The sequence below is a fragment of the Streptomyces sp. NPDC000229 genome (assembly GCF_040300825.1).
In the GTDB taxonomy this organism is placed as follows: Bacteria; Actinomycetota; Actinomycetes; order Streptomycetales; family Streptomycetaceae; genus Streptomyces.
Window position 1 is genome coordinate 1 of sequence record NZ_JBEPEL010000028.1, and the last position, 56,782, is coordinate 56,782.

Below are 56,782 nucleotides of genomic sequence, written 5' to 3' on the forward strand. Positions count from 1 at the left end.
ATCGCAAGGCGGAGGTGGGGGTCCCCCCGCCGAAGGCAGGGGGAGGAGCCACTGCGGAGCATTGGCGACCGACGACAACGCCGCGAGGTGCGGTGCCCAGGCGTCACGAGCCCAGCAAGATCCGAACGAGAGGCCCTAGGGCTACGGAGTGCGGGGCGGCATGCACTCGGCGGTCGGGGGTTTCCCCTCCGGCCAGGCGATCTGCACGAACCGGGGCTTGTCCCGCGTCAGCTCCACCACCGGCACCGCCTTGTTGTAGGGATTGCCGTGGTTGTCCAGGCAGATCCAGCCGCTCGCGCCCTTCACCCGCAGGTCCCCGGTGACCTGCGGCCACTGGAGTCCCACGTCCTCCAGGGGCGGCAGCCGGCCCTCGACCGTCGCCTGCCGGATCGCGTGCACGGCCGTGGCCAGCGCGTCGTACGCGATGATCGACTGCCCGTCGGAGAGCTCGACCGGCCCCACCGGGCCCACCTCCGCCGTGCCCACCGCGTCCATCATCGAGCGGAACCGCTCGTACGCCGCCGGTGACCCGCCCGCCTTCGGGGGCGTCCTGCCGGGGGCCTCCTGCCAGGCGTCGGGATGGGCCAGCGCGGCGTAGCGGACGGTCAGGCCCTTGCCGAGCGCGTTCCGGTCGAGCTGGGGGTCCGCGCCCAGATAGGAGCCCTCGTCGCCGGTCAGCACGGTGAACGGCCGGTGCGTACAGCCGCGCGCGCCCAGCGCGTTGATGAACTGCCGCAGCTGTGTGTGCCGCCCGGCGAAGAACACGGTGTCCGCGCGGGTGGTGCACAGCAGGTGGGCGATCTGCCGGAACGTGTTGGCGGTGGGCCCCTCCTGGGTCGGGTCCTTGGGCGAGGTGAACAGCTGCGGCTGGTAGGGGGACTTCGCCAGCAGCTTCGAGAAGGCGGCCTTCAGGGTGTCCGTGTAGTGGTCGCCGTCGCGGGCGTCATGGACGAGGATCGCCTTCGCCGCGTTCACCCTGCCGAAGTGGGACAGCGCCTCGGCCTCGTCGCTGTTGGTGGGGGAGACCCGCGCCAGGCCCGGGAAGGGCTTCCTGCCGGGCCCGTTGGTGAGGTCGTCGGCGGTGATGGTGGTGCCGACGACCGCGATGCCCGCACCGGTCAGCTCGGCCACCGCCTGCCGGACGGGGGCGCTGCTGGTCGCTATGCCGGACACCGCGCGCAGGTGGTGGGGCGCGCCGGTCATCGCCTTCAGGGCGGCCACGGCCGTGCGCCAGTGGGCGTTGCCGTTGCCGGTGTTGGCCAGGACCAGCCGGATCTTGGGGACCTGGTTGTTGGACTTGTTGTTGGCCTCGTACTGCTGGGCGAACGCGCCCTGCACCTCGTGCAGGATCTTGGTCCGCATCGACGGGCTCGTGGAGGTCAGCGGCAGCAGCAGCGCCACCGTGGCGTACTCGCCCGCCCTCAGCTTCCTGTTCTCCTCGGCGATGGCCCCGGTGACGTCCTTCAGAGCCGGTACCTCGAAGTCGAAGCCGTCACCGGAGACCCCGACGCACTCGTCACCGCCCACCGGGCGCACGACCCCCGGGGCGCAGGAGCGGTCCTCCGGGGTGGTCAGCCGGCCGACGGCGTAGACCGTGCCCCAGGCCAGCAGCGCCAGCACCAGCACGCTGGTGACGATTTTCTGCCGGGTGGTGTAGAAGACCCGGTAGCGGAGTGGATTGGGCACGTCAGACTCCGTCCTCCCGGCCCGGGGGGACCGTGAGGCCCCGCCAGGCACGGATGTCCCTCGGCCAGTGGGTGGCCGCGTCCCACAGCGTGCTGGTGCCGGTCAGGTGCCGGCCGGACAGCTGGCGCAGCTCGTGCACCAGCTTGTCCACCACGTCGTCGTCGGGCAGCGCCAGCGGGTCGGTCAGCAACCACACCGCGTGCAGCAGCCGCCGCAGCCCCAGGTGCAGTGCCGTGGCGTCCGCGTCCAGCCCGTCCGGCAGCGGGCCGCCCGGGTCCTCGCCGAGCGCCACCGCGCGGCGCGGATCGGGACCGGTGTGCCGGTGTTCGCGGGGGTACGGGGCGGAGGCGACGACCCGCAGCCGGTCCAGCCAGCCCGGCACGTCCGGGCCGGGGAACGTCAGCCGCAGCTCGGTCACCGCCTCCTCGGTCCGGCCGAGCGCCAGGTCCTGCCGGAGCCGGTCGGGCGCCGGGCCGGGGCCGTAGTGGCGGTGCAGCGTCTCGTGGACCGCGCGCCACGCGGCGTGCGCGGGCGGGTCGGCGTCGTGGAAGCGCAGCCGGTGCAGCAGCAGGGCCCGCAGCAACGGGTCGGCCACGAAGTGCCCGCCCCCCTCGGGCCAGCCGTCCGCCCGCAGCGCGTCCCGCACCAGCAGCGCCATGTCACCCTCCGCCGACGCGCCGCGCAGCCGGGTGCGGGCCAGCACGCGGGCCGACTCCTCGTCGTGGGCGGCGGCCAGCACGGCGGCCACGTCCGGGCGCACCCCCGGCGGCAGCAGCTCGCCCAGCAGGGTGTCCGCGACCGGTACGGCGGCGGAGTCCTCGCGCAACTCCACCGTCAGGTCCAGCAGCGCACCCGGCGTGAGCCCGCCGCGGCTGCCCGCCGGCACCCCGCCCGCCGCCCGCCCGAGCAGCGCCACCGCCAGCGGCCGCCCGCCCGTCAGCCGGTGGACCGCCCGCGACAGGTCGGCCGGGGCGCACCCCTCCGGGTCGTACCGGTCGAACACGGCCCGGGTGTGCGCCGCGCTCAGCGGGGTCAGCTCCACGGCGAGGATGCCCGACGTGATGTCCGCGCCCCGCTCCCAGCCCGCCTTGTGCGCGACCTCCGGCAGCCGCTTCCGGGTCGCCCGGCGCAGCCCCTCGTGGTCGCCGTCCCGCGACGAGGCGACGATGACGAGCTGGTCGCGGCTGCCGGCGCTGCGGTCCCGCAGGACCGGTTCGACCAGGCGCCGGCCGAGCGGGAGGTGGGCGTTGTCCAGCAGGACGACCGGGCGGCCGCGCCGCGTTCCGCGCCGGGTGAGGCCCACGTACGCCTGGCGTACGTCCTCCACCAGCGCGCCGACCAGGAATCCTTCCGCCTCCTCCTGGCGGCGTCCGCCGCGCTCGAAGTCGACGGCGAGCTGGTGCAGCCCCAGCTCGCCCCGGCCGCCCGCATTGCGGTACGAGCCGTACCAGGCCCTGGACTTGCGCTGGGAGCGGCCGAACACCTCCTCCATGACCGTCTCCACCGTCGCCTCGGCCAGCAACCCGGCGAGCGGCGCCGTCGACTCCGCGGCCGTGGCGGCCAGCTTGGCCAGCACCTTGGAGACCCACGTACCGGCCGCGCCCTTGGCCTCGTCGACGGTCGCGAGGACCGGGCCGAGGCGCTGGAGGTCCCGCCGCGCCCGGTCGTCGTCCTCCTGCGACCAGCCGGTGACCGCGACCGCCGCCAGGCCCAGGGCGAGGCGCGGGAACTCCACCGGCTTCGCCGTGAGCACCCTCGGCGACAACTGCACGGCCAGCTCCGCCAGCGCGCCCGTCAGGGGGTTCCAGCCGGGCCCGTGGTCGAGGGGCGGCTCGATGTGCGCGCAGTCCAGCAGGGCGAGCGGGGTGCCGCCCCGGTAGGCGTTGCGGATCTGCTTGAGCAGCGCGGTCTTGCCCATGCCGCGGCCGCCGGTGAAGACGGTGACGGGCGGATCGTCACCGTGCTCGTACCCGGCGGGGGCGAAGCTGTACGGAGTGATGCCGGTCAGCCGTGCGGCCAGACCGTACTCGTCCAGGACCGCCTCGCGGCCGTACAGCGCTCTGTCCACCGCCACCCCCCGTGACTCAGCGTCAAGTCAAGGTTACTTTCGAACCGTTGGCCGCGTGAGGGGTCGGGCGAACCGTCATTCAGTCGTGATCGCATCAAGCTGCGCGCGCAGGTACGCGTGCGAGTCGGTGCCCCTGACGTCCGTGCCGGGATCGCACTCGTAGAAGTACACCAGCGACATCAGCTCCTCGGACGGCACGTCCGCGGGCGGCGGCAGCACCCGGTGGCGGCCCGAGCGCCAGCGCCCGCCGGTCCAGAAGGCCATCAGGTCGCCGATGTTGACGGTGAAGGCGTCCGGGTCGTACGGGGCGTCCTCCCAGCCGCCCTCGTCGGTGAACACCTGGAGCCCGCCCCTGCCCGCCTGCCGGTCGAGCAGGGTCACCGTCCCGAAGTCGGTGTGCGGCCCGATCCGGAACTGGCCCGGCTCCGGCTCCCCGAGCACGTCCCGCCCCGGGTACCAGTTGATGTTGAAGCCCCAGGTGGGGTGAGCGGTGTGCCGGGTGAAGAAGTCCTCGCCCTCGCCGAGCGCCACGCCCAGCAGCTGGAGCAGCCGGTCCGACAGCTCCCGCATCCGCGCCAGGTACTCCTCCACCAGGGGCCTCAGCCCCGGCACCTCGGCGGGCCAGGTGTTGGGCAGGAACCACTCCGCGTCCACCGCCGGGTCGCCGGTCGGCTCGTGGGACGCGAACGACAGCGACTCCTTCAGGTCCGGGGGGCTCTGCGTCCCCTCCGCGTACGCGTTGGCCTCCGCGCCCGGCCCGAGCCAGCCGCGCCCGCCGACCTTCACGGCGTAGGGCTCCTTCAGCCGGGCGTCCAGGTGGAAGAACGCGCGCGCCTCCCGCCGGATCGCCGCCCGCAGCCCCGGATCGACTCCGTGCCCGGTCACCAGCAGGAACCCGGCGGTGCACAGCGCCCGGTCCACGGTGCGCGCGGTGGCGGCGCGGGCGTCGGGGTCACCGGACAGCCACGGCGCCAGGTCGATGGTGGGAATCCGTCGTCGTTCACTCATCACCGATGTCCTCGTTCCAGAGCGCCGGGTGTTCCTCGATGAAGTCGCGCATCATGGCGACGCACGCCGGGTCGTCGAGCAGCACCACCTCCACGCCGTGCTCCGCGAGCCAGCCGTGGCCGCCGTGGAACGTCTCCGCCTCGCCGATCACCACCCGCGAGATCCCGAACTGCCGCACCAGTCCGCTGCAGTACCAGCACGGCGACAGCGTGGTCACCATGGTCGTCCCCCGGTACGACCGCTGCCGCCCGGCCGCCCGGAACGCGGCCGTCTCCGCGTGCGTGGACGGATCGCCGTCCTGTACGCGCCGGTTGCGCCCCCGCCCGAGGAGCCTGCCGTCCGCCCCGTACAGGGCGGCCCCGATGGGGATCCCGCCCTCGGCGAGCCCGGCGCGCGCCTCGGCGACGGCCGTCTCCAGCCACCGCCGTGCCTGCTGCTTGTCGTCCATGGGAGGTACCCTTCCCCGCCTTGGGCACCGACACGGCACCGGTGGCGCCGATGGGCCCATCGGCGGGACGCCCCACTGGCTCATGGAGCGCCGGGCGGACAGGGTGCAGCCGCTCACCCGCCTCCGTCGGCCGGAGACCGCTGGTCACGCCGGGCCGGGCGTACCTTCGGCTCGGCGGCGGCCTGCGGTGAAGCCGAGGACGCCGGTGGCCTTCCGCGAAGGTCACCGGAGCCGTGTCCCCAAGCGGGTCAGGACTTCTCGGGGCCGGTGTCGCCGCCGTCCTGCTGCTCGTCCGTGTCCTTCTTCTTGAGCTCTTCCTCGCGGCGGCGCAGGTCGGCCTCCCAGTCCTTCAGGAGCGACTCGTCCTTCTTGTTCTCGTCACGGAGGGACTTCAGGAACTCGGGGTTGTCGTCCGGCGCGACCCATTCCGTGCGGTGGTTGCGGTGCCACTCGCCGGGGGTGCGGCCACCGGCCGGGGCGTGGCGCAGCTTGCCGGCGGCGAACCAGACGATCGGGCCGACGATCCAGAAGAGCAGGATGATGAAGATCCAGGCCACCTTCGGGAGGTGCTTGGCCTCGTCCTCGGGGGTGTTCAGGCAGTCGATGAACGCGTAGATCGTCAGCGCCAGCGGCAGGATGTACAGCAGTGCCCTGAGCATGTGGGACAGCCCCCTGGAAGCATTGGCGGGCCGCGTTTGGTCAGCCCCGGTGACAAGCCCAGCGTAGCCGGTGACCGATACTGGGCCCTATGGCTTACGACGATCTTCGCTCGCTGCTCAGGGCGCTGGAGCGCGAAGGCGACCTCAAGCGCATCAAGGCCGAAGTCGACCCGTATCTGGAGATCGGGGAGATCGTCGACCGGGTCCAGAAGTCCGGCGGCCCGGCCCTCCTCTTCGAGAACGTCCGCGGCTCCTCGATGCCCCTCGCGATGAACGTCTTCGGGACGGACCGCCGGCTGCTGAAGGCCCTGGGCCTGAAGTCGTACGACGAGATCAGCGCGAAGATCGGCGGGCTGCTGAAGCCGGAGCTGCCGCACGGCTTCGTGGGCGTGCGCGAGGCCTTCGGCAAGCTGGGCGCGATGACGCACGTGCCGCCGAAGAAGGTCAAGGACGGCCCGGTGCAGGAGGTCGTCCTCACCGGTGACGACGTCGACCTGGACAAGCTCCCCGCGCTCTTCACCTGGCCCAAGGACGGCGGGTCGTTCTTCAACCTGGGCCTGACCCACACGCGGCACCCCGAGAACGGCATCCGCAACCTCGGGCTGTACCGGCTCCAGCGCCACGACAAGCGCACCATCGGCATGCACTGGCAGATCCACAAGGACAGCCGCAACCACTACCAGGTCGCCGCCCGGCGCGGGGAGCGGCTGCCGGTCGCGATCGCGTTCGGGGCGCCGCCGGCGGTGACGTACGCCTCGACCGCGCCGCTGCCCGAGGACATCGACGAGTACCTGTTCGCCGGCTTCCTCCAGGGCAAGCGGATCGAGATGGTCGACTGCAAGACCGTGCCGCTCCAGGTCCCGGCGCAGGCGGAGGTCGTCCTGGAGGGCTGGCTGGAGCCCGGCGAGATGCTCCCGGAGGGTCCGTTCGGCGACCACACCGGCTTCTACACCCCGCAGGAGCCGTTCCCCGCGCTGAAGATCGACTGCGTGACGATGCGGAAGCGTCCGCTGCTCCAGTCGATCGTGGTGGGCCGCCCGCCGACGGAGGACGGCCCGCTGGGCCGGGCGACGGAACGGTTCTTCCTCCCCCTGCTCAAGATCATCGTCCCGGACATCGTGGACTACCACCTGCCGGAGTCGGGCGGCTTCCACAACTGCGCGATCGTCTCGATCGACAAGAAGTACCCGAAGCACGCGCAGAAGGTCATGCACGCCATCTGGGGCGCCCACATGATGTCGCTGACCAAGCTGATCGTGATCGTCGACGCCGACTGCGACGTCCGCAACCTGCACGAGGTGTCCTGGCGGGCCCTCGGCAACACCGACTACGCCCGCGACCTGACGGTCGTCGAGGGACCGGTCGACCACCTGGACCACGCGTCGTACCAGCAGTTCTGGGGCGGCAAGGCGGGCATCGACGCCACGAAGAAGTGGCCCGAGGAGGGTTACACCCGTGACGGCGGCTGGCCCGACATGGTCGAGTCCGACCCGGCCACGGCGGCGCTGGTCGACCGCCGCTGGAAGGAGTACGGGCTGTGACCGCGTCCGCCTCGGCGTCCGCGTCCGCCGTGCCGCGGCCTGCCGGGAAGGTGAAGGCCTTCCTGCGCCTGGTGCTCATCGAGCACTCGGTCTTCGCGCTGCCCTTCGCGTACATCGCCTCGCTCACCGCGATGTACCAGGACGACGGGACCGTCCACTGGGTGGAGCTGCTCCTGGTCACCGTCGCGATGGTGGGCCTGCGTACCTTCGCGATGGCCTGCAACCGGATCATCGACCGCGAGATCGACGCCCGTAACCCGCGCACGGCGGGCCGCGAGCTGGTCACCGGCGCCGTGTCCGTCCGCACGGCCTGGACCGGGGCGCTGGTGGCCCTGGTGGCGTTCCTCGGCGCGGCCGCCCTGCTGAACCCGCTGTGCCTGGCGCTCGCGCCGGTCGCGGTCGTCCCGATGGTGGTCTATCCGTACGGGAAGAGGTTCACGAACTTCCCGCACGCCATCCTGGGCCTCGCGCAGGCGATGGGTCCGGTCGGCGCGTGGATCGCGGTCACCGGGGAGTGGTCCTGGGACGCGGTGATCCTGGGCCTCGCCGTGGGCGTCTGGATCGGCGGCTTCGACCTGATCTTCGCCTGTCAGGACGTCCAGGCCGACCGCGCCCACGGGGTGAAGTCGGTCCCGGCCCGCTTCGGCGTCCCCGCGGCCCTCCACGGCGCCCGCGCCTGCCATGCCGTCACGACCGCGCTGCTGGTCTGGTACGCCCTGGTCACCGGCGCGGGCGCGTTCTTCTGGGCCGGCCTGGTGATCGTGGTGGTCGCCTTCGTCTACGAGCACACCATCGTGCGCCCGCACGACCTGTCCCGGCTGAACCGGGCGTTCTTCACGACGAACGGCTTCATCGGTGTGGCGCTCTTCCTGTGCGCGCTGACCGACCTGGTGGTGCGCGGCCTCACACCGTGAGCGCCGCCGCACCGCGCGGGCGCCGGCGGCGGAAGACGAAGGCCGCCGCCACGCCCGCGAGCAGTCCGAAAAGGTGGCCCTGCCAGCTGACGCCCGACTGCGTGGGCGAGATGCCGAGCAGGATCGTGCTGCCCCAGACGGCGCCGATGAGCAGGCCGACGACGATGTCCATCGGCTTGTGGTCCACGAAGCCCCGCACCAGCAGGTAGCCGAACAGCCCGAAGATCAGGCCCGACGCGCCCGCGGTGACGCTGTACGCGGGGGAGACCAGCCAGACGCCCAGGCCGTCGACGACCACGATCAGCGCGGCGACGGCCAGGAAGCGGCGGATGCCGCCGAGCGCGGCGAGGAAGCCGAACACCAGCAGCGGCACGGTGTTCGCCGCCACGTGCCCGAACCCGAAGTGCAGGAACGCCGCCGGGACCAGGTCGCGCAGCTCGACCACCTCGCGCGGTGAGATGCCGTACGCGTCCAGGGCGTGCCCGCTCGCCAGGTCCACGGCCTCCAGCAGCCACAGCAGCGCCACCCACGCGCCCATCAGCGCGGCGGCCGCCTTGACCCGGCCGGCGCCGGTCCTCCGGCCGGTGACGTCGCCCCTTGTCGTTCCTGCCATGGCGGCCCCCTGTGGTGTCGCACGTCTCCCCCGGAAACGTCCGGGGCACCTTGATCGGTTCCGTACCGGCCGGTCCGGTACCTGCCCGGCCGGATAGGCTCAGCTGCGTGGAGCCGGTAGAAACGCAGCGTCGTCCGTGGGTCGTCGGGGTGTCGGGGGCGTCAGGGACCCCGTACGCCGCCGCCGTGCTGCGCGGGCTGCTCGCTGCCGGGGAGAGCGTCGATCTGGTGGTGTCCCGGGCGTCGCGGCTGACGCTGCTGGACGAGACCGGGATCGCCTTCCGGGACGCCCACTGGCGCGAGGACCTCACCGAGTGGCTGTCGCGGGGCGCGGACGGGAAGCCCGGCGCGTATCAGGTGGACGTGTCGGACGTACGGCACTGGGCGGCGGGTGACCTGGCGGCGGGGCCGTCGTCGGGGTCGTACCCCGTCAAGGGGATGCTGATCGTGCCCGCGTCCACCGCCTGCGTGGCGGGCGTGGCGCTCGGTCTGTCGAAGGACCTGCTGCAGCGGGCGGCGAGCGTGACGCTGAAGGAGCGCCGCCCGCTGGTGGTCGCGGTGCGGGAGACCCCGCTGAACGGCCAGACGCTCAAGCACCTGGTGGCGCTGGACGAGGCGGGCGCGGTGGTGCTGCCCGCCTCTCCGGCGTTCTACGCGGGCGCGACGCACATCCAGGACCTGGTGGACTTCGTCGCGGGGCGGGTGCTGGACGCGGCGGGTGTGCCGCACCGGCTGTACCGCCGCTGGAAGGGGCAGCTGGGCGGGGGCGCGCGTGGGGACTAGCGCCTCTCGGCGTGGTGCGGCGGGGCGCGGACACGCGGTCGGCCCGGTGCGCGGCGGCCGGCCGGCGGGCACGCGAGCGGTTGGCCGGCCCGTGCAGCGCGCGCATGTGGGCGCAGGCCATCTCGATCGTGTACACGATGAGTGGCATCTCCTGACGGATCGTCTTTGATCATCCGAAAGATTCACAGGGTATTGGCCCTGTGTGCCTTTGATTCTACAATCAAACATGCTGTGTTGCTGAATAATGGAAGGCTTCAGGTATATGGACGCCGTGGATAGGCAGCTCATCCAGGCCCTTCGCGAGAACGGCAGGGCCTCGTACGCCGAGCTCGGCCGGCTCGTCGGGCTCTCCGGGCCCTCCGTCACCGACCGCATCAACCGCCTGGAAGCGGCCGGCGTCATCACCGGCTACCGCGCCACCGTCGACTCCGCCTCCCTCGGCCTCGGCGTCACGGCGCTGATCGGCATCTCCCTCTCCGACGCCGCCGACCACGAGGACGTGGCGCGCCGGCTGCGGGACCTGGCCGAGATCGAGGACTGCTGGTTCATCGCCGGTGACGACTCGTTCATGCTCAAGGTGCGGGCGAGCGACGTGGACGGCCTGGAGAAGACCATCCGCCGGCTCTCCGGCACGAAGGGCGTCTCCCGCACCCGGACGACGATCGTGCTCTCCACGAAGTGGGAGAACCGGGTCGGCGACCTGCCGGAAGAACCGTAGGCGTACGGTGGGGGAGCCCGATTGACACACGTATGGGAGGCGTCATGGACGCGGGGCTCAAGCGCGAGCTGGAGGAGAAGGTCCGGTCCGGGGAGCGGCTGACCCGCGAGGACGGTATCGCTCTGTACGCGTCGGACGACCTGGCCTGGCTCGGTGGCCTCGCCCACGAGGTGCGGACGCGCAAGAACGGCGACGTGGTGCACTTCAACGTCAACCGGCACCTGAACATGACGAACGTCTGCACCGCGTCGTGCGCCTACTGCTCGTTCCAGCGCAAGCCGGGCGAGAAGGACGCGTACACCATGCGCATCGAGGAAGCCGTCCGCCTCGCCAAGGCGATGGAGAACGAGAACCTCACCGAGCTGCACATCGTCAACGGGCTCCACCCCAACCTGCCGTGGCGCTACTACCCGCGTTCGCTCAGCGAGCTGAAGAAGGCGCTGCCGAACGTCTCGCTGAAGGCCTTCACCGCCACCGAGATCCACCACTTCGAGACGATCTCCGGGCTGTCGGCCTCGGAGATCCTCGACGAGCTGATCGAGGCCGGTCTGGAGTCGCTGACCGGCGGTGGCGCGGAGATCTTCGACTGGGAAGTGCGCCAGCACATCGTGGACCACCGCACCCACTGGGAGGACTGGTCCCGGATCCACCGCCTCGCGCACGAGAAGGGCCTGAAGACCCCGTGCACGATGCTGTACGGGCACATCGAGGAGCCCCGGCACCGGGTGGACCACGTGCTGCGGCTGCGGGAGCTGCAGGACGAGACCGGCGGCTTCCAGGTCTTCATCCCGCTGCGCTACCAGCACGACTTCGTGGACATGCAGGACGGCAAGATCCGCAACCGGCTGCAGGCGCGGACGACGATGGCGACCGGCGCGGAGGCGCTGAAGACCTTCGCGGTCTCCCGGCTGCTGTTCGACAACGTCCCGCACGTCAAGGTCTTCTGGGTCATGCACGGCGTGCAGACCGCGCAGCTGGCGCTCCAGCACGGTGCGGACGACATGGACGGCTCGGTCGTCGAGTACAAGATCACGCATGACGCGGACAACTACGGCACGCCGAACAAGCTGGGCCGCGACGATCTGCTGGAGCTGATCCGCGACGCCGGTTTCCGTCCGGTGGAGCGCAACACCCGCTACGAGATCATCCGCGAGTACCCGGGCCCGGACCCCGACCGCCGCGAGTCGCCCCAGCCGATGCGCGTCTGAGGCGGGCGCCCCGCACGGGGCGCCCTGCGCCGGGGGCTCGTCGGCGGCTGTCCGGGTGGGCGGTGCGCCCGTGGTCGCCGCGGGACGCCCCACAGCGGCGTTTTCCCGCCGCCCCCGGGGTACCCGGGGGCCATGGCTGGTACCCAGGCCCCCGAGGAGGCGTACACCGCCGAACCCTTCGTGCCGGAGGCGGCCGGTATCGAGGCGCTGCGCGAGGCGGCCGCCGGGTGCCGGGGGTGCCCGCTGCACCGGGACGCGACCCGGACGGTGTTCGGCGCCGGGAACCCCCACGGGCGGGTCATGCTGGTCGGCGAGCAGCCGGGCGACCAGGAGGACCGGCAGGGCGCGCCGTTCGTCGGGCCGGCCGGGAAGGTGCTCACCCGGGCGCTGGACGAGGCCGGGATCGAGCCGGGCGACACCTACGTCACCAACGCCGTCAAGCACTTCAAGTTCGAGGTCGTCCCCGAACGCGGCAAGCGCCGTATCCACAAGTCGCCCAGCCTCCGCGAGATGACCGCCTGCAAGCCGTGGCTGGAGGCCGAGCTGCGGCTCGTCGACCCCGCGGTGATCGTCGCCCTCGGCGCCACGGCCGGGAAGGCCCTGCTCGGCTCGTCGTTCCGGGTCACCAGGCAGCGTGGCATGCTGCTGCCGTTCCCCGGCCACGAGGAGCGCGGCGAGTGCCTGGTCGCGACCATCCACCCCTCGGCGGTGCTGCGTGCCGACGACCGCGAGGCGGTCTACGGGGGCCTGGTGTCCGACCTGCGGATAGCCGCACAGGCCCTGCGCTGAGCCGTTTATCGTCGAACGCATGCCGTTGAACTTCGAACTGGACCCGCAGATCGACTCTGCCCTCCGCGACGGCGTCCTCGCCCTGTGGACGGACGTCTCCAACGCGGGCGGCTCCGTCGGCTTCGTCCCGCCCGTCACCCCGGACGACATCCGCCCGGAGTGGGTCAAGCACCTCACCGCCATCACCGAGGGCCGCACCCGCCTCCTCGTCGGCCGCGACGAGGACGGCGCCGTCGCCGCCACGGCCTTCATCACGCACAACACGCACCGCCTGATGAAGCACTGGGTGTGGCTCTACACCGTGATGGTCCACCCCCGTCACCAGGGCAAGGGGTACGGCCGCGACCTCATGGCCGCGACGGAGGCCGCGGTACGCGGCATCGACGGCATCGAGGCGATCCGGCTCACCTGCCGCGGCGGCACCGGCGTCGACCGGTTCTACGGCTCGTGCGGCTACAAGGAGGTCGGACGCATCCCGGACGCGATCCGCGTCACCGACGGTGACGACCGCGACGACATCATCATGTATCTGCCGCTCACCCCCTGAATTGATCGATTCCTCACGTGCTTCACTAGACGGGCAGGAACGCCGTACGAAGGAATACGAAGGAAGAAGGCCCCGCCGTGTCCGCTGCTCCCAGCACGAGCGCCACGATCCGGTACACCCTCATGCGCCTGGGCATTTTCGCCGGCTGCTTCCTCACCCTGTGGGGTCTGGTGTACGTCGGTGTGCTGCCGCGTGGCCTCGGGGACTCCAACCTCCTGTGGGTGCTGCTCCTGTCGATCGTCATCTCGGCGCCCCTCAGCTTCGTCCTGCTGCGCAAGCAGCGTGACGCGATGTCCGCGCAGATCGTCGAGAAGGTCGACAGCGCCAAGGCCCGTCTGGAGGCCAACCGCACCCGCGAGGACAGCACCGTCCAGTGAGGTAGCTCACGCATCTCCCGCACCCCCGTGCCGAAGCCGCGCTTCGCACGGGGGTGTTGGCGTTCCGGCGCCCCGTGCCCCCAAAGAAGTGCTTTGAGGTCCTCAAAGTTCAAGTGTTAACGTGTTCGGCGTGAAGACAGCAGTGCGCCCCGAAGCCGACGCCATGAGCATCCCGCTCGTGGCGCGCCTGCATGTCGACCTCTGCCGCTGTATGTCCGCGGTCTGTTGCCGCGAAATCTGACCCGGCATCATGCAGCGGCGCCGCCGGAATGGCGTGTGCGCCGCACCCCGTCCCGTATTCCCCGATACGTACCACTGGAGTGTGTCCGTGTCCGCGTCCGCGAGCACCGAAACCCCCGCTGAGCGCTTGTCCCGCATACCCAAGGTGCCCTTCTGGGCCCAGATCGTCGCCGGTCTCGTCCTCGGCGTCGTCCTCGGCTGGGTCACCCGCACCTATGACGTGCAGTGGCTGCACACCACGCTCGACAAGGTCGGCCACATCTTCGTCCAGCTGCTGAAGCTGGCCGTCGCCCCGCTCGTCTTCTTCGCGATCCTGGTGTCCATCACCAACCTGCGGAAGGTCAACAACGCGGCCCGGCTGGCCACCCGCACCCTGCTCTGGTTCATGATCACGTCGCTGATCGCCGTGGCCATCGGTCTGGTGATCGGCCTGCTCACCAACCCGGGCGCGGGCACCGGCCTGACCCCGAAGGACGGCAAGCTGCCCGAGAAGGCCGGCTCCTGGCTGGACTTCCTCACCGGCATCATCCCGACGGACGTCATCACGCCCTTCACCGAGCTGAACGTTCTCCAGATCGTCTTCATGGCCGCCGTCGCCGGTATCGCCGCGCTGAAGCTCGGTGAGAAGGCCCAGCCGATCCTCACCCTGAGCGAGTCGGTCCTGGAGCTGCTCCAGAAGGCCCTGTGGTGGGTCATCCGCCTCGCCCCGGTCGGCACCGTCGGCCTCATCGGCTACGCCATCGCCGAGTACGGCTGGGACCTGATCGGCAAGTACGCCACCTTCACCGCCGACGTCTACATCGGCTGCGCGCTGGTCCTCTTCGGCGTCTACCCGCTGCTGCTGGCGACCGTCGCCAAGGTCAACCCGGTCCAGTTCTTCAAGGGCGCCTGGCCCGCGATCCAGCTGGCCTTCGTCTCCCGCTCGTCCGTCGGCACCATGCCGGTCACGGTCAAGGTCACCGAGCGCCTCGGCGTGCCGAAGGAGTACACCTCCTTCGCCGTGCCGTTCGGCGCCACGACGAAGATGGACGGCTGCGCCGCGATCTACCCGGCGCTCGCCGCGATCTTCATCGCGCAGATCTTCGACGTCCAGCTGGGCATCGGCGACTACCTGCTGATCGCCTTCGTCTCGGTGATCGGCTCCGCCGCCACCGCGGGCCTCACCGGCGCCACGGTCATGCTCACGCTGACCCTCTCCACGCTGGGCCTGCCGCTGGAGGGCGTCGGCCTGCTGATGGCCATCGACCCGATCCTGGACATGATGCGTACGGCTACGAACGTCGCCGGCCAGGCGCTCGTCCCGGTCGTCGTCGCCGCCCGCGAGAAGATCCTGGACCACGACGCGTACAACGCGGCGTCGTCCTCCCCGATCGACGACGACGCGTACGGCGTACGCGACGCCGAGCAGAAGGTGACCGTCCCGGCCGCCGCCTGACGTACCGGCACGTGGGAGTGCCCCCACCGGCTGACGGGCCGGCGGGGGCACTTCGTGCTGGTCAGAGCCCGCCGGTCTGGAGCAGGCGGTTGGGGGAGGACTTGCTCACCGTGAGGACGTCCTTCACCGACTGGTCGAGGACCCAGGTGTACACCTGCGCGGGCGTCGCCGAGGGGTGGCGCGCCTTGAGCAGGGCGGCCACGCCCGCGACATGGGGGCCGGCCATGGACGTGCCGTTCAGCGCCACGCTCCCGCCGCCGAGCCTCGCCGAGACGATGGCGGCGCCGGGAGCGTAGATGTCCAGGCAGGGGCCGTAGTTGGAGAAGCCGGTCTCCTTGTCCTGGTGGTCGCTCGCCCCGACGGTGAGGACCCGTGCCGCGCTCGCGGGCGAGACGTTGCACGCGTCGATCGAGTCGTTGCCGGCGGCGACCACGGGCAGGACACCGCTGTCCGACAGGTTGGTGGCGGCCTGGTTGACGGCTTCGCTCCGCGGACCGCCGAGGGAGCCGTTGAGGACTGCGGGCTGCTTGGCGTTCTTCGCCACCCAGTCCATCCCGGCGATCATTCCGGAGTAGGCGCCCTTGCCGTCGCAGCCGAGGACCCGGACGCTGACCAGGGCCGCCTGCCGGGCGACGCCATAGGTCGCCCCGCCGACGGTGCCCGCGACATGCGTGCCGTGACCGTTGCAGTCCTGGCCGTTCCTGCCGTCGCCCATCGCGTCGAAGCCGGGCACGGCACGGCCGCCGAACTCCGCGTGCCGGTAGTCGATGCCGGTGTCGAGGATGTAGGCCGTGGCGCCCGCACCGGTGCTGTTGACGTGGAACTGCTGGTTGAGCGGGAGGTAGGGCTGGTCGATGCGGTCCAGCCCCCAACTGGCGGCCGGTACGCGGTTCGAGCGCAGGGGGCCGACGGTGACCACCGCGTCCTGCTCGACGGCCTGTACGTCCGGCAGGCCGCGGACGGTCGCCAGTTGGGAGGCGCTGAGCTCGGCCGAGAAGCCGCGCAGTACGTGCGTGTACTCGTGGAGCGGGGTGACGCCGAGCAGCTGGGTGATCCCGGCCGCCGACGTGGTGCCGGGCTTCAGGGTGACGATGTACTGGTCGGAGATCGGCGCCGCGGCGGTCCGCAGCGGTGCGGGTTCGTCGGCGGCGGTGGCGGCGGTGGCGGCGGTGGCGGGGGTCGCGGAGAGGGGAAGCAGCAGGAGCATCGCCACGCAGGCGCGGCGGGCGAACAGCCTCATTCAGAACTCCGATCGGGAGTGTCCGGCAAAGAGCGACGCCTGAAGGGAAGCAGTCCGTCGGCATCCCGGAATATCACTCACTGGAGTGATCTGCATACTTTCGGTAGCGAAGGGTGCACGTGTCGCCTGGCTATGTGCGCGGCATGCGCCCTTACGGCGGCCCGTAGGCTTACCGACTACCGAGGGGTAGTGGGAGGACGGTTGTCGTGAAGAGCACGGGTGCGAAGCCGAAGCGCATGCCGCGGGCCGAGCGCGAGCGGCAGATGATGGACGCGGCCGTGCAGACCTTCGGGCAGCGGGGGTACCGGGCGGCGTCGATGGACGAGATCGCCGAACTGGCGGGGGTGTCCAAGCCGTTGGTCTACCTGTACCTGAACTCCAAGGAAGAGCTCTTCACCGCCTGCATCCGCCGCGAGGCCGCCGCGCTGATCGCCGCCGTCCGCGGTGCGGTCGAGCGGGACGCCGCCGAACCGGGGCCGTCGGCCGACCGGCAACTGTGGGCCGGGCTCACCGCGTTCTTCACCCACACCGCCGAGCACCCGGACGGCTGGGCCGTGCTGCACCAGCAGGCGCGTACGCACGGCGAGCCGTTCGCCGCGGAGGTGGCGGCCATGCGGGACGAGATCGCCGCGTTCGTGACCGGCCTGATAGGCGAGGCGGCCCGGGACGCGCACCAGGACCCCGCGTTCGGGGACCGGGACGTCGCCGGGCTCGCGCAGGCGCTGGTGGGGGCGGCCGAGTCGCTGGCGCAGTGGGCCAACGAGACCCCCGGGGTGACCGCCAAGGAGGCGGCCGCGACCCTGATGAACTTCGCCTGGACGGGCCTGGGCAACCTCATGGAGGGGCAGCGCTGGCCACCGTCCCGGTGAGATGACGCCTGCCGTCGCGGCGGGTGCGCGGCTCGAACGGTCGCCGTCGGATGCGTGGGTGACGGTGGCGGGCGGGAGACGGGTGCCGTGAACTCCGCTGCCGCACGGGCGGCGTTGAGGGGGGTGGTTCCGCGGGGGCGGCGGGCGGACGTCCCCATGCCGTGGACGTGGGGCCGGGCGATGCCGAAGGTGCGGGCGGTGAGCGGGCGGAGCTGGACCGGGTCGCGGTCACCGGAACGGCGCCGTCGCGACGGCCCAGGTCCGGGGCGGGGTGCCATGCGGCCCGCGCGGGGAGCGGGGGCGGCGCCGGGCACGCCGCGGCCGGGCGGCCTGAACGGTGAGCGGACGGTGCCCAGGCCGGGGGCGAGGGGGAGGCTCGCGGCTCTCGGGCGGCCGACACCGCTGTGCGGCAGCCGGTCCTGACGGACCGTACGACCGGGGGCGGCGCCCCGTGGCCCCGGCGAGTGGCGCCGGGCGGGCGAGGGCCGGGACGTCCGGTGCGACGACGTGGGGCAGCGGGCGGTCAGGCCGTGGCCGGCGCCGGGAGGCGCGTACCCGGCCACACGTCCACCGGGCGGCGCCGTCACCCGAACGCCCGGGTCGCCTTGCCGCCCGTCGGCCCCGGCCGTCGCATGGACAGGGAGATACGGCCAGCGAGATCCGGTCCGGCGCGAAAGGCTGCCATGTTTGTTCGTACGACCTATGCGACAGGTGATCCGGCGAAGCTCGACCGGGCCGTGCAGGCCCTCACCGGGGAAGGCCGGGAGCAACTGGCCGGCGAGCCCGGCTACCGGGGCGCCGGCCTGTTCGTGGACCGCGAGGTCGGCAAGCTGCTGACCGGGACGTGGTGGGAGGACGAGGAGGCCCTCCGGGCGAGCGCCGACCGCATGGGCGAGCTGCGCTCCCGGATGCTCTCGGAGTTCGCCGCGACCATGACCGTCGACAACTGGGAGGCGGCGGTCGCCACACGGCCCGAGTCGGCCGGTGAGGGCGCCCGCTTCCGGCTGACCCGGCTGCAGTTCGCCCCGTCCGACGCCGACCTCCTGGTCGGCACCTTCGAGAGCGACGTCCTGCCCCGGCTCCGGACCGTGCAGGGCTTCGTGGGCGCTGCGCTGCTCGTCGACCGCGCCGGTGGGCGGGGCCACGTGGGCGCGATCTACGCCGACCGGGACAGCCTCGCGGCATCGCGGGCCCCGGCGGCCGCGCTGCGCGGTGCGGCGGCGGCCAAGGGTCGGACGACCGTGCTGTCGGTGGAGGAGTTCGAGGTGGTCATGGTGGAGACCCGGCCGCCGTCGTCCTGACGGCTCAGGCGTTCAGCGCCCACAAGGCCAAGGCCGACGGCACCGGGAAGGCGAGGGCCCCGAGCAGGGCCATGCGGGCGGAGCGGGACAGGCGGCGCATGCCGGGCGCCTGGTACAGCAGGGCGAGTACGCCTCCGGCGGCGACGACCACCAGCGCCGCCAGGAGCAGGTACGACACCGGGGACACCCCGACGGACGCCGCCCAGACGCTCAGGATCAGCGCCATGACCCCCAGAAGTCCGAGCGACAGGGCGGTCACCGCCCAGAGCACGGCGGCCAGGACGACGTACGGCGTCTTCCCTCGGGGAGCCGGTGCGGTGCGCATGGGTGGGGCCTCTCTGCCGGGCGGTACGTCGGGACGGCACCAGTCTGGTGCGGGCGGCCGTGGCACCACATGGGCGCACGTACTCAGGTCGCGCCCCCACCCGACTCCACACCCGTGCCGGCCGGACCCCACGTCGATCAGAAGGGAACCCTGGCCGCCATGACGGCCGCGGTGCCGACGGGATCGCCCTCGCACCCGATGCCGCCGAGCGGCGGACGGCCCGAGAGGTGGCGCATCAGCGTCACGGCGTCCGCCTGCACCACCACGGCGGGCGTTCCGCGGCCCAGCATCCAGCGGCCGCCGGCCGGCCCGGACAGGTCCAGGAACACCGGAGGGCCGCTCCAGTCCAGTGCGAGGTCCAGCAGCACCTGACCGACGACCTCCTTGTCGTGCTCGTGCAGAACGAGTTCGCGGCCGGTGGCGTCGCAGATGTCCACCCGGTGCATCCAGGTGTCACGGGTGATCAGCACCCTGGCCAGGTAGTCCATGGAATTCTCGGCCAGCTCCTTCGACTCGGGGAACAGCGGGCTGAGGGGGATCCGCCGCCGCACGCCGACCGGCATGCGCCGCGCCGCCCGGATGCCCTGCGGGCCGAACCTGGACAGCAGCCCGACCAGCTCGTGGGGCGGTACCGAGCGCCGCGCGTCGACCTGGCACTGGTTGTGGGCGTCCAGGGGCGACAACCGCGGATGGCGACGACGGCCGAGCAGCGCCCGGCCGATCAGCAGCCAGGGCCGGACGAGCTCCTCGTACTGCCCCACCACGTGGGAGACCACGTCCCGCACGGTCCAGCCCTCGCACGCCGTGCCGAGCGACCAATCGCCGGGAGAGAGCCCGTCCAGCGCGGCGAGCATCGCCCGGACTTCCGCGGCGTTCACCGCCCGCGCCCGCAGCGGGTGCGTACGGGGGATGTCGAGGGCGAAGGGGAGTGCGGTGGTGGGCATGGTGCGCCTCCCTGGAGGCGGGCTCTCTCCCCGAGACACGACTCACGGTACGCCGGTGGCGATGAGTTTTCCCGTTGCCGGCGGTCCACCCCTCAGACACCCCACGAAGGAGCGGAACCATGACGACCAAGGTCTACACCGGCGCCAGCATGTCCCTGGACGGCTACATCTCCGGCCCCGACGAGACGGGCTTCGACAAGCTGTTCAAGTGGTACGACAACGGCGATGTGACCGTGGAGACCACCCACCCCGAGCTCACCTTCCACCTCACCGAGGTGAGCGCCACGCACTGGCGCCGCCTCCTCCAGGAGACCGGGGCGCTGGTCGTCGGGCGCAAGCTGTTCGACCTGACCGGCGGGTGGGGCGGCAACCATCCGATGGGGGTGCCCGTCGTGGTGGTCACGCACTCCGTGCCGGACGGCTGGCCCCGGGAAGGGGCGCCGTTCCACTTCGTCACCGAAGGGGTCGAGAAGGCCGTGGCGCTCGCCCGTGAGCTCGCGGGCGAGGGCAGGCACGTCGGGGTCAACGCCGGCACGATCGCCCAGCAGTGCCTGGACGCCGGGCTCGTCGACGAGGTCGGCATCGACCTGGTGCCCGTCCTCCTCGGTGGCGGGACGCCCTTCTTCGCGAACCTGAAGGGCGCGCCGTACGAGCTCCAGGGCCCCGTGTCCATCGCCGAGGGCAACGACGTCACGCACCTCCGCTACCGGGTGCGGTACGCGGCGGCGGCCGAATGACCGCTGCCGGGGAGGCGCGGCGGACCGGTGTGGTCTTCGCCCGGCTCGGTGGGAAGTGATGACCGGCTTCCGGCCGCCCGTCCGCGTACCTCTGCGGCCCGTCACGCGGAGGAACCCGGCGAGACGCCCGTCGAGGTGCGCGGCCGCCTCGACACCGCGTACAGGATGTGCGCGTCCTCGGCGGGGGCCTCGGCTCCTGGGCCGCCACGGGCGCCTGCCGCCGCTTCGGCCGGCCGGGGGTCTGCGCGCCGGGCGGGCGCGCGGCGGCTCAGGCGTGGCGGGACCGCCGGCCCCGTACGAGTTCCTCCACGTCGAAGGGCGCGAGCCGCAGCGGCGGGCCGGCCGGCGGGCGGCGGACCGCTTCCGCGATCTTCTCGTTGACGGCGGCGACGATCCGGCGCACCTCCGCCTCGCTCGCCGCCCGCCCCACCGCCTCCAGCGCGTCCTCCGCCTCCTTGCGGAGGGCGAGCGCGGGCGGCAGGACGGGGGCGATGCCCTCGCGGCGCATCTTGTCCTTGACCCACCACAGTTCGTCGTACGGGGCGGTGTCGTCCGGCAGGGGCTTTCCGAAACCCGAGAGGTTCCGGAAGTCCCCGCGTTCCGTCGCCTCGCGGATCTGCTTGTCGACCCATGACTCGAAGTCGACCCCGGGCGGTTTGCGTTCGGTCATGCCTCCGAGCGTACGTTCAGCAGTTGCCGGACGCGGGCTTCCCCGCGAACCGGTCCGCCAGCCAGTCCGCCGCCCTCGGGGACTCGCTGATCACGCCCGAGACGTGCTCACCGACCACGATGGTCCGCCAGTTCACGGCGGCTCCCCTGGCGCACCAGTCCTTGCGCAGCCCGGAGCCCAGGGAGTACGGGATCAGCTCGTCGGCGAGCGCGTGGTACAGGTACACCGGGTGGCCGGGCCCCTCGGTGCCGAGGTCCGACTCGGCGAGCCGGGCCTGCCACTCGGGCGTCTCCAGCGGGTTCTTGACCGTCAGGTCGGAGATCCGCTTGAAGGAGCCGACGGTCGTGTCGGCGGCCACGCAGTTGTTCCGGAGGAAGCCGATCAGCGCCTTGCCGGCCTGGTTCAGGTACGAGTCCAGCCTCAGCTCCGGGTACGCCGCGTCCTGCCCGGCCGCCGCCATGAACAGCAGGCCCGAGCCGTACGACCCGTCGTGCACGGGCGCGAGCTCTGCCAGCCGGGCCGGTACGCCACCGGTCGCCGTGCCCTTCACCTTCAGCTCCGGGGCGTAGGAGGAGTGCAGTTCGGCCGCCCAGCTCGACGCCTGGCCGCCCTGCGAGTAGCCCATGATCCCGACCGGGGTGTCCGCGCCGAGCCCCGCCTCCGGGAGGCGGATCGCCGCGCGGGCCGCGTCCAGCATGGCGTGCCCGGCCGAGCGCCCGGCCGTGTACGTGTGCTCGCCGGGCGTGCCGAGGCCCTCGTAGTCGGTGACCACGACGGCCCAGCCGCGCCAGGTGAGCTGCTGTATCAGGTTGGCCTCCATGGTGGTGCCGTGCGGGAAGCCCGCGCTCGGCGCGCACGAGTCGCCGAGCCCGACCGTGCCGACGGCGTACGTGACCAGCGGGCGCGGCCCGGTGCGGCCGTCCTGCGGGACGATCACCGTGCCGGAGACGACGTTGGGCGCGCCGGTCGCCGAGGTCGAGCGGTAGTGGATCTTCCAGGCCTTGGTGGCGGTCGGCTGGCCGGGCAGCGGGTGGAAGGCGGAGCGTTCGGCGCTCACGAGGTCGCCGGGGCGGCCGGTCGTGTCCTCGGCGGAGGCGAGGGCGGGGGTGGCGGATGTCAGGGCGAGTGCGGCCACGCAGGCCAGCACCCTCGTACGTACACGCATGTGCGGCTCTCCCTACGTGCGATGGGGGTGGGGAGACCGTAGTGACTCACCAGTAAGGACGGGGCTGACCGGAACGCTCAGCTTCGCTGACCCCGGTACGCACCCGGTGTCGTCCCCGTCCACCGCCGGAACGCCCGGTGGAACGACGTGTCCTCCGAGAACCCCAGCCGCGCCGCCAGTTCGGCGACCGGCTCGTTCCCCTCCACCAGGCCCGCGATCGCCGCGTCCCGCCGGACCGTGTCCTTCAGCCGCTGGTACGAGGTCCCCTCCTGCTGGAGCCGGCGCCGCAGCGTCGCCGGGCTGACCGCCAGCCGCACCGCGATCTCGCCCAGCGACGGCAGCCGGGGCGAGGCCCGCAGGGCGCGGGCGAGCGCGCTGTGCACCTGCTCGGCCACGGTGGTGCCGTACGCCCGGCGGCTGAGCAGCTCGAAGGGCGAGCGGCGCAGCATGCGCTCCAGGTCCTCCTCGCCGCGCACCAGCGGGGCGGCCAGCCAGTGCGCGGGGAACGCCGCCTCCGTCGCCTCGGCGCCGAAGCGGACCGGGCACCCGAAGAGGCCCGCGTACTCGTCCTCGTGCGGGGGCGGCGGGTACGCGAAACGGGCGCGCAGCAGCGGGATGCGGCGGCCCACGAGCCAGCTGCACAGCCGGTGCCAGATGATCACCAGGCACTCGGTGAGGAACCGGTCCTCGTCCCGCGCCTGGAGGTCGCCCCGTACGGCGAAGACGGCCTCGCCCGGGCCTGCCGTGGTCAGTGCCAGGTCCGGACCGCCGGGGAAGAGCCGGTAGAACGCCGTGCCGCGCTCCACCGCGGCCCCCAGGTCCCGGCAGCCGAGCGAGGCGTAGCACATCATCGCGAACGTCCCCGGCCGGCTCGGCGCGGGACCCAGGCCCAGGAACTCGTCACCCGTCGCCTGGTACAGCGCCCGGAACAGCAGCGCGAACTGCGCCGAGGTGACCCGCGCCCGGTCGTCGCCCAGCAGCAGCGGCGGGATGCCCGCGGCCTGGAGGAGCGGCACGGTGTCGATGCCGTGCCGCCGCGCCCCGCGCAGCAGGGCCCGCACATGGTGCACGGTGATGGTCCGCTTGGCCATGACCGGACCGTACCGGGGTTGAGCGCCACGGTCAGCGGGGCTGACGTTTTCCGTCATGCCATGGGGGCCCGCGCCGTCCCTACCGTCGGGTCATGGACGACACACGGCCTGTGACGCTCGCGCTCTTCGCCGAGTGGGCGGGCGATCGGTACGGCGAGCTGCCCGCGCTGCGCCACAAACGCGACGACGGGACGTGGACCTCGGCCTCGTACGCCGAACTGCGCGCGACCGTACGGGCCTGGGGGCGGAGCATCACCGAACTGGGCGTCGCGCCGGGGGACCGGGTCGCGATCCTGTCCGAGACCCGGGTGGAGTGGACGTACGCACACCTGGCGGTGCTCACCGCGGGAGCGGTCGTGGTGCCCGTCTATCCGACCGCCGGGGAGGGGGAGCTGGCCTGGGTGCTCGGGGACTCGGGCGCCTCGGTGGTGCTCGTGGAGGACGCGGCGCAGGGGGAGCGGGTGGCGGCGGTACGGGAGCGGCTGCCCGCGCTGCGGCACGTGGTGGAGCTCGGCGCGCTCCCGGTGGCGGCGGGGCCTTCGGACGCGCTGCTCGCCCGCGCCGCGGCCGTCCGTCCCGGTGACGGCGCGTCGATCATGTATACGTCGGGCACCACCGGCCCGCCCAAGGGCGTCCTGCTCACCCACGGCAACTTCGGTGCCGTCCAGGACGCCACGCTCCCCCTGATCGAGGGCGGCCCCGGTGACCGCACGTTCCTCTACCTGCCGCTGGCGCATCTGCTCGCCCAGCTGATCCAGTTCACGACCCTGCTGTACGGCGGCGAGCTCTGCTACTTCGGCGGGCGCGTCGAGAACGTGGTCGCGGAGCTGGCGGAGGCACAGCCCACGCACCTGCCGTCCGTGCCGCGCCTCTTCGAGAAGGTGCACAGCATGGCCCGGTCGTTCGGGGCGTCGCCGCAACAGGTGCGGGAGGCCCTCGGCGGCCGGCTGCGCGTGGCCCTCACCGGCGCCGCGCCCATCGCGCCGGAGACGCTGGAGTTCCTCCGGGACTGCGGGATCCAGGTCTTCGAGGGGTACGGCATGACCGAGTCGGCCGGAGTGATCTCGCTGAACCACCCCGGCGCGGTGCGCTACGGGACGGTCGGGCGGCCCGTGGCGGGGTGCGAGGTACGGATCGCGGAGGACGGGGAGGTGCTGGCGCGCGGCCCGATGATGGCGGCGGGGGAGGTCGCGGACGACGGGTGGCTGCACACGGGGGACCTGGGGGCGCTGGACGGGGACGGGTTCCTGACCATCACGGGCCGCAAGAAGGACTTGATCATCACGTCGTCGGGCAAGAACCTCAGCCCGGCGGAGGTCCAGGTGCTCATCGAGCGGTCGCCGGTCGTCTCGCACGCCGTCATGGCCGGCGACCGCCGCCCGTACCCGGTCGCGCTGATCACCGTGGACGAGGAGGCCGTGCGGGGCCTGGACGACACCGCCGTACGGGCCCTGGTCCAGGAGGCGGTCGACGCGGCGAACGCCCAGGTGTCCCGGCCCGCCCGGATCCGGGCGTTCACCATCCTGGACGAGGACCTCGGCGTCGCCGACGGCCTGCTGACACCGACCCTGAAGGTACGGCGCAAGGCGGTGCTGGAGCGGTACGCGGCGGAGATCGACAAGCTCTACGACTGACGGTGCACAAGGCAGGAGCCCTTTCCGTGCGGCCGTGCGGCCGGACGGAAAAGGCTCCTTGGGTACTGCTTGATCGGGTTTACTGAAAGTCGTGCGCGATCGCCGACCCGGGCAATTAGGCCAGGGTGACGTTCTCCGCCTGCGGGCCCTTGGGGCCCTGGGTGACGTCGAAGTTCACGACCTGGTTCTCCTCGAGGGAGCGGAAACCAGAGGCGTTGATCGCGGAGTAGTGGACGAAGACATCCGGGCCGCCGCCGTCCTGGGCGATGAAGCCGAAGCCCTTTTCAGCGTTGAACCACTTGACGGTTCCGGTAGCCATAAGCCCTCCTATGGGCCAAAGGGTTGCCCTGCTCCAGAACCTGCCAAACAAGTCTGAAAACTACAAAAGCCTGCGGGTTACATGCTCCGCAGGCTCTGTACTGCAAGGGAAACCAAACTGCAACTTGCGGCGAGCCTAGCACGCAGTGTGTGTGCATGGGTAGAGGGAAAGATCACGTCACCCGGATGTTTGAAGGAGTTCAGCCGTGCTGACGCCGGACCCGGCGCTGCCCGCCGTACGAGACGGGGCTAGCCTCGCGTTGTGGACAATTCAACCGACGACCACCACCAGCTCCGGAGCCGGCCCCGCGTCGGACACATCCAGTTCCTGAACTGCCTGCCGCTCTACTGGGGCCTGGCCCGCACCGGAACGCTCCTCGACCTGGAGCTCACCAAGGACACCCCGGACAAGCTCGGCGACCAGCTCGTACGCGGCGGCCTCGACATCGCCCCGGTCACCCTCGTCGAGTTCCTCCGCAACGCCGGCGACCTGGTCGCCTTCCCCGATCTGGCGGTCGGCTGCGACGGCCCCGTCATGTCCTGCGTGATCGTCTCCAAGCAGCCGCTGGAGGACCTGGACGGGGCGCGCGTCGCGCTCGGCTCCACCTCCCGCACCTCCGTACGCCTGGCGCAGCTGCTGCTCGCCGAGCGGTACGGAGTGACCCCCGACTACTACACCTGCCCGCCCGACCTCGGCGTGATGATGCAGGAGGCCGAGGCCGCCGTCCTGATCGGGGACGCCGCGCTGCGCGCCTCGCTCCACGACGCACCGCGGCTGGGTCTCCAGGTCCATGACCTGGGGCAGATGTGGAAGGACTGGACGGGGCTGCCGTTCGTCTTCGCGGTGTGGGCGGTCCGCAAGGAGTACCTGGCCCGCGAGCCGCGCGTCGTGCGCCAGGTCCACGAGGCGTTCCTGGCCTCCCGTGACGTGTCGCTGGAGGAGGTCGCGAAGGTCGCCGAGCAGGCCGCGCGCTGGGAGGCGTTCGACGCGGTGCTCCTGGAGAAGTACTTCACGACCCTGGACTTCCGCTTCGGGGCCGAGCAGCTCGCCGGGGTGCGGGAGTTCGCCCGCCGGACCGGTCCGACGACCGGGTTCCCGGCGGACGTGACGGTCGAACTCCTGGCCCCCTGACTCGGGAACTCGCGAACGCAGGAACTCAGGAAGCCGGGACGGGGGCCTGCATGTGCTCGCTGATCCACTGGATCGAGCCGTCCCCCATGCCCTTCACATAGGTCTTGGCGTTGTGCTCGCCGTCCTGGATCACCTGGAGGCGGCTCTTTACCGGCCCCTTGGTGTACTTCTCGATGAAGGACTTGACGTTGGCCACGCCGGATTCCCTGCTGCCGATCTGGAACGCCAGATACACCTCTCGGTCCTTGGAGTCCGGCTTCGCGCCCAGGAGTCCGGCGAGCCTCTCCGGGTTGTTCGCCTGCCTCTCCTTCTCGTGTCCGGCCCACAGTGGTGAGTCCGGAACCGTGTCCGGTCCGGAGGCGATGACGGCCTTGAACTTGTCCGGGTGCTTCAGCACGGACTTCAGCCCGACGAACCCGCCGGACGACGAGCCCATGAACGCCCAGCCGTCCCGCGAGGCGAACGTACGGAAATTCGCCCGGACGAAGTCGGGAACGTCCTCCGTCATCCAGGTGCCCATTTTCGGCCGGCCCGGGATATCGCTGCCGTCGTAGTAGTGCTCCTTGTCCGGGTTGAGCACTGGCATGACCACGACGAAGGGCAGGCTCTTGCCCTCTTTCGACCACTCACTGATGCTGCTCTGCAACTTGAGGTCGGTGCCCATCCAGTAATTGTTCGGATAGCCGTTGCCACCGGGCAGGGCGATCAGCACCGGGAAGCCGCTGCCCGCGTACTTCGGGTCGTAGTACTGCGGGGGCGCCCAGACCCACACCTTGCCCGTGAAGCCGGACTTGGCGCCGTGCAGCGTCGTCACGCCGATCTTCGTACCGTCGGGGAGCGTGTTGGCGGTGGTGAACTCGGCCGTGGGACCCGTCGGCATCAGGGTCTTGGGGACCGTCGCGCCCGTCGTGGGGGCCGGGGCCGGAGCGTGGGCCGACCCGCTCGGGCCGTCGAAGGACATCGGTTCCCCTTCGCCGGAGCAGCCCGTGACCAGGACGAGGGAGCCGAGGGCGACGGCGGCTATGAGCGCCTTGGACGGACGTTTCATGGAGCACTCCGGGTCTTTCTGGGCATATACGGCCTGTACGGCGTGCTAGATGGCAGAACGTGACGACCGGTTCCGCCACCGCCCCTCTACGCTGCTCTACGCGACGACGTACGGGGGGAAGGCGCATGCAGCCGCTGGAAGTGGGCGAACCGGGGGTCATCGGTCCGTACCGGCTGCTCGGCAGGCTCGGGGCCGGCGGCATGGGCCGGGTCTACCTCGCCCGCAGCGAGGGCGGCCGCACCGTCGCGGTGAAGGTGGTGCACCCGCACTTCGCGCTGGACGAGCAGTTCCGGGCGCGGTTCCGGCGGGAGGTCGAGGCGGCGCGCCGGGTCGGCGGGGACGGGGTCCCCCCTGCTCGAGACGGTTCGAGAGCGTGGCGATGGACCGCGCCGGTGCTGGACGCGGACCCGGAGGCAGCGGTCCCGTGGGTCGCCACCGGGTACGTCCCCGGCCCCTCGCTGGCCCAGGCCGTCACCGAGCACGGGCCGCTGCCCGAGGACGCGGTGCGGGCGCTGGGCGCCGGGCTCGCCGAGGGGCTCGCGGCGGTGCACGGACTCGGGCTCGTCCACCGGGACGTCAAGCCCTCGAACGTGCTGCTGGCCCTGGACGGGCCGCGGCTCATCGACTTCGGGATCGCCCGCGCCACGGACGGCACCACGTCGCTCACCTCCACCGGCGTCTCGGTCGGCTCGCCCGGCTACATGGCGCCCGAGCAGATCCTCGGTACGGGGGTGACCGGCGCCGCGGACGTCTTCTCACTGGGCGCGGTCCTCGCGTACGCGGCGACCGGCGTGGCGCCCTTCCCCGGCGACTCGTCGGCCGCCCTCCTCTACAAGGTGGTCCACGAGGAGCCGGAGCTGGGCGGCGCCCTCACCGGTGAGCTGCGGGACCTGGTGGCCGCGTGCCTGGCCAAGGACCCGGCCTCCCGCCCCGCCCCGGGTGAGGTGGCCGGGCGGCTGGCGCCGGGCGGGGCGGCCGCGCTGACGGCGGGCGGGTGGCTGCCGGGCCCCCTGGTGGAGCAGGTCAGCCGGACGGCGGTGCGGCTGCTGGACCTGGAGCCGGCGGCGGCGGACCCGTCCGGTTCGGGACCGGTGCCGTTCAGCAGCCCGGCGGTGGGAGTGGCCGAGGCGCCCGGGCCCGCGGCGACCGCGGGGGGTTCCGGGGCTGCGGGAGTGCCCGCGTCCTCCGCGGCTCCCGGGGTTTTCGGTCCGCCCGTCGAACCCGTACCGACCGTGGACGCGGTGCCCCCGCCCCGTACGCCCGTGTCCCTCTCCGTCAGCACCACCTCCGAGCCGGCGACCACCGGCCGGGGCCGCCGCGTCAGCTGCACGGTCGCCATCGCGGTGGCGGGCGCGCTGGCCGCGGTGACGGTGGGCGGGGGGTCCCTCCTCGGCCTGTTCGACAAGAACGGCGGCACCGACGACACGGCCGGAGCCAAGCCGTCGGTGAGCGGGAGCGCCCCGGACGCGGCGGCGCCCGCCCCCGCCTCCGTACCGAAGGAGTTCATCGGCACGTGGGAGGGGGAGCTCACCCAGGACAACGGCTGGACCGCCGGCCGGCTCACCGTGGTCATCGGTCCGGGCGGCCCGGGCCAGGACGTGGTGAAGACCTCCACGGTCCTCAGCTCCTTCCGGTGCAACGGCGTGAGCAGCCTGGTCTCCGCGACCGCCAGGGAACTGCGCGTCTCCGAGCGCACCGACCCGGCCCGCCCGTCGAGCGAACTGCTGTGCACCAAGGGCACGGCCTCGGTGACGTACGTCCTCAACGACGACGGCACCCTCCGCTACGAGTCGCGCGAGGCGGCGGCCGGCAACCCGCACGCGACGCTGCGCAAGACCGGCTGAGCGGCTCGGCAACGCGAACCGCACGCCGGTCAGCCGCTCCGCCACCTCCCGCAACCGGCCGCCGGTCCCGGCGTCGGCCGCCGCCGGCGGCAACCGCACCGGCACCGGCGCGCCGCGCAGCTCGCCCCGGCCGTCCGGGCAGCGCCCCTCCGAGGCGCTGCGGCACGCCGTCCCGGTGCCCCTCGCGGCCTCCCGGCGAGCACTCCGAGCAGGCCCTGCGCGTGGTGCGGCTCATCCCCCGCACGCCCGCCCTGCCCGCCCGCTTCCTGGAGCGTCAGGCGCACCGACGCGGCGGGCCGGCCGACCGGGCCTTCTCCGTCATCGCCCCGCGCCGGACGCCGTGGAACGACCTGCCTCGTGAAGGCCGACGGGGTGCGCCGGTGGGCGGCGGAAGCGCTGGCGTAGGCTGGTTCGGTCCGTCCACAACCCTGCCGAAAGGGACACACCCGGTGACCGAGAAGGCCGACCTCCAGTCCGTCCTCGACCGTGCCGCCGAGGGTGGGCGGATCTCCCCCGAGGAGGCGCTCGACCTGTACCGGTCGGCTCCGCTCCACGCGCTGGGCGCGGCGGCGGACGCGGTGCGGCGGCGGCGTTACGCCGGTACGGAGCACATCGCGACGTACATCATCGAGCGGAACATCAACTACACCAACGTGTGCGTCACGGCCTGCAAGTTCTGCGCCTTCTACGCGCCGCCGAAGGACACCGCCAAGGGCTGGACCCGGGACCTGGACGACATCCTGCGCCGCTGCGCGGAGACCGTCGAGCTGGGCGGCACGCAGATCATGTTCCAGGGCGGGCACCACCCGGACTACGGGGTGGAGTACTACGAGAAGCACTTCGCCGCCATCAAGAAGGAATTCCCCCAGCTGGTCATCCACTCCCTCGGCGCCTCCGAGGTCGAGCACATGGCCCGCATCTCGGGCGTCTCCGTCGAAGAGGCGATCTCCCGCATCCACGCCGCCGGTCTGGACTCCTTCGCGGGCGCGGGCGCCGAACTGCTCCCGGAGCGGCCGCGCAAGGCGATCGCGCCGCTGAAGGAGTCCGGCGAGCGGTGGCTGGAGATCATGGAGACCGCGCACCGGATGGGCGTGGAGTCGACCTCCACGATGCTCATGGGCACCGGTGAGACGAACGCCGAGCGCATCGAGCACATGCGGATGATCCGCGACGTCCAGGACCGCACGGGCGGGTTCCGCGCGTTCATCCCGTACACGTACCAGCCGGAGAACAACCATCTGAAGGGCCGCACCCAGGCCACGATCTTCGAGTACCTGCGGATGATCGCCATCGCGCGGCTGTTCTTCGACAACATCGCCCACATCCAGGGCTCCTGGCTCACCACGGGCAAGGAGATCGGGCAGCTGACCCTGCACTACGGCGCGGACGACCTCGGGTCGATCATGCTGGAGGAGAACGTCGTCTCGTCGGCGGGCGCGAAGCACCGCTCCAACCTCCGCGAGATGATCGACATGATCCGCACCGCCGACCGTGTCCCGGCGCAGCGCACCACGACGTACGAGCACATCGTCGTCCACGACGACCCGGCGAACGACCCGGTCGACGACCGCGTCGCCTCCCACATCTCCTCCACGGCGATCGAGGGCGGCACCGCCCACCCCGAACTCAAGCTGCTCCCCACCACCTGAGCCGGCCGTGCTGACGATCCACGTGGCCGAGGCCTCGCCCGAGTCCGCGGTCCTCGTCGAGGGCGCGCGGATCGCCGCCCTCGGCCCGTACGAGGAACTGGCCGCCGCACTCCCCCAAGCTCTCAACTCCGTTCGAGCAGGGGGGACCCCCATCCCAGCGAGGGTGCGGCGGTGGCCCGGCATCCTCACCCCCGGGCTGCTCAACCCGTACGGCCCCGAGCTCCTGGAACAGGCGTACCACCCCGACCCGCGCGAGGCCGACGAGCTCGGCACCGAGCCGATCACCGGCGAACGGGCACGGGCCGTGTTCCGCGCCGACCCCTCACGGCAGGGCGCCAGCGCCCGGCGCGGAGTGCAGCGGCTGCTGGCGCACGGCACGGTCGCCGTCGCCGGTGAACTCCGCACCCGGGCCGCCCAGGACGCGGTGCGCCGGGCGGGCCTGGCCGTCGGCCACCGCCCGCCCCGCCTTCCGGGGCCGGCGTCGTTCTCGCCGAGGCCGCTGGTGCTCCTGCCGGGCCTCACCGTCGGCGGGCCGGCGCGGTTCGCCGTCTTCGACGTACCCGGCCCATCCGCCCTCGTGCGGCTCGGCGCCTCGACATGCGTGGCCACCGTCGTGGCCGGCCGCCTGGTGTACCGCCGGCGCTGAGCCGGCCTCACCGACAGCGGTCCGCCCCGTCGTACGGCCGGGTGTGGGCACGCGCCCCTTGAGGCCTGTACCCGGCCGGGCGGGCAGCGGCCCCCTCCGCCCGCCTGCCACAATGGGGCGCGTGACCCGAGCATCCCTGGACAAGCAGCCGCACGAAGTCGCCTCGATGTTCGACGACGTCGCCGCGAAATACGACCTCACCAATGACGTGCTCTCGCTCGGCCAGGACCGGCGGTGGCGCAAGGAGGTCGCCAAGGCGGTCGACGCGCGGCCCGGGCAGAAGGTCCTCGACCTGGCGGCCGGCACCGGCACCTCGTCCCTGCCGTTCGCGCAGGCCGGGGCGTACGTCGTGCCGTGCGACTTCTCGCTCGGCATGCTCCGCGAAGGCAAGAAGCGCCACCCGTGGCTGCCGCTGACGGCGGGCGACGCCACGAAGCTCCCGTTCCGCGACGGCGTCTTCGATGCGGTGACGATCTCCTTCGGGCTGCGCAACGTCCAGGACACGGACGCCGCGCTGCGCGAGCTGTACCGGGTGACCAAGCCCGGCGGGCGGGTCGTGATCTGCGAGTTCTCGCACCCCACCTGGGCGCCGTTCCGGACCGTGTACGAGGAGTACCTGATGCGCGCGCTGCCGCCGGTCGCGCGTGCCGTGTCGTCCAGCCCCGACGCCTATGTGTACCTCGCCGAGTCCATCCAGAGCTGGCCGGACCAGCCGACGCTGGCGGGGCTCCTCCAGAAGGCCGGCTGGTCGAAGGTGGCGTGGCGGAACCTCTCCGGCGGCATCGTGGCCCTCCACCGGGGCACCAAGGCTCCCTAGGGCCTCTCGTTCGGATCTTGCTGGGCTCGTGACGCCTGGCCACCGCACCTCGCGGCGTTGTCGTCGGTCGCCAATGCTCCGCAGTGGCTCCTCCCCCTGCCTTCGGCGGGGGGACCCCCACCTCCGCCTTGCGATGCACGGCACCAGACGCCACTCCCTGATCCAGCCTGATCCAAACGAACGAAAGACCCTAGGTCCGTTGTCCCGGGACGCCGGTGACCCCCGCGCCGGGTGCTGGAACGGGGTGACGGCCTTCTGGCGATGAGCGGATTGGGCCCGCTCTGCTGTGCTCACCTGTCCCGCTCCGAGCCGGAGGCCGGCCTGGACCGAACGCGCGCCCAACTCCGCGGACTCCACCGAGCTCGCACTGCCCTGCGAGGCGAAGAGCACCGCGGTCGATCCCGGGCGCCTGGACGGCCGGGTGCGTGAACTGGGCTACTGGCACCCCCCGATGGGAGCGGCCACGGCCTCACCGCGCGGGTCGCCCCCACGCGGCCCACGGCTCCGGAGGGGCAGCTTCTGCTGCTGGTGGGCCCGGGTGGCAAGCAGCTCTCCGTACCCGCCGTGAAGACGCCGGCCCATGCTCACCTGGCGGCTTCACCGGTCATCGGCACGGTCGGCAGCAGCTGGCTGTTCGGCGCCAATCTTCTCGCTCTGCAGAGCCGGTGGGTGCTCTTCTTCGGGGCGGCCGGAGTGCTGGTCGTCGCGGCGGCCATCGCGGTCGGCAACCTCGCGGAGTTCCTGCGCTTCGCACGCCGTATGTCCGCGCTCAGCGGCGCTCGTGGTCTGGATCTGGGGCGCTGTCGCGGCGGTACGCCAGAGTGCCTCCTGGCGTCCCAAGGCGGACTGAGCCGGAGCACCGAGCAGGCCGGGCCGGGAGGGAACGCCGCGGACGCCCCAGGGGACGCCGCGGTTCAACACTCCTGGAGCTCCAGGCGGAAGCAGTACCCCTCCTGTCCGCCGCTGTCCGGGATGGCGTACGTCTCCGCCTGTGTCATCCCGAGCCGCCGGGCCACCGCCACCGACCGCTCGTTGCGGGTGTTGACCATGGCGACCACCCGCTCCACCCCCGCCGCCCGCAGCCGCTCCAGCGTGGCGCGGGCGGCGGCCGTGGCGTATCCCTTGCCCCACGCGGCCCGCGCCAGCCGCCAGCCGATCTCCGTCTCGCCCACCGGCCCCCAGGCGTGCGGCCACGGCTGCGCGCCCGTGAAGCCGATGACCTCGCCGTCGTCGTCCAGCAGCGTCCACAGGCAGAAACCGTGCTCGGCGTCGTGCCGGCGCTGGCGGGCGGTGAACTCGTGGTAGACGGACAGCTCGGCCGGGCCGCCCTGGAAGAACTCCATGACCTCCGGGTCGTCGAATACCCGGTGCCAGGCGTACGCGTCCTCGTCCGTCGGCACACGCAGCCGGACAACGGGCTGGACGGCGCCGGGGAGCAGCTCGGTCATCGGGGTGGCCCTTCGGGTCGGTGATCGGTACGTCCCCATAGACTGCACACGTCCTGTGCCGTCCGGTACGTAATTTCGAGTATTCGGGAGACCCCGCCGTGACCGAGCAGCAGCCCCTCTCCGAACACACCGCGGATGTGATCGTCGTCGGGGCCGGTCCGGCCGGTTCGACGACCGCGTACTACCTCGCCAAGGCCGGCCTGGACGTCCTGCTGCTGGAGAAGACCGCGTTCCCGCGCGAGAAGGTCTGCGGTGACGGTCTGACGCCGCGCGCCACCAAGCAGCTCGTGGCGATGGGCATCGACATCTCCGAGGAGGCGGGCTGGCTGCGCAACAAGGGGCTGCGCATCATCGGCGGCGGCGTCCGCCTCCAGCTCGACTGGCCGGAGCTGGCCAGCTACCCGGACTACGGACTGGTCCGCAAGCGCGACGACTTCGACGAGCAGCTCGCCCGCCAGGCCCAGAAGGCCGGGGCGCGGTTGTACGAGCGGTGCAACGTCGGCGCCCCGGTCGTCGACGACCGCACCGGCCGGATCACCGGCGTGCACGCCAAGCTCGGCGAGGAGAAGACGCCGGTCACCTTCCACGCGCCGCTCGTCGTCGCCGCCGACGGCAACTCCACGCGGCTGTCCCTCGCCATGGGCCTGCACCGGCGCGAGGACCGGCCGATGGGTGTGGCCGTCCGTACGTACTTCACCAGCCCCCGCCACGACGACGACTACCTGGAGTCCTGGCTGGAGCTGTGGGACCGCCGCGGCCCCGGTGAGGACCGGCTGCTGCCCGGCTACGGCTGGATCTTCGGCATGGGCGACGGCACGTCCAACGTCGGCCTCGGCGTCCTCAACACCTCGGACTCCTTCAAGGAGCTGGACTGGCGCGAGGTGCTGAAGGCGTGGTGCGCCTCGATGCCGGAGGACTGGGGTTACGTCCCCGAGAACATGACCGGCCCGATCCGCGGCGCCGCGCTGCCCATGGCCTTCAACCGGCAGCCGCACTACACGCGCGGCCTGCTGCTGGTCGGTGACGCGGGCGGCCTGGTCAACCCCTTCAACGGCGAGGGCATCGCGTACGCCATGGAGTCCGGGCAGATCGCCGCCGACGTCATCGTCCAGGCCCACGCCCGCCAGACCCCGGCACAGCGCGAGCTGGCCCTGCACCGCTACCCGAAGATCCTCAAGGACACCTACGGCGGCTACTACACGCTGGGCCGCGCGTTCGTGAAGCTGATCGGCAACCCCAAGGTCATGAAGATCGCCACCCAGCGCGGTCTGACCCACCCGCTGCTGATGAAGTTCACGCTGAAGATGCTGGCGAACCTCACCGACCCGACGGGCGGCGACGCGATGGACCGCATCATCAACGGCCTGTCGAAGGTCGCTCCGCGTTCCTGATCACCCAAGCGGGACGGCGACGAACTCCCCGACCAGGGCCGCCGTAGCCTACGGCGCGAGACCCTTCGCGCCGTAGGCGTGATCATCCTTGCCCAGGCCGTTCATGGCGCCGAGGTCGCGCCATGACTCCCGCTTGCGCGTTCGACAGCGGTGGGGCGGGGAACGGGCTCGCTCCACCTTGCATTCCAAGGTCCCATCGCCAGTCCAGATGGACGGCGACCACCTGGGACCGCGTATCAACGGAAAGTCCCCAGGTGCATGCGGCCCCCTGCTTTCGAATTTACGAGCAGAAACCGGAAACTGCCTTTGCAGGTGTCGTTGAAATCGCGTTCTTCCCTATGAAAGTACGGCTGTGACCTAGTCGACACCGATGAATCTAAAAAAACTTTCCGGAAGGGGTGTTGTGGGGCGCGCCACATGTGCACGATGGTTGCGCGCCCAAAAAGGGCCCCCAGCCCACTACTTGGCGGTGAGCGGCTGGAGGCCCCGAGGCGCTGTGCCCTTCGGGCGTAACCGAGAGAGGAACAGTCCTTTGCCACGCAAGCGTAAGACAGTCGTGTCTACTCGCGACACCGTCAAGCGGGAGCTGATCCCGTTAATTCTGGTGATCGCCGTACTTTCGGCCGGAGCCGTTCTCGTGGTCGTCGACGCGGCGACGACGACTGAGGCGTCTGGCTTCGTCGTCAGCGTGCTCGCTGCGATCGGTTGGGGGGTCAACCGTAGGCGGTAGGGACTGGTTCCCCCTCCTGTACGCCCCGCTGCCCTTCCGGTGCGGGGCGTACGTCCGGTTCGAGGGCGCGTTCATGCGCCAGGAACCTCCTTCCTGGCAGCAGGGTCGTCATGAAGCCGAGGCGCCACCGTTCGCGGACGACGGGGACCCTGTCCGCATCGATTGTTCGCGACCTTGCCCCGGTAGGCGCCCCGAAGGTCTGAGGCCGGACGGCCTGAACGCCTTGCGGTAGTCGGTGGGGGAGACCCCCACCGAGCGGCCGAAGTGGCGGCGCAGGTTGGCCGCCGTGCCCAGCCCGCTGCTCTCCCCGATCCGCTCGACGGGCAGGTCGGTCGACTCCAGCAGCATCTGGGCGCGGGCGATGCGCTGCTGGAGCAGCCACTTCAGAGGCGTGGTCCCGGTGGCCTCCAGCAGGCGCCGGTGGAAGCTGCGCGGGCTCATCCGGGCCCGGCGCGCCAGGTCGTCGACGGTCAGCGGCTGGTCGAGGTGCTCGGCGGCCCACTGGAGCACGGGCCCGAGGCCGTCGTCGCCGGCGGGCGGCAGTGGGGCGTCGACGAACTGGGCCTGGCCGCCCGCGCGGTGGGCGTGGACGACCAGTCGCCGGGCCAACTGGTTCGCGACCCGGGCGCCGAGGTCGCGGCGGACCAGGTGCAGGCACAGGTCGAGCGCCGCCGTGGCGCCCGCGCTGGTCAGGACCGTGCCCTCGTCGGTGTAGAGGACCGAGTCGTCGACGATCACGGCCGGATGGCGGGCGGCCAGTTCGGCGGTGTGCTGCCAGTGCGCGGTGGCGCGGCGGCCGTCGAGGAGCCCGGCGGCGGCGAGCGCGAAGGCGCCGGTGCACAGGGACACCACCCGGGCCCCGGCGGCAGCGGCGGCGCGCAGCGCCTCGACCAGATCGGCGGGTACGTCCTCACCGTCGTCGACCACTCGCTCCGGGACGGACGGCACGATCACCGTGTCCGCGCCCGCGAGGGCGTCCAGGCCGTGTTCCGTGCGCAGCGTGAAGGGACCGCTCGCCGGGGGCGCCCCGCCGCAGAGGCGGAGCTCGTACCAGGGGTCGGCCAGGTCGGGGTGCGGGATGCCGAACACCGCGAGGGCGATGGACAGTTCGTACATCTCCCAGTGAGAGATACCGAGTTCCGCGTCCGGTACGACGGCGATGGCGACGGTTCCCGGACTCATGATCCCGAGCGTACGGTGCCCGCCGGACCGGCGGCAGGAATTTTGCGGATGTGGGCAGTCCTGCCGCTGTCGGGGCCCTTCACCCGCTGCGAGTGTGGTGATCATGAATCGCGAACACCTCAACGCACAGTCGGACGTCACCGTTCTCGGGCTGGGGCAGATGGGCTCGGCGCTCGCCGGGGCCTTCCTCGCCGCCGGTCGCCGCACCACGGTCTGGAACCGCACGCCCGCCAAGGCCGACGCCCTCGCCGCGGCCGGCGCGGTCCGGGCCGGCACGGTCGCCGAGGCCGTCACCGCGAGCGAGCTCGTCGTGGTCTGCCTCCTCGACCACAGCGCCGTGAGCGCCCTGCTCGACCCGGTCGCCGAGTCGCTCGCGGGCCGCACCCTGGTCAACCTGACCTCCGGCTCCCCGGAACAGGCCCGGGAGATGGCCTCCTGGGCCGCCGGGCACCGCGTCCGCTACCTGGACGGCGGCATCATGACGACGCCGGACGGCGTGGGCGACCGGGCGAGCATGATCCTCTACAGCGGCTCGCCCGAGGCGTTCGCCGCCCACCGCGAGACCCTGGCGGTGCTCGGCGACCCCGTCGACCTGGGCGCCGACGCCGGACTCGCCTCGCTCTACGACGCGGGGCTGCTGGGCCTGATGTGGTCGGTGTTCGGCGGGTGGCTGCATGCTACGGCCCTGGTCGGCGCGGACGGGGTGGCGGCGGGCACCTTCACCCCGGTCGCCGAACGCTGGCTGACCACGGTGAGCGGCTTCATGCGCCGGTACGCCGGTCAGATCGACGCCGGTCACTACCCGGGCGACGACGCCACCATCGACGTCCAGCTCGTGGCGATCGAGCACCTGCTGCACGCCGGCCGGGAGCGCGGGATCGACGGGCGGTTGCCGGAGCTCCACCGGGACCTGATGGCCAAGGCCGTCGCCGAGGGGAACGGCGGCGACAGCTACGCCCGCCTGGTGGACGCGTTCCGCGGGCGCTGAGCCGGGTACGGCACGATGAGCGGATGATCAGTGGACCGCGTGGACCGATACGTACGGGTGGAGCCCTGCCCTTGACGGCGGTCACCGCCGGGACGGTGGCCATGGTGGTTTCCTACGCCGGGCCGCTCGCCCTTGTCCTGGCCGCCGCCTCGGCCGCCGGGCTCACGCAGGCGCAGGCGTCGTCGTGGGTGTGGGCGGTCTCCATCGGCGCGGGCGTCACCTGCGTGGGCCTGAGCTGGTGGAGCCGGGCGCCGGTCATCACCGCGTTCTCCACACCCGGTGCGGCGATCCTCGTCACCGCCCTGCCCCAGCACGGCTACGCCGAGGCCGTGGGCGCCTTCCTGGCGGCGGGCGTGGCCGCCACGGCGCTCACCGCCACGGGGGTGTTCGCCCGGGTCATGGCGCGCATCCCGGCGGGCGTGGTCGCGGCGATGCTCGCCGGGACGCTGTTCTCGTTCGGTACGGCCGTCTTCACCTCGGTGCGCAGCGCTCCGCTGCTCGTCGGCGCGATGCTGCCGGCGTACCTGCTCGCGCGGCGCTTCGTACCCACCTACGCGGTGGTCTGCGCGCTCGCGGCCGGGCTGGCCGTGGCGGGGGCGACGGGCGAGCTGCGGGTGGATTTGCCGGGATTGGGACTTGCTGTCCCGCATTTCACGGCGCCTCAGTTCTCGGTCGGGGCGCTCGTCGGGATCGGCGTGCCGCTGCTGGTGGCGACCCTGGCGGGGCAGTACGCGCCGGGCATCGCGGTGCTGAACGCCGCCGGGTACCGGCCGGACAGCCGGGTGGTGTGCGGGTCGACGGGCCTGGTGTCGGTGCTGCTGGCGCCGTTCGGGTCGCACGCGGTCAACCCGGCGGCCATCACGGCGGCGATCTGCACCGGGCCGGACGCGCACCGGGACCCGGCCAAGCGGTGGATCGCCGGGGTGACGTGCGGCGTCGGGTACCTGGTCGTCGGCTGCTTCGGCTCCACCCTGGTCGCGCTGTTCACCGGCCTGCCGAAGGCGCTGGTCGCCACGCTCGCCGGGGCGGCGCTGATCGGCTCGATCGCGGGCAGCCTGGCGCGTACGGTCGCCGACGAGCGCGACCGGGAGGCCTCCGTCATCACGTTCCTGGCCACCGCGTCGGGCGTCACGATCGCCGGGATCGGCTCGCCGTTCTGGGGGCTGCTGACCGGTGTCGCCGCGCACCTGCTCCTCGGCACGCCGAAGGGCCGTCGCTCCCTCCCCGAGCGGGGGAGCGACGGCCCTTCAAGCCCTGTGCGTACGTCTCAGAGCACGCGGACCGCGCCGGACGGCATGTCGTAGTCGAGCGAGCGCTCGACGACACCGGTGCCGGGGTTCTGCGCGCCGACGAACATGCCACCGCCCACGTAGATCGCCACGTGGTAGGAGTTGCTCCGGCTGCCCCAGTAGAGGATGTCGCCCGGCTGGAGGTTGTCCAGCGAGACGGAGGTGCCGCGGCTCGACTGGTCGCCGGAGACGCGCGGGAGCTCGATGCCGGCCTGGCGGTACGCGGCCTGGACGAGCCCGGAGCAGTCCCAGGAGTTCGGGCCGGTGCTGCCCATGACGTAGGCGTCGCCGACCTGGGCGCGGGCGAAGGCCACGATCGCCGCGGCGGAACCGGTCGCCTGGCCGGAGTCGTACGAGGAGGAGCCGCCGTCGTCGTCGGAGGAGCCGACGGACGCGGACAGCGTGGTGCGCTCGGAGGAGCGGGAGGCGCGCTCGGCGGCCTCGGCCTCGGCCTTGGCCTTCGCCTCGGCCTTGCGCTGGGCCTCCTCGGCCTCTGCCTTGCGCTCCGCCTCGGCCTTGGCCTTCTTGGCTTCCTTCGCGGCCTTGGCGGCCGCGGCGTTCTCCTGGGCCTGCAGTTCCTCGTCGAGCGCGATCTGCTGGGTCGCCTCGGCGGAGGCGGCGACGGCGCTCGACAGGTCCGCGGACAGGTCCGCGTTGAGGGTGGGCATCTCGATGGTCTCGGTCACCGGCTCGGCGTTCGCCGGCCCGGCAGCACCGGCCACCGCGATGGTGCTGAGGACGCCACCGGCAACTCCGGCGCGCAGCGCGAGCTTCGAAGCGCTCCGGCGGGGCTTCCGGTGGCTGGGTATGTGAGCGGTGTGGGACATGAGTACAACCGCTATCAGGGCTTCACGGTTCCCTTCAAGAAACGTGTGTTGCGCCACAGTTGCGCGTGGATTGAGTGAATCCGCTTCCGTGTGCCCCTTATTGACGCCGTAACGGACATTGCGGACTGTGGTGATCAGGGCCGTGATCATGGGTTTTCCGCGAAACGCCCGAATTGCCGTGCGCTTACCACTCCTTCACTCCCGTGGCCAAGCCCGCTTTCGTCGGCCCGGAAGTGGAGTGACGCAGGTCACGGGAAGGTCACTGTCGTGGATGCCCGGAAGATCGTGAAAGCGCGCACGTGTCCACTTCGGTACCGGCGGGCCCCTCGCGTGAGTGAAGGGCGGTTCTTTATCACCCGGGAGAGTCCAGAGCGAATTTGCCCGTACGAGTCGTCGCTTGATAGGGCGATGCCCCTCTGACCTGCCACGACCCTGGGAAATGTCACGTCTTGTGAGCGTCTGGACACGGGCGGTATGAAGATCACCTCTGTCGGTGATTCATGATCCTTCGTCTGGTGGCGGAGATCACAAGAGCGTTGCCGTACCCCGTGTCGCAGATCACAGATCGACGGGCATAGGATGCGAAGCAGTCGGGCTTGTGAACTGCCTCACATATGCGCGATCTTCGCGAGGCGGCGAGACGGTGCCCGGTGCGGTCCATCGGTCAAGGACGACTGGAAGGAGCGAGGAGCGTGAATGCCTACGCGCCCATCCTCGTGCTCGGCGCCCTCGGGGCAGGGTTTGCGATCTTCTCCGTGGTCATGGCCACGCTTATCGGCCCAAAGAGGTACAACCGGGCGAAGCTGCAGGCATATGAGTGCGGTATCGAGCCGACGCCCACTCCGGCCGGAGGGGGCCGCTTCCCCATCAAGTACTACCTGACGGCGATGCTCTTCATCGTCTTCGACATCGAGATCGTCTTCCTCTACCCCTGGGCCGTCAGCTTCGACGCCCTGGGGCTTTTCGGGCTCGTGGAGATGCTGCTCTTCGTGCTCACCGTCTTCGTCGCCTACGCGTATGTGTGGCGGCGCGGCGGCCTGGAATGGGACTGAGGGGCTGAGGGGCACCAATGGGACTCGAAGAGAAACTGCCGAGCGGTTTTCTGCTGACGACCGTCGAACAGGCCGCGGGCTGGGTGCGCAAGGCGTCCGTCTTCCCCGCGACCTTCGGCCTCGCCTGCTGCGCCATCGAGATGATGACGACCGGCGCCGGGCGGTACGACCTCGCGCGCTTCGGCATGGAGGTCTTCCGCGGCTCACCGCGCCAGGCCGACCTGATGATCGTGGCGGGCCGGGTGAGCCAGAAGATGGCGCCCGTCCTGCGCCAGGTCTACGACCAGATGCCGAACCCCAAGTGGGTCATTTCCATGGGGGTTTGCGCCTCATCGGGCGGGATGTTCAACAATTACGCGATTGTGCAGGGCGTCGACCACATTGTTCCCGTTGACATCTATTTGCCGGGCTGCCCTCCGCGTCCGGAGATGCTGATGGACGCGATCCTCAAGCTCCACCAGAAGATCCAGAGCTCCAAGCTCGGCGTCAACGCGCGCGAAGCGGCCCGCGAGGCGGAGGAAGCGGCGCTGAAGGCGCTGCCCACGATCGAGATGAAGGGGCTGCTGAGGTGAGTGATCAGCCGAATCCGGAGAAGGACCTCAGCGCGCAGAACCTGCCCGGCCAGCGCGGTGAGCACGGCGAGGAGGTCCGCGTCCAGCGCGGCATGTTCGGCGCCGCCAACGGCGGCGACACCTCCGGCTACGGCGGCCTCGTCCGCTCCGTACGCCTGCCGGGACCGGCCACCCGGCCCTACGGCGGCTGGTTCGACGAGGTCGCCGACGAGCTGGAGGGCGCGCTCGACGAGCAGGGCCTCGTCCCCGAGAACGCCATCGAGAAGACGGTCGTCGACCGGGGCGAGATCACCTTCCACATCGCCCGCGAGCACCTCCTGCGCGTGGCCCGCACCCTGCGCGACGACCCCGCCCTGCGCTTCGAGCTCTGCACGGGCGTGAGCGGCGTCCACTACCCCGGGGACAAGGGCCGCGAGCTGCACGCGGTCTACCACCTGCGCTCGCTCACCCACGGCCGGCTGATCCGGCTCGAAGTCACCGCCCCGGACACCGACCCGCACGTCCCCTCGCTCGTCGGGGTCTATCCGACCAACGACTGGCACGAGCGCGAGACGTACGACTTCTTCGGCCTGGTCTTCGACGGCCACCCCGCCCTCACCCGGATCATGATGCCGGACGACTGGCAGGGCTTCCCGCAGCGCAAGGACTATCCCCTCGGCGGCATCCCCGTCGAGTACAAGGGCGCCCAGATCCCGGCTCCGGACCAGCGGAGGTCGTACTCGTGACCACCCCACATGCCCCTCAGGCCCCTCAGGCCGACGCGCGCGAGACCACCGAGGGCACCGTCTACACGGTCACCGGCGGCGACTGGGACGAGGTCGCCCGGTCCGCGGCCACGGCCGACGACGAGCGCATCGTCGTCAACATGGGCCCGCAGCACCCGTCCACGCACGGTGTGCTCCGGCTCATCCTGGAGATCGACGGCGAGACCGTCACCGAGGCCCGCTGCGGCATCGGCTACCTCCACACCGGCATCGAGAAGAACCTCGAATACCGCACGTGGACGCAGGGCACGACCTTCGTCACGCGCATGGATTACCTGACGCCCTTCTTCAACGAGGCGGCGTACTGCCTGGGCGTGGAGAAGCTCCTCGGCATCGAGGACCAGATCCCCGACCGGGCGACGATCATCCGCGTCCTGCTGATGGAGCTCAACCGGCTCTCCTCCCACCTGGTGTGCATCGCCACCGGCGGCATGGAGCTGGGCGCCACCACGATCATGATCTACGGCTTCCGGGACCGCGAGATGATCCTGGACCTGTACGAGCTGATCACCGGGCTGCGTATGAACCACGCGTTCATCCGCCCCGGCGGCCTCGCCCAGGACCTGCCGCCCGGCGCCATCGACCAGCTTCGCGAGTTCGTGAAGACGATGAAGAAGAACATGCCGGAGTACGACAAACTCGCCACCGGCAATCCGATCTTCAAGGCGCGTATGCAGGACATCGGCTACCTGGACCTGGCCGGCTGCATGGCCCTCGGCGCCACCGGTCCGATCCTCCGCTCCGCCGGCCTCCCGCACGACCTGCGCAAGACCGACCCGTACTGCGGCTACGAGACGTACGAGTTCGACGTCCCGACCGCCGACACCTGCGACGCCTACGGCCGCTTCCTCATCCGGCTGGAGGAGATGCGCCAGTCGCTGCGGATCATCGAACAGTGCCTGGAGCGGCTGGAGCCGGGCCCGGTGATGGTCGCCGACAAGAAGATCGCCTGGCCCGCCCAGCTCGCCCTCGGCCCGGACGGCCTCGGCAACTCCCTCGACCACATCAAGAAGATCATGGGCACCTCCATGGAGGCCCTGATCCACCACTTCAAGCTGGTCACCGAGGGCTTCCGGGTGCCGCCCGGCCAGAGCTACACGGCGGTCGAGTCGCCCAAGGGCGAGCTGGGCGTCCATGTCGTGAGCGACGGCGGCACCCGCCCCTACCGGGTCCACTTCCGCGACCCGTCGTTCACCAACCTTCAGGCCATGGCGGCGATGTGCGAGGGCGGCCAGGTCGCCGACGTCATCGTCGCCGTCGCGTCCATCGACCCCGTGATGGGAGGCGTCGACCGGTAATGACAGACGTCAGCTTGGGGATGCCGCAGCTCCCCGCCCCCGATTACCCGGCCGATGTGCGCGCCCGGCTCGAAGCGGACGCCAGGGAAGTCATCGCCCGCTACCCCGACAGCCGGTCCGCCCTGCTGCCGCTGCTGCACCTGGTGCAGTCGGAGGAGGGGTACGTGACCCGGACCGGCATGCGGTTCTGCGCCGAGATGCTGGACCTCACCACCGCCGAGGTCACCGCCGTCGCCACCTTCTACACCATGTACCGGCGCAAGCCGAGCGGCGACTACCAGGTCGGGGTGTGCACCAACACCCTGTGCGCGGTCATGGGCGGCGACGCGATCTTCCAGGAGCTCCAGCAGCACCTCGGCGTCGGCAACAACGAGACGACGCCGGACGGCAAGGTCACCCTCGAACACATCGAGTGCAACGCGGCCTGCGACTTCGCGCCCGTGGTGATGGTCAACTGGGAGTTCTTCGACAACCAGACGCCCGAGTCCGCCAAGCGGCTCGTCGACGACCTCCGCGCCGGCCGCCCCGTCGAGCCGACGCGCGGGGCGCCCCTGTGCACGTACAAGGAGACCGCCCGCATCCTGGCCGGCTTCCCCGACGAGCGCCCCGGCGCGGTCGAGGCGACCGGTGGCGCGGGACCCGCCTCGCTGATCGGCCTGAAGTTCGCCAAGGGCGAGGCCGCACCGGGCGCACGCGTGGTCCACCCGCGCGGCGAGGCCCCGCAGGACGAGCCCACCCGCGGCTCGGGACACCTCAGCTCGCACGACGCGCCACAGCCGACCTCGGCCTCGGACCCCGAGCACCCGTCCGGCCCGGTCACCGAGGAGGGGGAGTGATGACGTTGGCACCCGAGATGACCAGCCCCGAGAAACTGCTCGCACCGGTCCTGTCCGCGTTCTGGGACCAGCCGAACTCCTGGACGCTGGACACCTACAAGCGGCACGAGGGGTACGAGGGGCTGAAGAAGGCCCTCGCCATGACCCCCGACGACCTCATCGCGTACGTCAAGGACTCCGGCCTCCGCGGTCGCGGCGGCGCGGGCTTCCCCACCGGGATGAAGTGGCAGTTCATCCCGCAGGGCGACGGCAAGCCGCACTATCTTGTTGTCAACGCCGACGAGTCCGAGCCCGGGACCTGCAAGGACATCCCGCTCCTCTTCGCCAACCCGCACTCCCTCATCGAAGGGATCGTGATCGCGTGCTACGCGATCAGGTCGAACCACGCCTTCGTCTATCTGCGCGGCGAAGTCGTGCCCGTGCTGCGCAGGCTGCACGAGGCCGTGCGTGAGGCGTACGCGGCGGGCTACCTCGGCACGAACATCCTCGGCAGCGGACTCGACCTCGAACTCACCGTGCACGCGGGCGCCGGCGCGTACATCTGCGGTGAGGAGACCGCGCTGCTCGACTCGCTCGAAGGCCGCCGCGGCCAGCCCCGGCTGCGTCCCCCCTTCCCCGCGGTCGCCGGTCTGTACGCGTGCCCCACTGTGGTGAACAACGTGGAGTCGATCGCCTCGGTTCCCGCGATCCTGAACCGGGGCAAGGACTGGTTCCGGTCGATGGGCAGCGAGAAGTCCCCCGGCTTCACGCTCTACTCGCTCAGCGGCCACGTCGCCTCGCCCGGCCAGTACGAGGCGCCGCTCGGCATCACCCTGCGCCAGCTGCTCGACATGAGCGGCGGCATGCGGCCCGGCCACCGGCTGAAGTTCTGGACACCCGGCGGCTCGTCCACCCCGATGTTCACCGACGAGCACCTCGACGTCCCGCTCGACTACGAGGGCGTCGGCGCGGCCGGCTCGATGCTCGGCACCAAGGCGCTCCAGTGCTTCGACGAGACGACGTGCGTGGTGCGGGCGGTCACCCGGTGGACCGAGTTCTACGCGCACGAGTCGTGCGGCAAGTGCACGCCCTGCCGCGAAGGCACGTACTGGCTGGTGCAGTTGCTGCGCGACATCGAGGCGGGCAAGGGCACGCTGAGCGACCTCGACAAGCTGAACGACATCGCCGACAACATCAACGGCAAGTCGTTCTGCGCCCTCGGTGACGGCGCCGCCTCGCCGATCTTCTCGTCGCTGAAGTACTTCCGCGGGGAGTACGAGCAGCACATCACGGGCAAGGGCTGCCCCTTCGACCCGGCCAAGTCGACCGCCTGGGCGGACAACCACGTGGAGGTGACGGCGTGACCGTCATGGCATCCGGCCCCGCCGGGGGCGGCAGCGCGGCCGTCCCACCCGAGGACCTGGTCACCCTGACCATCGACGGGATCGAGATCTCCGTCCCCAAGGGGACGCTGGTCATCCGCGCCGCCGAGCAGCTCGGCATCGAGATCCCCCGGTTCTGCGACCATCCGCTGCTGGACCCGGCCGGCGCCTGCCGCCAGTGCATCGTCGAGGTCGAGGGCCAGCGCAAGCCGATGGCGTCCTGCACCATCACCTGCACCGACGGCATGGTCGTCAAGTCGCAGCTCACCTCGCCCGTCGCCGAGAAGGCCCAGGTGGGGGTGATGGAGCTGCTGCTCATCAACCACCCGCTGGACTGCCCGGTCTGCGACAAGGGCGGCGAGTGCCCGCTGCAGAACCAGGCCATGTCGCACGGGCAGGCCGACTCCCGCTTCGAGGGGCGGAAGCGGACCTACGAGAAGCCCGTCCCGATCTCCACCCAGGTGCTGCTCGACCGCGAGCGGTGCGTGCTGTGCGCCCGCTGCACCCGGTTCTCCAACCAGGTCGCGGGCGACCCGATGATCGAGCTGATCGAGCGCGGCGCGCTCCAGCAGGTCGGTACGGGGGAGGGCGACCCGTTCGAGTCGTACTTCTCCGGCAACACCATCCAGATCTGCCCCGTCGGCGCGCTGACCTCGGCGGCGTACCGGTTCCGCTCCCGCCCCTTCGACCTGGTGTCGTCGCCGAGCGTGTGCGAGCACTGCGCGGGCGGCTGCGCCACGCGCACCGACCACCGGCGCGGCAAGGTCATGCGGCGGCTCGCGATGAACGACCCGGAGGTCAACGAGGAGTGGCTGTGCGACAAGGGACGGTTCGCGTTCCGGTACGCGCAAGCGCGTGACCGGCTCACCACGCCCCTGGTGCGCAGCGCCTCGACGGGCGAGCTGGAGCCCGCTTCCTGGCCGGAGGCCCTGGAGGCGGCGGCACGCGGGCTGGTGAAGGGCCGCACCGGGGTCCTGACCGGCGGGCGGCTGACCGTCGAGGACGCGTACGCGTACGCCAAGTTCGCGCGCGTGGCCCTCGACACCAACGACATCGACTTCCGCGCGCGGGTGCACAGCAGCGAGGAGGCCGACTTCCTCGCCGCCCGGGTCGCCGGCCGTGGCCGGGACCTCGGGGGAGGACAAGGAGTCACGTACACCTCCCTGGAGAAGGCCCCGGCGGTGCTCCTCGCCGGGCTGGAGGCGGAGGAGGAGGCCCCGGGCGTCTTCCTGCGGCTGCGCAAGGCGTGGCGCAAGAAGGGACAGCGGACCTTCGCCCTCGCCTCCCACGCGACCAGGGGCCTCCAGAAGGCGGGCGGCACACTGCTGCCGGCCGCGCCCGGGACGGAGGCCGAGTGGCTGGACGCCCTGGCCTCCGGGACGGGGCTGGACGCGGACGGGTCCGCCGCCGCGCAGGCGCTGCGGGAGCCCGGCGCGGTGATCGTGGTCGGTGAGCGGCTGGCGGGAGTGCCGGGCGCGCTGACCGCGGCCGTGCGCGCCGCGACGGCGACGGGGGCGGAGCTGGTGTGGATCCCGCGCCGGGCCGGTGAGCGCGGCGCGCTGTGGGCGGGCGCGATCCCCTCGCTCCTGCCGGGCGGGCGGCCCGCGACCGATCCACGCGCGCGTGACGAGGTCGCCGCCGCCTGGGGCGTACGCGAGCTGCCGCACCGGTACGGCCGCGACACGGGCCAGATCGTGGAGGCCGCGGCCACCGGCGAGCTGGGAGCCCTGCTCGTCGCGGGCGTCGAGGTCGCCGACCTGCCCGACCCGGCACGCGCGCGTGAGGCGCTCGACGCGGCGTTCGTGGTGTCGCTGGAGCTGCGCCCGGGTGAGGTCACCGAGCGGGCGGACGTGGTCCTCCCGGTGGCCGCGGTCGCCGAGAAGCCCGGCACCTTCCTCAACTGGGAGGGCAGGGTGCGGATGTTCGAGGCCGCGCTGAAGCCGGAGCACATGACGCGCACGCTCGCCCCGGCGGACGCCCGGGTGCTGCACATGCTGGCCGACACGATGGACGTGCATTTCGCTCTGCCGGACGTGAAGGCCGTACGGCGCGAGATGGACCGGCTCGGTGCGTGGGCCGGGACGCGGGCGGGCGACCCGGTGGAGTCCGCCGCGCCGCTGCCCCGCGCGGGCGAGGGCGAGGCCGTGCTGGCCGGCCACCGGATGCTGCTGGACCTGGGCCTCCTCCAGGAGGGCGACGAGGCCCTGGCGGGCACCCGCCACGCCTCGGTGGCCCGCCTGTCGGCGGCCACGGCGGCGGAGACCGGCGTCAAGGACGGTGACCCGGTGTCGGTGACCGGCCCGGCGGGCTCCGTCGAACTGCCCCTGAAGGTGACCGACATGCCCGACCGGGTGGTCTGGCTGCCGCTGAACTCCACCCCCGGCGGCGTCCTGTCCGCCATGGGCACGGCCCCCGGCCGGCTGGTCCGCCTCGCCCCGACGACCCCGAACTCCGCGGCCCCCACGGAGGTGGAGGCATGATCCCCTACACCCTGGCAGCGGAAGACCTGTCCATGTTCGGCCGCGACCCCTGGTGGCTCGTGGCGATCAAGGCGGTGTTCTGCTTCGCCTTCCTGATGGTGACCGTGCTCTTCTCCATCGTGTGGGAGCGCAAGGTCGTCGCCTGGATGCAGCTGCGCATCGGCCCCAACCGGCACGGCCCCTGGGGCCTCCTCCAGTCCCTCGCGGACGGCGTCAAGCTGATGCTCAAGGAGGACGTGATCGTCAAACGGGCCGACAAGGTCGTCTATGTCCTCGCCCCGATCGTCGCCGCGATCCCGGCGTTCATGGCGATCGCGGTGATCCCCTTCGGCCCCGCCGGCAACGAGGTCTCGATCTTCGGGCAGCGCACCACGATGCAGCTGACCGACCTTCCGATCGCGATGCTCTACATCCTCGCGGTCGCCTCCGTCGGCATCTACGGCATCGTGCTGGCCGGCTGGTCGTCCGGGTCGACCTACCCGCTCCTCGGCGGCCTGCGGTCGTGCGCGCAGATGATCAGCTACGAGATCGCGATGGGCGCCGCCTTCGCGTCCGTCTTCCTCTACTCCGGGTCGATGTCGACCTCGGCGATCGTCGAGGCGCAGGCGGACCGCTGGTACATCATCCTGCTGCCGGTCTCCTTCATCATCTACATCGTCACGATGGTCGGCGAGACCAACCGCGCCCCCTTCGACATGCCCGAGTCCGAGGGCGACCTGGTCGGCGGCTTCAACACCGAGTACAGCTCCATCAAGTTCGCGATGTTCATGCTCGCCGAGTACGTGAACATGGTGACCGTCTCGGCGGTGTCGGTGACGCTGTTCCTGGGCGGCTGGCGGGCCCCGTATCCGATCTCCGCCTTCTGGGAGGGCGCGAACCACGGCTGGTGGCCGATGCTCTGGTTCGTCGTCAAGGTCCAGCTGCTGCTGTTCTTCTTCATCTGGCTGCGCGGCACGCTGCCCCGCGTCCGCTACGACCAGCTGATGAAGCTCGGCTGGAAGGTCCTCATCCCCGTCTCGGTCGTCTGGCTGATGCTGGTCGCCACCGTGCGGGCGCTGCGCAACGAGAACTACGACTTCCAGGAGATCGTGCTGTACGTGGCGGGCGCGGTCATCGCGGTGCTGCTGCTCTCCTTCGTCGTCGACATCTTCCGCGACAAGAAGGCCAAGCAGGAGGCGGAGGCCGCAGCGCCGCCCGCCGAGTTCGACCCGATGGCCGGCGGATTCCCCGTACCGCCGCTGCCCGGACAGACCCTGCCGCCGGTGCCCCGCCGACGGCCGCGCTCCGAGCGCGAGTTGATTGTCAGTGGTGGCGCCGATACTGAGCGTGATGGAAAGGAGGCTGACGGTGTCTGAGGGCAACTTCCAGAATCCGGTCGCCGGCTTCGGCGTGACCTTCAAGGCCATGTTCAAGAAGCGGCTGACCGAGCAGTATCCGGAGCAGCAGAAGACGACGGCGCCGCGCTTCCACGGCCGGCACCAGCTCAACCGGCATCCGGACGGGCTGGAGAAGTGCGTCGGGTGCGAGCTGTGCGCCTGGGCCTGCCCGGCCGACGCCATTTACGTGGAGGGCGCGGACAACACGGACGAGGAGCGCTACTCGCCGGGCGAGCGGTACGGCCGCGTCTACCAGATCAACTACGCCCGCTGCATCCTGTGCGGTCTGTGCATCGAGGCGTGCCCCACCCGGGCGCTGACGATGACGAACGAGTTCGAGCTGGCCGACAGCTCCCGCGAGAACCTGATCTACACGAAGGAGCAGCTCCTCGCGGGTCTGGAGGAGAACATGGTCGACACGCCCCACGCCATCTTCCCGGGCATGACCGAACAGGACTATTACCGGGGCCTGGTCACCGAGGCCGCGCCCGGCACGGTCCGGCAGGCGGCGGCCGGCAAGGGTGAGCAGCCACAGGAGGCCGCGTCGGACTTCGGTGAGGGCGAGCCCGCGTCGAAGAAGGTGATCGGCGCATGAGCACATTCGCCGCCGCGGCCTCCACGGGTGAGGCCGTGCAGTTCTGGGTGCTGGGCACCGTCGCCGTCATCGGCGCCCTGGCCACGATCCTGATGAAGAAGGCCGTGCACAGTGCGCTGAGCCTGGCCGCGACCATGATCATCCTGGCGGTGTTCTACCTCGCCAACGGGGCGTACTTCCTGGGCGTCGTGCAGATCATCGTCTACACCGGCGCGATCATGATGCTCTTCCTCTTCGTCGTGATGCTCGTCGGTGTCACCGCGGCCGACTCGCTGAAGGAGACCCTCAAGGGCCAGCGCTGGATGGCCGCCGCCTGCGGGCTGGGCTTCGGCATCCTCCTCGTCGCCGGGCTCGGCCGGGCCTCGCTGGACACGTTCGAAGGCCTCGGCACGGCGAACGCCGGCGGCAATGTGGAGGGCATCGCGACGCTGATCTTCACCACGTACGTCTTCGCCTTCGAGATCACCGGCGCGCTGCTGATCACCGCGACCGTCGGCGCGATGCTGCTGACGCACCGGGAGCGCACCGAGCCGGCCCGTACCCAGCGCGAACTCTCCGAGCAGCGCGTACGGGAGGGGAAGCACCTGCCGCCCCTGCCGGCGCCCGGTGTCTACGCCCGGCACAACGCCGTGGACATCGCCGGTCTGCTGCCCGACGGCACGCCCTCCGAGCTCACGGTCAACAAGACGCTGCGGGCACGCGGCCAGATCCGCGATGTGTCGAGGCAGGCACTGGAGGACCTCAAGGCGCTGGAGCAGCGCGCGGAGGAGCGCCTGGGGCGCGGCCCGTCGGAGCCGCAGGCGTCGCAGCCCCAGGACCGTGAGGAGGAGAAGGCGCAGTGAATCCGGTCAACTACCTGTACCTGGCCGCCCTGTTGTTCACCATCGGTGCGGCCGGGGTGCTGATCCGGCGGAACGCGATCGTCGTCTTCATGTGCATCGAGCTGATGCTCAACGCCTGCAACCTGGCGCTCGTCGCCTTCTCCCGTATGCACGGCAATCTCGACGGCCAGATCATCGCCTTCTTCACGATGGTCGTCGCCGCCGCGGAGGTCGTGGTCGGGCTCGCGATCATCGTGTCGCTGTTCCGTTCCCGCCACTCGGCCTCGGTCGACGACGCCAGCCTGATGAAGCTGTAAGGGGCTGAATCGTGGAGAATCTGATCGCGCTGCTCGTCGCGGCGCCTCTGCTGGGAGCGGCCGTCCTGTTGTGCGGCGGCCGGCGGCTGGACAAGGCCGGGCACTGGCTCGGCACCCTGCTCGCCGCCGCCTCCTTCGTCATCGGGGCGGTGCTCTTCTTCGACATGCTGGGCAGGGGCGCCGAGGAACGGGCGCTGCACCAGCACCTGTTCAGCTGGGTGCCGGTGGAGAGCTTCCGGGCGGACATCGCCTTCCAGCTCGACCAGCTGTCGATGACGTTCGTCCTGCTCATCACCGGTGTCGGCACGCTCATCCATGTGTACTCGATCGGGTACATGGCGCACGACGAGCGCAGGCGCCGCTTCTTCGGCTACCTGAACCTGTTCCTCGCGGCGATGCTGCTGCTGGTCCTCGCCGACAACTACCTGCTGCTGTACTTCGGCTGGGAGGGCGTCGGCCTCGCCTCGTACCTCCTGATCGGTTTCTGGCAGCACAAGCCCAGCGCGGCCACCGCCGCGAAGAAGGCCTTCCTGGTCAACCGGGTCGGCGACATGGGCCTGTCCATCGCCATCATGCTGATGTTCACCACCTTCGGGACGTTCACCTTCGGGCCGGTGCTGGCGGCGACGGGGGAGACGAGCGAGGGCATGCTGACGGCCATCGGGCTGATGCTGCTGCTCGCCGCGTGCGGCAAGTCGGCGCAGGTACCGCTGCAGTCCTGGCTCGGTGACGCGATGGAGGGCCCGACCCCGGTCTCGGCCCTGATCCACGCCGCCACGATGGTGACCGCGGGCGTGTACCTGATCACCAGGTCGGGCGCCATCTTCAACGCCGCCCCGGACGCGCAGCTGGCGGTCGTGGTGGTCGGCGCGGTCACGCTGCTCTTCGGTGCGATCGTCGGTTGCGCCAAGGACGACATCAAGAAGGCGCTGGCCGGTTCGACGATGTCGCAGATCGGCTACATGATCCTGGCGGCCGGACTCGGCCCGATCGGGTACGCCTTCGCGATCATGCACCTGGTGACGCACGGCTTCTTCAAGGCCGGGCTGTTCCTCGGCGCCGGTTCGGTCATGCACGGCATGAACGACGAGGTCGACATGAGGAAGTACGGCGGGCTTCGGAAGTACATGCCGGTCACCTTCGTGACCTTCGGACTCGGGTACCTGGCGATCATCGGCTTCCCGGGGCTCTCCGGCTTCTGGTCCAAGGACAAGATCATCGAGGCGGCCTTCGCCAAGGGCGGCACCGAGGGCTGGATCCTCGGTGGGGTCGCCCTGCTGGGCGCGGGCATCACCGCGTACTACATGACCCGCGTGATGCTGATGACGTTCTTCGGTGAGAAGCGCTGGCAGCCCGCCCCCGACCCGGACACGGCGCCCGGTGTCGAGCCCGGCATCGAGGTCCACCCCGGCGAGATGCCGCATCCGCACGAGTCGCCGAAGTCCATGACGATCCCGATGATCCTGCTGGCCTTCGGATCGGTCTTCGCGGGCGCGCTCTTCTCGCTGAACAGCGCGTTCGTCAACTGGCTCAAGCCCGTCACCGAGTTCGAGCACGGGCACCCGCCCATCAGCGCGGGCGCGGTGACCGCCTCCACGGTCGTCGTCCTGCTGATCGGTGTCGGCATCGCGTACGCGCAGTACGGCCGCCGCCCCGTACCGGTCGTGGCCCCGCGCGGCTCGCTGCTCACCCGGGCCGCCCGGCGCGACCTGCTCCAGGACGACTTCAACCACATCGTCCTGGTCCGCGGCGGCGAGCACCTCACCCGCTCGCTGGTGTACATGGACCACACCCTGGTCGACGGGGTGGTCAACGGCACCGCCGCCTCGGTCGGCGGACTGTCCGGCCGGCTGCGCAAGCTGCAGAACGGCTTCGCCCGCTCCTACGCGGTCTCGATGTTCGGAGGTACGGCGGTGCTGATCGCCGCGACCCTGCTGATGAGGGGAGTGTGACCGCGATGTCGGACGTAGTGAACGCGGGGTTCCCCCTCCTGACGGTGACGGCGGCCGTGCCGGCCGTCGGCGCGATCCTCACCGCCGCCGTCCCGGCCGCGCGCCGCACGGCCGCCAAGTGGCTGGCGCTGCTGGTCTCGCTGGCCACGCTGGTCCTGGCCGCGCTCGTGGCCGTCCGGTTCGACCCCGGCGGCGAGCGCTACCAGCTCACCGAGTCCCACGCCTGGATCGCGGACTTCGGCGTGCGGTACGAACTGGGCGTGGACGGCATCGGCGTGGCGCTCATCGCGCTCACCGCGCTGCTGATCCCGTTCATCATCCTGGCCGGCTGGCACGACGCCGACCCCCTGGAGACCCGGTCGAAGCGGTGGCGGCCGACGCAGGGCTTCTTCGCCCTGATCCTGATGGTCGAGGCGATGGTGATCCTCTCCTTCGAGGCCACCGACGTCTTCCTCTTCTACATCCTCTTCGAAGCCATGCTCATCCCGATGTACTTCCTCATCGGTGGCTTCGGGGACCGGGCGCACGCCGGTGGTGACGCGGCGGCGGCGACCCAGCGGTCGTACGCCGCGGTGAAGTTCCTGCTCTACAACCTGGTCGGCGGGCTCATCATGCTGGCCGCCGTCATCGGGCTGTACGTCGTCGCCGGGAACTTCTCCCTCACGGAGATCGCACAGGCGCGGGCGAGCGGCGAGTTGGAGATGGCGACCAACACCGAGCGGCTGCTGTTCCTCGGGTTCTTCTTCGCCTTCGCGGTGAAGGCCCCGCTGTGGCCGCTGCACACCTGGCTGCCCAACGCGATGGGTGAGGCGACCGCGCCGGTCGCGGTGCTCATCACGGCGGTGGTCGACAAGGTCGGCACCTTCGCCATGCTCCGCTTCTGCCTCCAGCTCTTCCCGGAGGCGTCGAAGTGGGCCACGCCCGCGATCATCGTCCTGGCACTGATCAGCATCGTCTACGGGGCGCTGCTCGCGGTCGGCCAGCGGGACATCAAGCGGCTGGTCGCCTACGCGTCGATCTCCCACTTCGGCTTCATCATCATGGGCATCTTCGCGATGACCAGTCAGGGCCAGTCCGGGGCCACCCTCTACATGGTCAACCACGGCATTTCGACGGCCGCGCTGATGCTGGTGGCCGGGTTCCTGATCTCGCGGCGGGGCTCGCGGCTCATCGCCGACTACGGCGGTGTGCAGAAGGTGGCGCCGGTGCTCGCCGGGACCTTCCTGGTGGGCGGTCTGGCCACCCTGTCGCTCCCCGGCCTCGCGCCGTTCGTCTCCGAATTCCTGGTCTTGGTGGGCACGTTCGCCCGGTACCCGGTGGCGGGGGTCATCGCGACCTTCGGCATCGTGCTGGCGGCGCTCTACACGCTGGTGCTCTACCAGCGGACGATGACGGGGCCGGTGAAGGAGGAGGTGCGGGCGATGCCCGACCTCAAGGCGCGTGAGCTGGTGGTCGTCGCCCCGCTGATCGCCCTGCTGCTCCTCCTGGGCGTCTATCCCAAGCCGCTGACCGAGATCGTCGACCCGGCGGTGCGGCACACCATGTCCGACGTACAGCAGAAGGACCCGCAACCGGAAGTGGAGGCGGCCAAGTGAGCGCTACAGCCGCAGTGGCTGTCCACAGCCTGTGGACGACGGCGGCCGAACCGGCCACCGCCGACAAGATCGGGGCCCCGGCCATCGAGTACGCCCAGCTGGCACCCACGCTGATCGTGGTGGGCGCCGCCGTGGTGGGCATCCTGCTGGAGGCCTTCGTACCGCGTCGGGCCCGCTACTACGCGCAGGTGTTCCTGACCGTCGTGGCGCTGGCCGCCGCCTTCGCGGCGGTCGTCGCCCTCGCGGCCGGCGGGCACGCCACCACCAAGGCCGGCATCGCCGCGATGGGCGCCATCGCGGTGGACGGGCCCGCACTGTTCCTCCAGGGGACCATCCTGCTGACCTCGCTGGTCGCCGTCTTCACCTTCGCCGAGCGGCGGCTCGACCCGGCGCACCACGGCCACCGGGTCGACTCGTTCGCCGCCGAGGCCGCCGCCGTACCGGGCAGCGACCACGAGAAGGCCGCCGTCAGGGCCGGTTTCACGACGACCGAGGTCTTCCCGCTGGTGCTGTTCGCGGTGGGCGGGATGCTCGTCTTCCCCGCGGCCAACGACCTGCTGACGCTGTTCATCGCGCTGGAGGTCTTCTCCCTGCCGCTGTACCTGCTGTGCGCGGTCGCCCGCCGCAAGCGGCTGATGTCGCAGGAAGCCGCCGTGAAGTACTTCCTGCTGGGCGCCTTCTCGTCGGCGTTCCTGCTGTTCGGCATCGCCCTGCTGTACGGGTACGCGGGCTCCGTGTCGTACGCGCGCATCGCCGATGTGGTGGACGGGTCGGTGACCGCGGTCACCCCGGCGCTCGCCCAGACCATGGGCAACGACGTGCTGCTGCTCATCGGCTTCGCGATGGTGCTGATGGGACTGCTGTTCAAGGTCGGCGCGGTGCCGTTCCACATGTGGACCCCGGACGTGTACCAGGGCGCCCCGACGCCGGTCACCGGCTTCATGGCGGCCGCCACCAAGGTCGCCGCGTTCGGCGCGATGCTGCGGCTGCTGTATGTGGTGCTCCCCGGCCTGCGCTGGGACTGGCGGCCCGTCATGTGGGGCGTCGCCATCGTCACCATGCTCGCCGGCGCGATCGTCGCGATCACCCAGACCGACATCAAGCGGCTGCTCGCGTACTCGTCGATCGCCCACGCCGGGTTCATCCTCGCCGGTGTCATCGCGGCGACACCGGACGGTGTCTCGTCGGTGCTCTTCTACCTGGGCGCGTACTCGTTCGTGACGGTGGGCGCCTTCGCCGTCGTCACCCTGGTCCGGGACGCCGGTGGCGAGGCGACGCACCTGTCCAAGTGGGCCGGGCTCGGGCGGCGTTCACCGCTCGTCGCGGCCGTGTTCGCGGTGTTCCTGCTGGCCTTCGCCGGAATCCCGCTGACCTCCGGGTTCTCCGGCAAGTTCGCCGTCTTCAAGGCGGCGGCCGAGGGCGGCGCCGGGGCGCTGGTGGTGGTC

The 56,782-nt window shown here is 71.3% G+C and carries 52 protein-coding genes (1 of these 52 cut by a window edge); 35 read left to right on the forward strand and 17 right to left on the reverse strand.

Features of this window, described 5'->3' with window-relative positions; translation table 11 throughout:
* Positions 1–141: 141 nt before the first annotated feature.
* The 5 genes from ABT360_RS16280 to ABT360_RS16300 all read right to left on the reverse strand — a co-directional run bounded on the left by ABT360_RS16280 (position 142) and on the right by ABT360_RS16300 (position 5,869).
* A complete protein-coding gene (locus ABT360_RS16280) occupies positions 142–1,686 on the reverse strand; it encodes an ABC transporter substrate-binding protein (RefSeq protein WP_351815835.1) in 1,545 nt (514 codons plus the stop codon).
* Position 1,687: 1 nt separating this feature from the next.
* Entirely contained in the window at positions 1,688–3,754 is a 2,067-nt protein-coding gene (locus ABT360_RS16285) for a hypothetical protein (protein ID WP_351815837.1), read from the reverse strand.
* 75 nt (positions 3,755–3,829) lie between these two features.
* Positions 3,830–4,762, reverse strand: coding sequence for an isopenicillin N synthase family dioxygenase (locus ABT360_RS16290; protein WP_351815840.1), 933 nt, complete (start codon positions 4,760–4,762; stop codon positions 3,830–3,832).
* Positions 4,755–5,210 carry a nucleoside deaminase gene (locus ABT360_RS16295; protein ID WP_351815843.1) on the reverse strand — a complete coding sequence of 152 codons (456 nt, stop codon included), beginning with the start codon at positions 5,208–5,210 and terminating at the stop codon, positions 4,755–4,757. Before ABT360_RS16295 ends, ABT360_RS16290 begins: the two co-directional genes overlap by 8 nt.
* Before the next feature lie 248 nt (positions 5,211–5,458).
* On the reverse strand, positions 5,459–5,869 hold the full coding sequence (locus ABT360_RS16300) for a PLD nuclease N-terminal domain-containing protein (RefSeq protein WP_351815846.1): 411 nt from the start codon (positions 5,867–5,869) through the stop codon (positions 5,459–5,461).
* An 89-nt stretch (positions 5,870–5,958) separates the two neighbouring features.
* On the opposite strand from ABT360_RS16300, the gene ABT360_RS16305 reads away from it, so the two are divergent.
* Both ABT360_RS16305 and mqnP read left to right on the forward strand, forming a co-directional pair.
* The gene (locus ABT360_RS16305) at positions 5,959–7,410 is read left to right on the forward strand and encodes a menaquinone biosynthesis decarboxylase (protein ID WP_351815849.1); all 1,452 of its coding nucleotides are present in this window, start codon (positions 5,959–5,961) and stop codon (positions 7,408–7,410) included.
* A complete protein-coding gene (gene mqnP / locus ABT360_RS16310) occupies positions 7,407–8,324 on the forward strand; it encodes a menaquinone biosynthesis prenyltransferase MqnP (RefSeq protein ID WP_351815852.1) in 918 nt (305 codons plus the stop codon). The genes ABT360_RS16305 and mqnP overlap by 4 nt, the downstream gene beginning before the upstream one ends.
* Here mqnP and ABT360_RS16315 read toward each other — a convergent pair.
* The gene (locus ABT360_RS16315) at positions 8,314–8,937 is read right to left on the reverse strand and encodes a rhomboid family intramembrane serine protease (protein ID WP_351815855.1); all 624 of its coding nucleotides are present in this window, start codon (positions 8,935–8,937) and stop codon (positions 8,314–8,316) included. The two genes, mqnP and ABT360_RS16315, sit on opposite strands and share 11 nt — an antisense overlap.
* Before the next feature lie 107 nt (positions 8,938–9,044).
* Here ABT360_RS16315 and ABT360_RS16320 point away from each other — a divergent pair, with 107 nt between their 5' ends.
* The 7 genes from ABT360_RS16320 (at position 9,045) to ABT360_RS16350 (ending at position 15,033) form a co-directional block, all read left to right on the forward strand.
* Positions 9,045–9,719: a UbiX family flavin prenyltransferase gene (locus ABT360_RS16320; RefSeq protein WP_351815859.1), complete on the forward strand. Its 675-nt coding sequence runs from the start codon at positions 9,045–9,047 to the stop codon at positions 9,717–9,719.
* A gap of 262 nt (positions 9,720–9,981) precedes the next feature.
* The gene (locus tag ABT360_RS16325; protein ID WP_351815862.1) at positions 9,982–10,437 is read left to right on the forward strand and encodes an Lrp/AsnC family transcriptional regulator; all 456 of its coding nucleotides are present in this window, start codon (positions 9,982–9,984) and stop codon (positions 10,435–10,437) included.
* Positions 10,438–10,481: 44 nt separating this feature from the next.
* Entirely contained in the window at positions 10,482–11,645 is a 1,164-nt protein-coding gene (mqnE, locus tag ABT360_RS16330; protein WP_351815865.1) for an aminofutalosine synthase MqnE, read from the forward strand.
* Positions 11,646–11,777: 132 nt separating this feature from the next.
* Entirely contained in the window at positions 11,778–12,434 is a 657-nt protein-coding gene (locus ABT360_RS16335; RefSeq protein ID WP_351815868.1) for a UdgX family uracil-DNA binding protein, read from the forward strand.
* Between the two features lie 19 nt (positions 12,435–12,453).
* Positions 12,454–12,981: a GNAT family N-acetyltransferase gene (locus ABT360_RS16340; protein WP_351815871.1), complete on the forward strand. Its 528-nt coding sequence runs from the start codon at positions 12,454–12,456 to the stop codon at positions 12,979–12,981.
* Between the two features lie 122 nt (positions 12,982–13,103).
* Complete coding sequence (locus ABT360_RS16345; protein ID WP_444852252.1) at positions 13,104–13,358, forward strand: DUF4229 domain-containing protein; 255 nt, start codon at positions 13,104–13,106, stop codon at positions 13,356–13,358.
* A gap of 322 nt (positions 13,359–13,680) precedes the next feature.
* Positions 13,681–15,033: a dicarboxylate/amino acid:cation symporter gene (locus tag ABT360_RS16350; protein WP_351815877.1), complete on the forward strand. Its 1,353-nt coding sequence runs from the start codon at positions 13,681–13,683 to the stop codon at positions 15,031–15,033.
* A gap of 61 nt (positions 15,034–15,094) precedes the next feature.
* Here the strand turns inward: ABT360_RS16350 and ABT360_RS16355 are convergent, their stop codons facing one another.
* The gene (locus ABT360_RS16355) at positions 15,095–16,273 is read right to left on the reverse strand and encodes a S8 family peptidase (RefSeq protein ID WP_351815880.1); all 1,179 of its coding nucleotides are present in this window, start codon (positions 16,271–16,273) and stop codon (positions 15,095–15,097) included.
* Positions 16,274–16,509: 236 nt separating this feature from the next.
* On the opposite strand from ABT360_RS16355, the gene ABT360_RS16360 reads away from it, so the two are divergent.
* Entirely contained in the window at positions 16,510–17,142 is a 633-nt protein-coding gene (locus tag ABT360_RS16360) for a TetR/AcrR family transcriptional regulator (RefSeq protein ID WP_351816029.1), read from the forward strand.
* 683 nt (positions 17,143–17,825) lie between these two features.
* Positions 17,826–18,443 (forward strand): antibiotic biosynthesis monooxygenase, encoded by a 618-nt coding sequence (locus tag ABT360_RS16365; protein WP_351815883.1) that lies wholly within the window; start codon positions 17,826–17,828, stop codon positions 18,441–18,443.
* 4 nt (positions 18,444–18,447) lie between these two features.
* Here ABT360_RS16365 and ABT360_RS16370 read toward each other — a convergent pair whose 3' ends face one another.
* A complete protein-coding gene (locus ABT360_RS16370) occupies positions 18,448–18,768 on the reverse strand; it encodes a hypothetical protein (protein ID WP_351815885.1) in 321 nt (106 codons plus the stop codon).
* Positions 18,769–18,905: 137 nt separating this feature from the next.
* Positions 18,906–19,712 (reverse strand): maleylpyruvate isomerase family mycothiol-dependent enzyme, encoded by an 807-nt coding sequence (locus ABT360_RS16375; protein WP_351815888.1) that lies wholly within the window; start codon positions 19,710–19,712, stop codon positions 18,906–18,908.
* Between the two features lie 119 nt (positions 19,713–19,831).
* Between ABT360_RS16375 and ABT360_RS16380 the strand changes: the two genes are divergently transcribed.
* The gene (locus tag ABT360_RS16380) at positions 19,832–20,449 is read left to right on the forward strand and encodes a dihydrofolate reductase family protein (RefSeq protein ID WP_351815892.1); all 618 of its coding nucleotides are present in this window, start codon (positions 19,832–19,834) and stop codon (positions 20,447–20,449) included.
* A 268-nt stretch (positions 20,450–20,717) separates the two neighbouring features.
* Here ABT360_RS16380 and ABT360_RS16385 read toward each other — a convergent pair whose 3' ends face one another.
* The 3 genes from ABT360_RS16385 to ABT360_RS16395 all read right to left on the reverse strand — a co-directional run bounded on the left by ABT360_RS16385 (position 20,718) and on the right by ABT360_RS16395 (position 23,375).
* Positions 20,718–21,119 carry a DnaJ family domain-containing protein gene (locus ABT360_RS16385; RefSeq protein WP_351815895.1) on the reverse strand — a complete coding sequence of 134 codons (402 nt, stop codon included), beginning with the start codon at positions 21,117–21,119 and terminating at the stop codon, positions 20,718–20,720.
* Between the two features lie 16 nt (positions 21,120–21,135).
* Positions 21,136–22,284, reverse strand: a complete 1,149-nt coding sequence (locus tag ABT360_RS16390; protein WP_351815898.1) for a lipase family protein — start codon at positions 22,282–22,284, stop codon at positions 21,136–21,138.
* A gap of 77 nt (positions 22,285–22,361) precedes the next feature.
* Positions 22,362–23,375: an AraC family transcriptional regulator gene (locus ABT360_RS16395; protein WP_351815901.1), complete on the reverse strand. Its 1,014-nt coding sequence runs from the start codon at positions 23,373–23,375 to the stop codon at positions 22,362–22,364.
* A 92-nt stretch (positions 23,376–23,467) separates the two neighbouring features.
* Here ABT360_RS16395 and ABT360_RS16400 point away from each other — a divergent pair, with 92 nt between their 5' ends.
* Positions 23,468–25,009 (forward strand): AMP-dependent synthetase/ligase, encoded by a 1,542-nt coding sequence (locus ABT360_RS16400; protein ID WP_351815904.1) that lies wholly within the window; start codon positions 23,468–23,470, stop codon positions 25,007–25,009.
* Between the two features lie 115 nt (positions 25,010–25,124).
* Here the strand turns inward: ABT360_RS16400 and ABT360_RS16405 are convergent, their stop codons facing one another.
* Positions 25,125–25,328: a cold-shock protein gene (locus ABT360_RS16405; RefSeq protein WP_351815907.1), complete on the reverse strand. Its 204-nt coding sequence runs from the start codon at positions 25,326–25,328 to the stop codon at positions 25,125–25,127.
* Between the two features lie 261 nt (positions 25,329–25,589).
* Between ABT360_RS16405 and ABT360_RS16410 the strand changes: the two genes are divergently transcribed.
* Positions 25,590–26,459 carry a menaquinone biosynthetic enzyme MqnA/MqnD family protein gene (locus ABT360_RS16410; RefSeq protein ID WP_351815910.1) on the forward strand — a complete coding sequence of 290 codons (870 nt, stop codon included), beginning with the start codon at positions 25,590–25,592 and terminating at the stop codon, positions 26,457–26,459.
* 25 nt (positions 26,460–26,484) lie between these two features.
* On the opposite strand, the gene ABT360_RS16415 is transcribed toward ABT360_RS16410, so the two are convergent.
* A complete protein-coding gene (locus tag ABT360_RS16415; RefSeq protein ID WP_351815913.1) occupies positions 26,485–27,507 on the reverse strand; it encodes an alpha/beta hydrolase in 1,023 nt (340 codons plus the stop codon).
* Between the two features lie 125 nt (positions 27,508–27,632).
* Here ABT360_RS16415 and ABT360_RS16420 point away from each other — a divergent pair, with 125 nt between their 5' ends.
* The 4 genes from ABT360_RS16420 to ABT360_RS16435 all read left to right on the forward strand — a co-directional run bounded on the left by ABT360_RS16420 (position 27,633) and on the right by ABT360_RS16435 (position 32,463).
* Positions 27,633–29,351, forward strand: coding sequence for a serine/threonine-protein kinase (locus ABT360_RS16420; protein ID WP_351815916.1), 1,719 nt, complete (start codon positions 27,633–27,635; stop codon positions 29,349–29,351).
* Positions 29,352–29,800: 449 nt separating this feature from the next.
* On the forward strand, positions 29,801–31,000 hold the full coding sequence (gene mqnC / locus ABT360_RS16425; protein WP_351815919.1) for a cyclic dehypoxanthinyl futalosine synthase: 1,200 nt from the start codon (positions 29,801–29,803) through the stop codon (positions 30,998–31,000).
* A 7-nt stretch (positions 31,001–31,007) separates the two neighbouring features.
* Positions 31,008–31,646, forward strand: a complete 639-nt coding sequence (locus tag ABT360_RS16430) for an imidazolonepropionase-like domain-containing protein (RefSeq protein ID WP_351815922.1) — start codon at positions 31,008–31,010, stop codon at positions 31,644–31,646.
* A 121-nt stretch (positions 31,647–31,767) separates the two neighbouring features.
* A complete protein-coding gene (locus ABT360_RS16435; RefSeq protein WP_351815925.1) occupies positions 31,768–32,463 on the forward strand; it encodes a demethylmenaquinone methyltransferase in 696 nt (231 codons plus the stop codon).
* Between the two features lie 914 nt (positions 32,464–33,377).
* On the opposite strand, the gene ABT360_RS16440 is transcribed toward ABT360_RS16435, so the two are convergent.
* Positions 33,378–33,911 carry a GNAT family N-acetyltransferase gene (locus tag ABT360_RS16440; protein ID WP_351815928.1) on the reverse strand — a complete coding sequence of 178 codons (534 nt, stop codon included), beginning with the start codon at positions 33,909–33,911 and terminating at the stop codon, positions 33,378–33,380.
* Positions 33,912–34,009: 98 nt separating this feature from the next.
* On the opposite strand from ABT360_RS16440, the gene ABT360_RS16445 reads away from it, so the two are divergent.
* A complete protein-coding gene (locus ABT360_RS16445) occupies positions 34,010–35,302 on the forward strand; it encodes a geranylgeranyl reductase family protein (RefSeq protein ID WP_351815931.1) in 1,293 nt (430 codons plus the stop codon).
* Between the two features lie 838 nt (positions 35,303–36,140).
* Here ABT360_RS16445 and ABT360_RS16450 read toward each other — a convergent pair.
* Entirely contained in the window at positions 36,141–37,214 is a 1,074-nt protein-coding gene (locus ABT360_RS16450; protein ID WP_351815934.1) for a helix-turn-helix domain-containing protein, read from the reverse strand.
* 103 nt (positions 37,215–37,317) lie between these two features.
* Between ABT360_RS16450 and ABT360_RS16455 the strand changes: the two genes are divergently transcribed.
* Together ABT360_RS16455 and ABT360_RS16460 are read left to right on the forward strand one after the other, a co-directional pair.
* Complete coding sequence (locus ABT360_RS16455) at positions 37,318–38,202, forward strand: NAD(P)-dependent oxidoreductase (protein ID WP_351815937.1); 885 nt, start codon at positions 37,318–37,320, stop codon at positions 38,200–38,202.
* Positions 38,203–38,273: 71 nt separating this feature from the next.
* Entirely contained in the window at positions 38,274–39,506 is a 1,233-nt protein-coding gene (locus tag ABT360_RS16460) for a benzoate/H(+) symporter BenE family transporter (RefSeq protein ID WP_351815940.1), read from the forward strand.
* On the opposite strand, the gene ABT360_RS16465 is transcribed toward ABT360_RS16460, so the two are convergent.
* Entirely contained in the window at positions 39,470–40,318 is an 849-nt protein-coding gene (locus tag ABT360_RS16465; protein ID WP_351815943.1) for a C40 family peptidase, read from the reverse strand. The genes ABT360_RS16460 and ABT360_RS16465 overlap by 37 nt on opposite strands.
* Before the next feature lie 692 nt (positions 40,319–41,010).
* Between ABT360_RS16465 and ABT360_RS16470 the strand changes: the two genes are divergently transcribed.
* The 14 genes in view from ABT360_RS16470 to nuoN are tightly spaced (at most 20 nt apart) and all read left to right on the forward strand, a layout consistent with a single transcriptional unit that may run on beyond the window.
* On the forward strand, positions 41,011–41,370 hold the full coding sequence (locus ABT360_RS16470) for an NADH-quinone oxidoreductase subunit A (protein WP_064070021.1): 360 nt from the start codon (positions 41,011–41,013) through the stop codon (positions 41,368–41,370).
* A gap of 17 nt (positions 41,371–41,387) precedes the next feature.
* The gene (locus ABT360_RS16475; RefSeq protein ID WP_126885586.1) at positions 41,388–41,942 is read left to right on the forward strand and encodes a NuoB/complex I 20 kDa subunit family protein; all 555 of its coding nucleotides are present in this window, start codon (positions 41,388–41,390) and stop codon (positions 41,940–41,942) included.
* A complete protein-coding gene (locus ABT360_RS16480) occupies positions 41,939–42,667 on the forward strand; it encodes an NADH-quinone oxidoreductase subunit C (protein WP_351815948.1) in 729 nt (242 codons plus the stop codon). The genes ABT360_RS16475 and ABT360_RS16480 overlap by 4 nt, the downstream gene beginning before the upstream one ends.
* A complete protein-coding gene (locus tag ABT360_RS16485) occupies positions 42,664–44,004 on the forward strand; it encodes an NADH-quinone oxidoreductase subunit D (protein ID WP_351815951.1) in 1,341 nt (446 codons plus the stop codon). The genes ABT360_RS16480 and ABT360_RS16485 overlap by 4 nt, the downstream gene beginning before the upstream one ends.
* A gap of 20 nt (positions 44,005–44,024) precedes the next feature.
* Complete coding sequence (gene nuoE / locus ABT360_RS16490; protein WP_444852253.1) at positions 44,025–44,840, forward strand: NADH-quinone oxidoreductase subunit NuoE; 816 nt, start codon at positions 44,025–44,027, stop codon at positions 44,838–44,840.
* Positions 44,840–46,183 carry an NADH-quinone oxidoreductase subunit NuoF gene (gene nuoF, locus ABT360_RS16495; protein WP_351815958.1) on the forward strand — a complete coding sequence of 448 codons (1,344 nt, stop codon included), beginning with the start codon at positions 44,840–44,842 and terminating at the stop codon, positions 46,181–46,183. The genes nuoE and nuoF overlap by 1 nt, the downstream gene beginning before the upstream one ends.
* Positions 46,180–48,681, forward strand: a complete 2,502-nt coding sequence (locus ABT360_RS16500; RefSeq protein ID WP_351815960.1) for an NADH-quinone oxidoreductase subunit G — start codon at positions 46,180–46,182, stop codon at positions 48,679–48,681. Before nuoF ends, ABT360_RS16500 begins: the two co-directional genes overlap by 4 nt.
* Positions 48,678–50,036 carry an NADH-quinone oxidoreductase subunit NuoH gene (gene nuoH / locus ABT360_RS16505; RefSeq protein ID WP_351815963.1) on the forward strand — a complete coding sequence of 453 codons (1,359 nt, stop codon included), beginning with the start codon at positions 48,678–48,680 and terminating at the stop codon, positions 50,034–50,036. The genes ABT360_RS16500 and nuoH overlap by 4 nt, the downstream gene beginning before the upstream one ends.
* On the forward strand, positions 50,011–50,652 hold the full coding sequence (nuoI, locus tag ABT360_RS16510; protein ID WP_351815966.1) for an NADH-quinone oxidoreductase subunit NuoI: 642 nt from the start codon (positions 50,011–50,013) through the stop codon (positions 50,650–50,652). The genes nuoH and nuoI overlap by 26 nt, the downstream gene beginning before the upstream one ends.
* Entirely contained in the window at positions 50,649–51,494 is an 846-nt protein-coding gene (locus ABT360_RS16515; RefSeq protein WP_351815969.1) for an NADH-quinone oxidoreductase subunit J, read from the forward strand. Before nuoI ends, ABT360_RS16515 begins: the two co-directional genes overlap by 4 nt.
* A complete protein-coding gene (gene nuoK, locus ABT360_RS16520) occupies positions 51,491–51,790 on the forward strand; it encodes an NADH-quinone oxidoreductase subunit NuoK (protein ID WP_093661653.1) in 300 nt (99 codons plus the stop codon). The genes ABT360_RS16515 and nuoK overlap by 4 nt, the downstream gene beginning before the upstream one ends.
* 11 nt (positions 51,791–51,801) lie before the next feature.
* Positions 51,802–53,742, forward strand: a complete 1,941-nt coding sequence (gene nuoL, locus ABT360_RS16525) for an NADH-quinone oxidoreductase subunit L (RefSeq protein WP_351815972.1) — start codon at positions 51,802–51,804, stop codon at positions 53,740–53,742.
* Between the two features lie 5 nt (positions 53,743–53,747).
* Positions 53,748–55,337, forward strand: coding sequence for an NADH-quinone oxidoreductase subunit M (locus ABT360_RS16530; protein ID WP_351815975.1), 1,590 nt, complete (start codon positions 53,748–53,750; stop codon positions 55,335–55,337).
* Positions 55,334–56,782 carry the 5' portion of an NADH-quinone oxidoreductase subunit NuoN gene (gene nuoN, locus ABT360_RS16535; protein WP_351815978.1) on the forward strand. 216 nt of this gene lie beyond the right edge of the window, so 1,449 of the gene's 1,665 nt are visible here — the first part of the coding sequence; the start codon lies at positions 55,334–55,336; the stop codon falls past the right edge of the window. The genes ABT360_RS16530 and nuoN overlap by 4 nt, the downstream gene beginning before the upstream one ends.

Excerpts from the sequence above, each read along its gene's own strand:
- ABT360_RS16290 (WP_351815840.1), bottom strand. The coding sequence starts at position 4,762 with ATGAGTGAACGACGACGGATTCCCACCATCGACCTGGCGCCGTGGCTG.
- ABT360_RS16295 (WP_351815843.1), bottom strand. The coding sequence starts at position 5,210 with ATGGACGACAAGCAGCAGGCACGGCGGTGGCTGGAGACGGCCGTCGCC.
- ABT360_RS16300 (WP_351815846.1), bottom strand. The coding sequence starts at position 5,869 with ATGCTCAGGGCACTGCTGTACATCCTGCCGCTGGCGCTGACGATCTAC.
- ABT360_RS16305 (WP_351815849.1), top strand. The coding sequence starts at position 5,959 with ATGGCTTACGACGATCTTCGCTCGCTGCTCAGGGCGCTGGAGCGCGAA.
- ABT360_RS16315 (WP_351815855.1), bottom strand. The coding sequence starts at position 8,937 with ATGGCAGGAACGACAAGGGGCGACGTCACCGGCCGGAGGACCGGCGCC.
- ABT360_RS16325 (WP_351815862.1), top strand. The coding sequence starts at position 9,982 with ATGGACGCCGTGGATAGGCAGCTCATCCAGGCCCTTCGCGAGAACGGC.
- mqnE (WP_351815865.1), top strand. The coding sequence starts at position 10,482 with ATGGACGCGGGGCTCAAGCGCGAGCTGGAGGAGAAGGTCCGGTCCGGG.
- ABT360_RS16335 (WP_351815868.1), top strand. The coding sequence starts at position 11,778 with ATGGCTGGTACCCAGGCCCCCGAGGAGGCGTACACCGCCGAACCCTTC.
- ABT360_RS16340 (WP_351815871.1), top strand. The coding sequence starts at position 12,454 with ATGCCGTTGAACTTCGAACTGGACCCGCAGATCGACTCTGCCCTCCGC.
- ABT360_RS16345 (WP_444852252.1), top strand. The coding sequence starts at position 13,104 with ATGCGCCTGGGCATTTTCGCCGGCTGCTTCCTCACCCTGTGGGGTCTG.
- ABT360_RS16355 (WP_351815880.1), bottom strand. The coding sequence starts at position 16,273 with ATGAGGCTGTTCGCCCGCCGCGCCTGCGTGGCGATGCTCCTGCTGCTT.
- ABT360_RS16360 (WP_351816029.1), top strand. The coding sequence starts at position 16,510 with ATGCCGCGGGCCGAGCGCGAGCGGCAGATGATGGACGCGGCCGTGCAG.
- ABT360_RS16365 (WP_351815883.1), top strand. The coding sequence starts at position 17,826 with ATGTTTGTTCGTACGACCTATGCGACAGGTGATCCGGCGAAGCTCGAC.
- ABT360_RS16370 (WP_351815885.1), bottom strand. The coding sequence starts at position 18,768 with ATGCGCACCGCACCGGCTCCCCGAGGGAAGACGCCGTACGTCGTCCTG.
- ABT360_RS16375 (WP_351815888.1), bottom strand. The coding sequence starts at position 19,712 with ATGCCCACCACCGCACTCCCCTTCGCCCTCGACATCCCCCGTACGCAC.
- ABT360_RS16380 (WP_351815892.1), top strand. The coding sequence starts at position 19,832 with ATGACGACCAAGGTCTACACCGGCGCCAGCATGTCCCTGGACGGCTAC.
- ABT360_RS16385 (WP_351815895.1), bottom strand. The coding sequence starts at position 21,119 with ATGACCGAACGCAAACCGCCCGGGGTCGACTTCGAGTCATGGGTCGAC.
- ABT360_RS16390 (WP_351815898.1), bottom strand. The coding sequence starts at position 22,284 with ATGCGTGTACGTACGAGGGTGCTGGCCTGCGTGGCCGCACTCGCCCTG.
- ABT360_RS16395 (WP_351815901.1), bottom strand. The coding sequence starts at position 23,375 with ATGGCCAAGCGGACCATCACCGTGCACCATGTGCGGGCCCTGCTGCGC.
- ABT360_RS16400 (WP_351815904.1), top strand. The coding sequence starts at position 23,468 with ATGGACGACACACGGCCTGTGACGCTCGCGCTCTTCGCCGAGTGGGCG.
- ABT360_RS16405 (WP_351815907.1), bottom strand. The coding sequence starts at position 25,328 with ATGGCTACCGGAACCGTCAAGTGGTTCAACGCTGAAAAGGGCTTCGGC.
- ABT360_RS16415 (WP_351815913.1), bottom strand. The coding sequence starts at position 27,507 with ATGAAACGTCCGTCCAAGGCGCTCATAGCCGCCGTCGCCCTCGGCTCC.
- ABT360_RS16420 (WP_351815916.1), top strand. The coding sequence starts at position 27,633 with ATGCAGCCGCTGGAAGTGGGCGAACCGGGGGTCATCGGTCCGTACCGG.
- ABT360_RS16440 (WP_351815928.1), bottom strand. The coding sequence starts at position 33,911 with ATGACCGAGCTGCTCCCCGGCGCCGTCCAGCCCGTTGTCCGGCTGCGT.
- ABT360_RS16450 (WP_351815934.1), bottom strand. The coding sequence starts at position 37,214 with ATGAGTCCGGGAACCGTCGCCATCGCCGTCGTACCGGACGCGGAACTC.
- ABT360_RS16455 (WP_351815937.1), top strand. The coding sequence starts at position 37,318 with ATGAATCGCGAACACCTCAACGCACAGTCGGACGTCACCGTTCTCGGG.
- ABT360_RS16465 (WP_351815943.1), bottom strand. The coding sequence starts at position 40,318 with ATGTCCCACACCGCTCACATACCCAGCCACCGGAAGCCCCGCCGGAGC.
- ABT360_RS16475 (WP_126885586.1), top strand. The coding sequence starts at position 41,388 with ATGGGACTCGAAGAGAAACTGCCGAGCGGTTTTCTGCTGACGACCGTC.
- nuoE (WP_444852253.1), top strand. The coding sequence starts at position 44,025 with ATGCCGCAGCTCCCCGCCCCCGATTACCCGGCCGATGTGCGCGCCCGG.
- nuoF (WP_351815958.1), top strand. The coding sequence starts at position 44,840 with ATGACGTTGGCACCCGAGATGACCAGCCCCGAGAAACTGCTCGCACCG.
- nuoH (WP_351815963.1), top strand. The coding sequence starts at position 48,678 with ATGATCCCCTACACCCTGGCAGCGGAAGACCTGTCCATGTTCGGCCGC.
- nuoI (WP_351815966.1), top strand. The coding sequence starts at position 50,011 with ATGGAAAGGAGGCTGACGGTGTCTGAGGGCAACTTCCAGAATCCGGTC.
- ABT360_RS16515 (WP_351815969.1), top strand. The coding sequence starts at position 50,649 with ATGAGCACATTCGCCGCCGCGGCCTCCACGGGTGAGGCCGTGCAGTTC.
- ABT360_RS16530 (WP_351815975.1), top strand. The coding sequence starts at position 53,748 with ATGTCGGACGTAGTGAACGCGGGGTTCCCCCTCCTGACGGTGACGGCG.